The organism is Bacillus sp. sid0103, from assembly GCF_019219025.1.
Genome location: NZ_JAHUWN010000021.1, coordinates 57,672 through 115,342, shown reverse-complemented (window position 1 = coordinate 115,342; position 57,671 = coordinate 57,672). Strand labels below are relative to the sequence as shown.

Annotated in this window: 55 protein-coding genes, 8 tRNA genes, 1 pseudogene and 2 riboswitches (2 of these 66 cut by a window edge); of the genes and pseudogenes, 41 read left to right on the top strand and 23 right to left on the bottom strand. The window is 39.2% G+C overall.

Annotation, left to right across the window (positions count from 1 at the left end; translation table 11 throughout):
* The 8 genes from KW850_RS21875 to KW850_RS21840 all read left to right on the top strand — a co-directional run.
* Positions 1-64, top strand: a tRNA-Met gene (locus KW850_RS21875); it begins 13 nt to the left of the window's first position.
* A gap of 21 nt (positions 65-85) precedes the next feature.
* Positions 86-178 (top strand) — tRNA-Ser (locus KW850_RS21870).
* 161 nt (positions 179-339) lie between these two features.
* Positions 340-413: transfer RNA gene (locus KW850_RS21865), tRNA-Met, on the top strand.
* A 3-nt stretch (positions 414-416) separates the two neighbouring features.
* Positions 417-493, top strand: a tRNA-Asp gene (locus KW850_RS21860).
* Positions 494-538: 45 nt separating this feature from the next.
* Positions 539-614 (top strand) — tRNA-His (locus KW850_RS21855).
* A gap of 16 nt (positions 615-630) precedes the next feature.
* A tRNA-Gln gene (locus KW850_RS21850) sits at positions 631-705 on the top strand.
* Positions 706-716: 11 nt separating this feature from the next.
* A tRNA-Gly gene (locus KW850_RS21845) sits at positions 717-790 on the top strand.
* Between the two features lie 11 nt (positions 791-801).
* Positions 802-875 (top strand) — tRNA-Ile (locus KW850_RS21840).
* A gap of 70 nt (positions 876-945) precedes the next feature.
* On the opposite strand, the gene sleB is transcribed toward KW850_RS21840, so the two are convergent.
* The 6 genes from sleB to cidR all read right to left on the bottom strand — a co-directional run bounded on the left by sleB (position 946) and on the right by cidR (position 7,345).
* Entirely contained in the window at positions 946-1,665 is a 720-nt protein-coding gene (gene sleB / locus KW850_RS21835; RefSeq protein WP_218349876.1) for a spore cortex-lytic enzyme, read from the bottom strand.
* Positions 1,666-1,956: 291 nt separating this feature from the next.
* Positions 1,957-3,417 (bottom strand): M20 family peptidase, encoded by a 1,461-nt coding sequence (locus tag KW850_RS21830; RefSeq protein ID WP_218349875.1) that lies wholly within the window; start codon positions 3,415-3,417, stop codon positions 1,957-1,959.
* Between the two features lie 128 nt (positions 3,418-3,545).
* Entirely contained in the window at positions 3,546-4,991 is a 1,446-nt protein-coding gene (locus KW850_RS21825; RefSeq protein WP_218349874.1) for a DEAD/DEAH box helicase, read from the bottom strand.
* A gap of 302 nt (positions 4,992-5,293) precedes the next feature.
* Positions 5,294-5,665 (bottom strand): hypothetical protein, encoded by a 372-nt coding sequence (locus KW850_RS21820; RefSeq protein WP_218349873.1) that lies wholly within the window; start codon positions 5,663-5,665, stop codon positions 5,294-5,296.
* Between the two features lie 15 nt (positions 5,666-5,680).
* Complete coding sequence (locus tag KW850_RS21815) at positions 5,681-6,199, bottom strand: acyl-CoA thioesterase (RefSeq protein ID WP_218349872.1); 519 nt, start codon at positions 6,197-6,199, stop codon at positions 5,681-5,683.
* A gap of 252 nt (positions 6,200-6,451) precedes the next feature.
* On the bottom strand, positions 6,452-7,345 hold the full coding sequence (gene cidR / locus KW850_RS21810) for a cidABC operon transcriptional activator CidR (RefSeq protein WP_218349871.1): 894 nt from the start codon (positions 7,343-7,345) through the stop codon (positions 6,452-6,454).
* A 253-nt stretch (positions 7,346-7,598) separates the two neighbouring features.
* Between cidR and desA the strand changes: the two genes are divergently transcribed.
* Both desA and KW850_RS21800 read left to right on the top strand, forming a co-directional pair.
* Positions 7,599-8,633, top strand: coding sequence for a Delta(5) desaturase DesA (gene desA, locus KW850_RS21805; RefSeq protein WP_218349870.1), 1,035 nt, complete (start codon positions 7,599-7,601; stop codon positions 8,631-8,633).
* A gap of 79 nt (positions 8,634-8,712) precedes the next feature.
* Positions 8,713-9,231 carry a response regulator gene (locus KW850_RS21800; protein WP_218349869.1) on the top strand — a complete coding sequence of 173 codons (519 nt, stop codon included), beginning with the start codon at positions 8,713-8,715 and terminating at the stop codon, positions 9,229-9,231.
* Between the two features lie 60 nt (positions 9,232-9,291).
* Here the strand turns inward: KW850_RS21800 and KW850_RS21795 are convergent, their stop codons facing one another.
* From KW850_RS21795 to KW850_RS21770, 6 genes are all read right to left on the bottom strand, one after another.
* Positions 9,292-10,899 carry a ribonuclease J gene (locus KW850_RS21795; protein WP_374226377.1) on the bottom strand — a complete coding sequence of 536 codons (1,608 nt, stop codon included), beginning with the start codon at positions 10,897-10,899 and terminating at the stop codon, positions 9,292-9,294.
* A 225-nt stretch (positions 10,900-11,124) separates the two neighbouring features.
* On the bottom strand, positions 11,125-12,012 hold the full coding sequence (gene dapA / locus KW850_RS21790) for a 4-hydroxy-tetrahydrodipicolinate synthase (protein WP_218349867.1): 888 nt from the start codon (positions 12,010-12,012) through the stop codon (positions 11,125-11,127).
* A 127-nt stretch (positions 12,013-12,139) separates the two neighbouring features.
* A riboswitch (Lysine riboswitch) is annotated at positions 12,140-12,320 on the bottom strand.
* Positions 12,321-12,400: 80 nt separating this feature from the next.
* Positions 12,401-12,595 (bottom strand): hypothetical protein, encoded by a 195-nt coding sequence (locus tag KW850_RS21785; protein ID WP_218349866.1) that lies wholly within the window; start codon positions 12,593-12,595, stop codon positions 12,401-12,403.
* Between the two features lie 89 nt (positions 12,596-12,684).
* Complete coding sequence (locus KW850_RS21780; RefSeq protein WP_218349865.1) at positions 12,685-13,899, bottom strand: MFS transporter; 1,215 nt, start codon at positions 13,897-13,899, stop codon at positions 12,685-12,687.
* Positions 13,900-13,912: 13 nt separating this feature from the next.
* Entirely contained in the window at positions 13,913-14,296 is a 384-nt protein-coding gene (locus KW850_RS21775) for a MarR family winged helix-turn-helix transcriptional regulator (protein ID WP_218349882.1), read from the bottom strand.
* Positions 14,297-15,306: 1,010 nt separating this feature from the next.
* Positions 15,307-16,062 (bottom strand): SAM-dependent methyltransferase, encoded by a 756-nt coding sequence (locus KW850_RS21770; protein ID WP_218349864.1) that lies wholly within the window; start codon positions 16,060-16,062, stop codon positions 15,307-15,309.
* Positions 16,063-16,274: 212 nt separating this feature from the next.
* Here KW850_RS21770 and KW850_RS21765 point away from each other — a divergent pair, with 212 nt between their 5' ends.
* The 12 genes from KW850_RS21765 (at position 16,275) to KW850_RS21710 (ending at position 26,346) form a co-directional block, all read left to right on the top strand.
* Positions 16,275-16,748, top strand: coding sequence for a hypothetical protein (locus tag KW850_RS21765; protein ID WP_218349863.1), 474 nt, complete (start codon positions 16,275-16,277; stop codon positions 16,746-16,748).
* Between the two features lie 123 nt (positions 16,749-16,871).
* A complete protein-coding gene (locus KW850_RS21760; RefSeq protein ID WP_218349862.1) occupies positions 16,872-17,255 on the top strand; it encodes a hypothetical protein in 384 nt (127 codons plus the stop codon).
* A 92-nt stretch (positions 17,256-17,347) separates the two neighbouring features.
* Positions 17,348-18,313: a quinone oxidoreductase family protein gene (locus KW850_RS21755; RefSeq protein ID WP_218349861.1), complete on the top strand. Its 966-nt coding sequence runs from the start codon at positions 17,348-17,350 to the stop codon at positions 18,311-18,313.
* 240 nt (positions 18,314-18,553) lie between these two features.
* A complete protein-coding gene (locus KW850_RS21750; RefSeq protein ID WP_218349860.1) occupies positions 18,554-19,321 on the top strand; it encodes a sugar phosphate isomerase/epimerase family protein in 768 nt (255 codons plus the stop codon).
* Positions 19,309-20,268 carry a sugar kinase gene (locus KW850_RS21745; protein ID WP_218349859.1) on the top strand — a complete coding sequence of 320 codons (960 nt, stop codon included), beginning with the start codon at positions 19,309-19,311 and terminating at the stop codon, positions 20,266-20,268. The genes KW850_RS21750 and KW850_RS21745 overlap by 13 nt, the downstream gene beginning before the upstream one ends.
* A 1-nt stretch (position 20,269) precedes the next feature.
* The gene (locus KW850_RS21740) at positions 20,270-21,553 is read left to right on the top strand and encodes an MFS transporter (protein WP_218349858.1); all 1,284 of its coding nucleotides are present in this window, start codon (positions 20,270-20,272) and stop codon (positions 21,551-21,553) included.
* A 129-nt stretch (positions 21,554-21,682) separates the two neighbouring features.
* Positions 21,683-22,660, top strand: coding sequence for a LacI family DNA-binding transcriptional regulator (locus tag KW850_RS21735; RefSeq protein WP_218349857.1), 978 nt, complete (start codon positions 21,683-21,685; stop codon positions 22,658-22,660).
* A gap of 142 nt (positions 22,661-22,802) precedes the next feature.
* Entirely contained in the window at positions 22,803-23,435 is a 633-nt protein-coding gene (gene hxlA, locus KW850_RS21730) for a 3-hexulose-6-phosphate synthase (RefSeq protein WP_218349856.1), read from the top strand.
* Positions 23,436-23,438: 3 nt separating this feature from the next.
* Entirely contained in the window at positions 23,439-23,987 is a 549-nt protein-coding gene (gene hxlB, locus KW850_RS21725) for a 6-phospho-3-hexuloisomerase (RefSeq protein WP_218349855.1), read from the top strand.
* 163 nt (positions 23,988-24,150) lie between these two features.
* Entirely contained in the window at positions 24,151-25,035 is an 885-nt protein-coding gene (locus tag KW850_RS21720; protein ID WP_218349854.1) for a GNAT family N-acetyltransferase, read from the top strand.
* 78 nt (positions 25,036-25,113) lie between these two features.
* Positions 25,114-25,452, top strand: coding sequence for a zinc ribbon domain-containing protein YjdM (locus tag KW850_RS21715; protein ID WP_218349853.1), 339 nt, complete (start codon positions 25,114-25,116; stop codon positions 25,450-25,452).
* Between the two features lie 75 nt (positions 25,453-25,527).
* Positions 25,528-26,346, top strand: a complete 819-nt coding sequence (locus tag KW850_RS21710; protein WP_218349852.1) for a sugar nucleotide-binding protein — start codon at positions 25,528-25,530, stop codon at positions 26,344-26,346.
* Positions 26,347-26,404: 58 nt separating this feature from the next.
* On the opposite strand, the gene ilvA is transcribed toward KW850_RS21710, so the two are convergent.
* Positions 26,405-27,577, bottom strand: coding sequence for a threonine ammonia-lyase (gene ilvA, locus KW850_RS21705; RefSeq protein WP_218349881.1), 1,173 nt, complete (start codon positions 27,575-27,577; stop codon positions 26,405-26,407).
* 269 nt (positions 27,578-27,846) lie between these two features.
* Here ilvA and KW850_RS21700 point away from each other — a divergent pair, with 269 nt between their 5' ends.
* From KW850_RS21700 to KW850_RS21690, 3 genes are all read left to right on the top strand, one after another.
* Entirely contained in the window at positions 27,847-28,611 is a 765-nt protein-coding gene (locus KW850_RS21700; RefSeq protein ID WP_218349851.1) for an SDR family NAD(P)-dependent oxidoreductase, read from the top strand.
* A gap of 45 nt (positions 28,612-28,656) precedes the next feature.
* Positions 28,657-28,962, top strand: coding sequence for an ArsR/SmtB family transcription factor (locus KW850_RS21695; RefSeq protein WP_218349850.1), 306 nt, complete (start codon positions 28,657-28,659; stop codon positions 28,960-28,962).
* 399 nt (positions 28,963-29,361) lie between these two features.
* Entirely contained in the window at positions 29,362-30,072 is a 711-nt protein-coding gene (locus KW850_RS21690) for a DUF421 domain-containing protein (RefSeq protein ID WP_218349849.1), read from the top strand.
* Positions 30,073-30,353: 281 nt separating this feature from the next.
* Here the strand turns inward: KW850_RS21690 and KW850_RS21685 are convergent, their stop codons facing one another.
* On the bottom strand, positions 30,354-32,390 hold the full coding sequence (locus tag KW850_RS21685; protein WP_218349848.1) for a Na+/H+ antiporter: 2,037 nt from the start codon (positions 32,388-32,390) through the stop codon (positions 30,354-30,356).
* A 555-nt stretch (positions 32,391-32,945) separates the two neighbouring features.
* On the opposite strand from KW850_RS21685, the gene KW850_RS21680 reads away from it, so the two are divergent.
* On the top strand, positions 32,946-33,098 hold the full coding sequence (locus KW850_RS21680; protein WP_218349847.1) for a hypothetical protein: 153 nt from the start codon (positions 32,946-32,948) through the stop codon (positions 33,096-33,098).
* Between the two features lie 36 nt (positions 33,099-33,134).
* On the opposite strand, the gene KW850_RS21675 is transcribed toward KW850_RS21680, so the two are convergent.
* Both KW850_RS21675 and KW850_RS21670 read right to left on the bottom strand, forming a co-directional pair.
* Positions 33,135-33,989, bottom strand: coding sequence for a hypothetical protein (locus tag KW850_RS21675; RefSeq protein WP_218349846.1), 855 nt, complete (start codon positions 33,987-33,989; stop codon positions 33,135-33,137).
* Between the two features lie 238 nt (positions 33,990-34,227).
* On the bottom strand, positions 34,228-35,310 hold the full coding sequence (locus tag KW850_RS21670) for a branched-chain amino acid aminotransferase (RefSeq protein ID WP_218349845.1): 1,083 nt from the start codon (positions 35,308-35,310) through the stop codon (positions 34,228-34,230).
* Between the two features lie 606 nt (positions 35,311-35,916).
* Here KW850_RS21670 and KW850_RS21665 point away from each other — a divergent pair.
* Entirely contained in the window at positions 35,917-36,357 is a 441-nt protein-coding gene (locus tag KW850_RS21665) for an SRPBCC family protein (RefSeq protein WP_218349844.1), read from the top strand.
* Between the two features lie 44 nt (positions 36,358-36,401).
* Here the strand turns inward: KW850_RS21665 and KW850_RS21660 are convergent, their stop codons facing one another.
* The 4 genes from KW850_RS21660 to KW850_RS21645 all read right to left on the bottom strand — a co-directional run bounded on the left by KW850_RS21660 (position 36,402) and on the right by KW850_RS21645 (position 40,820).
* Complete coding sequence (locus KW850_RS21660) at positions 36,402-36,569, bottom strand: hypothetical protein (RefSeq protein WP_218349843.1); 168 nt, start codon at positions 36,567-36,569, stop codon at positions 36,402-36,404.
* Positions 36,570-36,733: 164 nt separating this feature from the next.
* Positions 36,734-38,353 (bottom strand): ATP-binding protein, encoded by a 1,620-nt coding sequence (locus KW850_RS21655; protein WP_218349842.1) that lies wholly within the window; start codon positions 38,351-38,353, stop codon positions 36,734-36,736.
* Positions 38,354-38,633: 280 nt separating this feature from the next.
* Positions 38,634-39,626, bottom strand: a complete 993-nt coding sequence (locus KW850_RS21650) for a metal-dependent hydrolase (protein WP_218349841.1) — start codon at positions 39,624-39,626, stop codon at positions 38,634-38,636.
* Positions 39,627-39,677: 51 nt separating this feature from the next.
* The gene (locus KW850_RS21645) at positions 39,678-40,820 is read right to left on the bottom strand and encodes a glycosyltransferase family 4 protein (RefSeq protein WP_218349880.1); all 1,143 of its coding nucleotides are present in this window, start codon (positions 40,818-40,820) and stop codon (positions 39,678-39,680) included.
* 275 nt (positions 40,821-41,095) lie between these two features.
* Between KW850_RS21645 and KW850_RS21640 the strand changes: the two genes are divergently transcribed.
* Positions 41,096-42,448 carry an alkaline phosphatase gene (locus KW850_RS21640; RefSeq protein ID WP_218349840.1) on the top strand — a complete coding sequence of 451 codons (1,353 nt, stop codon included), beginning with the start codon at positions 41,096-41,098 and terminating at the stop codon, positions 42,446-42,448.
* A gap of 142 nt (positions 42,449-42,590) precedes the next feature.
* Here KW850_RS21640 and KW850_RS21635 read toward each other — a convergent pair whose 3' ends face one another.
* The 3 genes from KW850_RS21635 to rpiB form a co-directional block, all read right to left on the bottom strand.
* Complete coding sequence (locus tag KW850_RS21635) at positions 42,591-43,373, bottom strand: GNAT family N-acetyltransferase (RefSeq protein ID WP_218349839.1); 783 nt, start codon at positions 43,371-43,373, stop codon at positions 42,591-42,593.
* Positions 43,374-43,593: 220 nt separating this feature from the next.
* Positions 43,594-44,559 carry a class II fructose-bisphosphatase gene (gene glpX, locus KW850_RS21630; protein WP_218349838.1) on the bottom strand — a complete coding sequence of 322 codons (966 nt, stop codon included), beginning with the start codon at positions 44,557-44,559 and terminating at the stop codon, positions 43,594-43,596.
* A gap of 45 nt (positions 44,560-44,604) precedes the next feature.
* Complete coding sequence (gene rpiB / locus KW850_RS21625) at positions 44,605-45,069, bottom strand: ribose 5-phosphate isomerase B (protein ID WP_218349837.1); 465 nt, start codon at positions 45,067-45,069, stop codon at positions 44,605-44,607.
* Between the two features lie 384 nt (positions 45,070-45,453).
* On the opposite strand from rpiB, the gene KW850_RS21620 reads away from it, so the two are divergent.
* From KW850_RS21620 to KW850_RS21560, 13 genes and pseudogenes are all read left to right on the top strand, one after another.
* Positions 45,454-46,281 (top strand): sugar phosphate isomerase/epimerase family protein, encoded by an 828-nt coding sequence (locus tag KW850_RS21620; protein ID WP_218349836.1) that lies wholly within the window; start codon positions 45,454-45,456, stop codon positions 46,279-46,281.
* The gene (locus KW850_RS21615; protein ID WP_218349835.1) at positions 46,281-47,180 is read left to right on the top strand and encodes a sugar phosphate isomerase/epimerase family protein; all 900 of its coding nucleotides are present in this window, start codon (positions 46,281-46,283) and stop codon (positions 47,178-47,180) included. Before KW850_RS21620 ends, KW850_RS21615 begins: the two co-directional genes overlap by 1 nt.
* A 147-nt stretch (positions 47,181-47,327) precedes the next feature.
* Positions 47,328-48,647 carry an MFS transporter gene (locus KW850_RS21610; RefSeq protein WP_218349834.1) on the top strand — a complete coding sequence of 440 codons (1,320 nt, stop codon included), beginning with the start codon at positions 47,328-47,330 and terminating at the stop codon, positions 48,645-48,647.
* A gap of 206 nt (positions 48,648-48,853) precedes the next feature.
* Positions 48,854-49,885 carry a dihydroxyacetone kinase subunit DhaK gene (locus tag KW850_RS21605; protein ID WP_218349833.1) on the top strand — a complete coding sequence of 344 codons (1,032 nt, stop codon included), beginning with the start codon at positions 48,854-48,856 and terminating at the stop codon, positions 49,883-49,885.
* Entirely contained in the window at positions 49,875-50,543 is a 669-nt protein-coding gene (gene dhaL / locus KW850_RS21600; protein ID WP_218349832.1) for a dihydroxyacetone kinase subunit DhaL, read from the top strand. Before KW850_RS21605 ends, dhaL begins: the two co-directional genes overlap by 11 nt.
* Before the next feature lie 41 nt (positions 50,544-50,584).
* Positions 50,585-51,508: a dihydrodipicolinate synthase family protein gene (locus KW850_RS21595; RefSeq protein WP_218349831.1), complete on the top strand. Its 924-nt coding sequence runs from the start codon at positions 50,585-50,587 to the stop codon at positions 51,506-51,508.
* A gap of 80 nt (positions 51,509-51,588) precedes the next feature.
* Positions 51,589-52,401, top strand: a complete 813-nt coding sequence (locus KW850_RS21590) for a class I fructose-bisphosphate aldolase (protein WP_218349830.1) — start codon at positions 51,589-51,591, stop codon at positions 52,399-52,401.
* A gap of 88 nt (positions 52,402-52,489) precedes the next feature.
* Entirely contained in the window at positions 52,490-53,389 is a 900-nt protein-coding gene (locus KW850_RS21585; protein ID WP_218349829.1) for a sugar phosphate isomerase/epimerase family protein, read from the top strand.
* 31 nt (positions 53,390-53,420) lie between these two features.
* The gene (locus KW850_RS21580) at positions 53,421-54,212 is read left to right on the top strand and encodes a triose-phosphate isomerase (protein WP_218349828.1); all 792 of its coding nucleotides are present in this window, start codon (positions 53,421-53,423) and stop codon (positions 54,210-54,212) included.
* A gap of 324 nt (positions 54,213-54,536) precedes the next feature.
* On the top strand, positions 54,537-55,322 hold the full coding sequence (locus KW850_RS21575; RefSeq protein ID WP_218349827.1) for a DeoR/GlpR family DNA-binding transcription regulator: 786 nt from the start codon (positions 54,537-54,539) through the stop codon (positions 55,320-55,322).
* A 179-nt stretch (positions 55,323-55,501) separates the two neighbouring features.
* Positions 55,502-55,606: riboswitch (purine riboswitch) on the top strand.
* A gap of 156 nt (positions 55,607-55,762) precedes the next feature.
* Positions 55,763-56,269: pseudogene (locus KW850_RS21570) on the top strand (Na+ dependent nucleoside transporter N-terminal domain-containing protein); the annotation flags it as partial.
* A 253-nt stretch (positions 56,270-56,522) separates the two neighbouring features.
* Positions 56,523-56,906, top strand: a complete 384-nt coding sequence (locus tag KW850_RS21565; protein WP_218349826.1) for a hypothetical protein — start codon at positions 56,523-56,525, stop codon at positions 56,904-56,906.
* Positions 56,907-57,481: 575 nt separating this feature from the next.
* Positions 57,482-57,671: the beginning of a quinone oxidoreductase family protein gene (locus KW850_RS21560; protein WP_218349825.1), read on the top strand. The gene runs 791 nt beyond the window's last position; the window shows 190 of its 981 coding nt (coding positions 1-190); its start codon is at positions 57,482-57,484; the stop codon falls past the right edge of the window.

Here is a 57,671-nt window from a genome sequence, read left to right as displayed (position 1 = left end):
AGCTGGCTAGAGCGTACGGTTCATACCCGTAAGGTCGGGGGTTCGATCCCCTCCGCCGCTACCAAATGAATTTTTGTTTGACACTGGAGGAATACCCAAGTTTGGCTGAAGGGATCGGTCTTGAAAACCGACAGGCGGGTCAAACCGCGCGGGGGTTCGAATCCCTCTTCCTCCTCCATATTTTTTAAATATTATTATCGCGGGGTGGAGCAACGAGCATTGCTTCTATGAAAAATCTGCGAGTTGTATCAATCGAGCTGCTGCTTGCATATGCTTTCTGAGATTGATACAGTTCATGCAACTTAGGGCATGAATAAAATATTATGGTTTTATTATCGTCGCGGGGTGGAGCAGTCCGGTAGCTCGTCGGGCTCATAACCCGAAGGTCGCAGGTTCAAATCCTGTCCCCGCAATTTGGTCCGGTAGTTCAGTTGGTTAGAATGCCTGCCTGTCACGCAGGAGGTCGCGGGTTCGAGTCCCGTCCGGACCGCCATCTTTTTTCTAGTAGGTTTCCTACTATTAATATATATAGATTTTGGCGATTGTGGCGAAGTGGTTAACGCACCTGATTGTGGTTCAGGCATTCGTGGGTTCGATTCCCATCAGTCGCCCCATTTATTTTTAACATATTGGGCTATAGCCAAGCGGTAAGGCATCGCACTTTGACTGCGACATGCGTTGGTTCAAATCCAGCTAGCCCAGCCATTTTTTTATTTGCGGGTGTAGTTTAGTGGTAAAACCTCAGCCTTCCAAGCTGATGATGAGAGTTCGATTCTCTTCACCCGCTCCAATTAAATTTTTGGGCCTATAGCTCAGCTGGTTAGAGCGCACGCCTGATAAGCGTGAGGTCGATGGTTCGAGTCCATTTAGGCCCATCACATATAATCTCAAAAAAGACTTGGAAGCTGTTTAAGCTTCCAAGTCTTTTTAGTTACTTAAATACAACTATCTACAAAATATATGTTTTCCAATTCTTTTAATTTGTGGACGACTCCATATCCAACTGCTTGTCGCGGTGTCAGGATTAAAATAGTAAATAGCCCCTTCGCTAGGATCCCAGCCGTTGATGGCATCCATAACTGCTTTCTTCGCTGTCGCATTAGGAGTTAAATTAATCTGGCCATCTGCTACTGCAGTAAAGGCCCCGGGTTGATAGATGACACCTGCCACTGTATCAGGAAATGATGAGTTGGTGACACGATTTAAAATAACAGCTGCAACAGCTACCTGCCCAGTGTATTCCTCTCCACGTGATTCCCCGTAAACAGCGTTTGACATCAATTGAATATCATTCTGTGAAAAACCGGATGGTACATTAGCAGAATTATTACCTGATGAACCTGGTTTTTCATACTTTGTAGCTTTAACAATAGCAGCCTTTGTTTTTGCCCCGACAATTCCATCGACAGGCAGACCGAATTGATCTTGAAAATTCCGAACGGCCCAGTAAGTATTCCAGCCAAAAACACCGTCTACCTCACTTTTATAAAAGCCGTTATATTTGAGTCGTGACTGTAACTCAATTACGTCCTCTCCTGTCGAACCTCTTTGCAGCACCTGACTTGTAAACGCTAGTGCGTCTTTACTTTGTTCGCTAGTGGTGATGAACACAATTAAAAGAACAATAAAAATGAGCCGTGTCTTAATGAAAGCTTTTTCTCGCAAAATATAGCCTCCTAAGAACATTAATAATTTTATCTTCTTCTAATTTTACCCTTTTATGTAATTTTTTTATTAAAAAAAGGATACCGTATGATTACAGTATCCTTTCCTAATATTTAATAGATACCTTATGAGTTTTGTTCACATTCATTAAGAAATTTCCTTGTTATTTCACTTTAATTGAATGAAAAACTAATCAAACGTTTGATTAAAATGGCTTGATGCCATGATATAAACGAGTTTCACCAAGTTAGACCTGTTTTAAAGCTAATTAAAGATTGATAAGATAACCACTTATTTATTAGACTCCAAAATGACTTCCGCATAAAACTGAATCGCCTTCAGGTAGTTTTCGATACTGACATGTTCATTCGTGCCATGCATTCGGTTGAGATCTTCTGAAGTAATCTGGACAGGTAAGAACCGGTACGTATTCTTCGAAATAGTGTCATATTGCCGTGCATCAGAGCCGGCAAACATTAAATAGGGGGCAACGACTGCATTACCATAAACATTTCTTGCAGCTTGTTGAATCGACTTAAATGGCCATCCCTTAATCGAAGACACCTTGGATGCTTCATTTCCCGTTATCGTCACTTTAATATCATCATCTTCTATGGTAGCTTTAATGAACTTCTTTACCTCTCCTAAGGAATCACCAGGCATAAGACGGAGGTTGATGATGGCTGTAGCCTTTTCTGGTAAAGCATTATATTGCTCGCCCGCCTGAAAAATCGTTGGGGCGATCGTGGTACGAATTAATGCTGCAGAAGCTGGCTGACCAAGTAATATTTTTTTAATCACTGGCTCGAAAATACCTTTGTTGGCAAATACATATTTCATTCCAAAACTCATTTCCGGTGCAACAAATTCAAATAAGTCTTCACCCGGACCTCTAAGGTCGCCATTAAACTGGGTATCTTCTAATTTAGCTATCGCTTTTGATATCCTGCCAATATTGGTGTGGTCCTTTGGCTGGGAGGAATGACCGCCGCTGCCTTCAATCGTTAATTCTGCCGTAGCAGATCCTTTTTCAGAAATACCAACGACACCAACAGGCTGGTTCACCCCAGGAACCATGTTTTCGACAATTGCGCCCCCTTCATCTAAAACATAGTCAAATGTGACCCCTCTATCTTTTAGGGAGTCTACAATGGCTCTCGCCCCATCATCACCGCCAATTTCTTCATCAAATCCAAACATGAAATACATATCTCGCTCCGGTTGGAAGCCTTTGTTTAATAAATAATTAACCGCTTCTAAAATGCCGATTACACCAATTTTGTCATCTAACGTTCCCCGGCCCCATATCTTTCCGTCCACAACAGCACCACTGAAAGGATCTTGCTCCCAATTGGCTTCCGTTCCAGATAAGACAGGGACCACATCATAATGACTTGTTAAGCCGATTGGCTTTTTGCTTGCATCTGTCCCTTTCCATTTATACACAAGGGCATAATGATTTACCTTTTCAAATTCAAGCTGCTCATAAACATGGGGGAAGCTTTCTTGTAAAAAGGCAATAAATTTATCAAATTCTTTAAAATCGAATTTACTACGGTCTTGATAGGATACGGTTTTGAAGGTGATAGCTGTGGATAAATGACGGAGAGCCTCTTCTTCGCTAATTGCTACGTCTGCCCGGTGGGGGACAGGTTGTTTTGACTGTAGTGTCAGTGTTTTGAAAACGGTTACAATTAAGAAAACAAGAATGATACCGCACAAAATTTGTAGTGCAAGCTTTCGTTTTTTCATAGAAAAATCCTCCATTTTTCCTGATTAGTATCTTAATAGTACAATATTTATCAGAATAGCGGGAATTTTATGTGAATAGATAAAATAAAAGAGCGATTATACTGGATAATCGCTCTACATGTCTGTCCTTATTTCAGCGCTTTGCTAACTTTCAGTTTCTTCCCTTTTATGGTGGCATTCTCCATCGCCTGTAAGACGAGTGAGCCTTTCCCATTAAGAATATCAACATAGGTCATTTGATCCTGGATGGTGATAATGCCAATATCATCGGTTGTGATTCCAGGAATTTTTGCGATGGTTCCGACAAAATCGACCGCTCGCATCTTTTTCTTTTTTCCTCCACTGAAATGGAGCTTCATAATACCTTGGTTAATTCGAGCCGTTTTATTATTTCTCACGACACGTCGGCCGCTAATTTTTTCCGCGAAAGCCTCTTTTCCTTTCGCGACGTCCTCAGGCTTAGGTGCCTCCATTTTCGGAATCTCAAACCCAATATATCGTTCAATCGCGCGAACAAATTTCCCTTCATATGGTGTGGCAAGCGTAATCGCTTTGCCTTCATTGCCTGCACGGCCAGTTCTTCCTGTTCGGTGAACATAGCTTTCTTTTTCCATCGGGACGTCATAATTGATGACAAGGGTGACATTATCAATATCAATTCCGCGTGCGGCCACATCCGTTGCGACGAGATAGCGGAAATTTCCCATTTTGAAGCCATCCATTACGGCAAATCGATCTTGTTGTTCTAATCCCCCATGGAGTCGTTCACAAGAATAATTGGAGTCATCTAATTCGCTGTACACCGTATCCACATGTTCTTTTGTTCGGCAAAAAATAAGACAGCTATCTGGATTTTCAATAACTGTAACATCTTTTAGCAGGGAAAGCTTGTGTTCTTCTTTCACCTCAATTAACAGATGTTCTATCGTATCGGTCGTGACCCCAGTAGAAGCGATCTCGATATTAACAGGATTGTTCATGTATTTATGGCAGAGGTTTTCAACATCCTGTGGTAAGGTAGCCGAAAATACCATCGTGACTCTGTCAGACGGAAGCTCTTTTATAATCGCTTCGACTTCGTCGATAAAACCCATATTAAGCATTTCATCTGCTTCATCAATAATAAGATACTTGATTTCGTCTAGTACGAGGGTTTCTCTGTCGATATGGTCCATGACACGTCCTGGTGTCCCAACGACGACATGCGTTTTTTGCTGCAATTCTTCTTTTTGCTTCGAAAAGGGTTCTTTTCCATAGACGGCCATTGCCTTTATTCGTTTAAACCTGCCGATGTTTGTTACGTCCTCGCGAACTTGAACGGCAAGTTCCCTAGTCGGGGTAAGAATTAATGCTTGGGGCTTTCTTTCTTCCCAGTCAATCATGTCACATATAGGAATAGCAAAAGAAGCGGTTTTACCGCTGCCTGTTTGTGATTTTACGACAAGATCTTGATTCCTCAATGCTAAAGGGATAACTTCGGTTTGAACCTCGGTAGGAGTGTCATATTTTAAAATGGCCAGTGCTCTTGTGATTTCATCACTTAAATTATAATCCGTAAAGCTTTTTTCACTCATGTAATAACCTCGTTTAATTAGTTTTATCCGGCTTATCTATAGGATTTCTCGCAATGAAATATCGTATGCATAATCTGAATATGGTTCATTATACTTGATATATGGAAAAAAACGAACAGTTACGAGCACTGTTCGCTTATTAATTCGCGTTAATAGTGGTCGATAAAATGCAAAAAGAAGAAGCAGGAACCATGAAAATGATTTCTGCTTCTTCTGCAAAAGTGGCGTAATGGGGGAGACGATAGTGCAATATATAGTACTTTTATATTAGGTTATCATTAGTAGAAAGGCTATAGACTAGTCTACTTAATACTAGAAGCGCCAACTAATGATTCTGGTGTCATACCGGATACTAAAAGGCTGATTTTTGCGTAACCGATGTTTTTGATTTCAGAAAAAGTTTCTTTCAATACTTGGGAATTTTGGTCATCTTTTAATTTTTGTAATTCTTTTTTATACAAGCGCAGAACAGATCCGTACACAAAATTAGGGGTATTTTGACCAGGATCCTCATCCATAATTAAACATCCCATGTATTGATATTTAAATTGGAATGCTCGTGTAAGATTAACAATATCCAACAGTTTTTTAAAAAGATTTGGATAGTCTTTTTGAAAATTCTCAAGGACTTCGTTGGCAGCTTTTAATTCATCAATACTAGATAAAGTTATCATAAATTCTTCCTCCTCTTAATTGTCCCAAGGTTTTTCTAGTGAAATATACTCAGCTAATTCTTTACTTTTCTGTCTTCTTAATTTGCGGATTTCTGCTCTTTCTTTAGCTGTTGTGTAGAGGAATTTTTCTTCCTCGGTTTCAGGGATGATACCTGGAACTTCAACAGGTCGCTTATTTTCATCTAAAGCTACAAAAGTCAAAAATGCTGTAGCTGCGATGCGTCGCTCGCCATTCATCATATCTTCTGCGATAACTTTACAAAAAATTTCCATAGAAGTTCTACCTGTATATGTTACAAACGATTCGACACAGACTGAATCAGTTTGATGAATAGGGCATAAGAAGTCGATATGATCCGTAGATGCAGTTACGCATTCTTTAACTCGAGAATGCCTGCGGGCTGATAAAGTTGCGGCATCATCTAGTTTCTTCATTAAAACGCCGCCAAACAATGTATTGTAATTATTTAAATCGCATGATAATACTTGCGCTGTATTAATAATGCGGCTTTCTTTCGCTTTTTTTTCTTTCATTAAGTTCTTCCTTTCATGATTGGATATTTTAGCAAGTAAATACTATATCCACGTTATTAAAAGGTTTTTCTTGCCTGAAACAAGTGTACGCCCCATTGCCCGGTTAGTAAAATGGTTAAATTTTATCTTTAGCATAGCTTTTATCTATGTAAATGCTTTCAATTATGCATTATATAAATAGTGAATTTTTAGAAAATAAAAAAGACGGTTCCATTATTATGAACCGTCGTGACTAGTATAGAGCATATAAAATTAATCTTGAAATCCCTTTGTGAGCTGTTCTTTAGTGAACTTCAGCCATTCTTTTGCAGCATAGGAGAAGTATTGATCTTTGCCCCAAATAATGGCTAGGTTCCAACTGATGGACGGGTTTACTACTTTAATTGACTTTACATTTTTATTTAGATTATGGCAAATACTCTCCGGCAAAAGGGAAATTCCAAGTTTGAATGAAACCATTTCTTCAATAAAAGACTGCTGTGAACTTTCAGATATAATGTGTGGATTATAGCCTACATTGTTACATGAAAGAATAATTCGATCGTTTAAGACAAAGTCCTTATTAAACAAAATAAAGGATTCGTTGGCCAATTCAGCTAACTGGACTTCCTCTCTTTCTGCTAGTGGGTGTGATGGGTGAAGGATGAGCTTTAGATCTTCTTCCATAAAAGAGAAATGGTCGAAGAGTTCGTTCTTAGTCGGAAGAACAACGATTCCAACATCAAGAAGATTTTTGCCAACATCTTCTTCTATTTTCTTTGAACCATCTTCTACTAATTGAAAAGTAATCCCAGGGTACTTTTCGTGAAAGCTGCCAACAATTTGGAGGAATTGATGCGCATTAAATATGGGAGGCAATCCAATACGAATATGCCCCTTTTTTAGTCCTGTAAGGTTGTCCAATTCCGTTTCTAAATTATTAAATGCTTTGTCAATTAATTTTGCTTGTTCCAATATGATTAGACCTGCGTCGGTCAAGGTTAATTGTTTACGGGAGCGATCAAAAAGAGCAACGCCCAACTCCGTCTCCAGGTTTTTAATCATTTTACTAATGGTTGGTTGAGTAATAAATAAATGATCTGCCGCTCGGGAAAAACTATTGAAATTCGATACTTCAATAAAATATTGTAAATGTTTGATATCCAATATGTACACCTGCTTGTAATTGATTTTTTGGATGGATATATCACTAAAGTATCTTGAAATAATTATTTTATCACAAAGCCAACATCTTTTATAGCACGGCAAAAATCAGACACTCAATGCACATTTTGATAAAAAAATATTATGTAATATGACATTTGTCATACCCTGTACATGACACCTGCTACTAACAAGGACAAAATCCTTCCTATATACTTTGGTATAACGAAACAAAGAAGGAAGGGAATTCAATAAAATGACCACACAAAATAAGATGACTCTAAAAAAACAAGTTGCTCCCTTTGAAAAATCAACGACAAAAGAAAGTGTATGGCAAATTATTAACACAGTCGTACCATTTATTGCATTATGGTACCTTGCCTATTTAAGCCTATCCGTATCCTATTGGTTAGCATTAGTTCCTATGGTGATAGCCGCAGGATTTTTAACAAGGATTTTCATCATATTTCATGACTGTACCCATCATTCCTTTTTTAAAAGCCGCCGTGCCAACCGAGTTGTTGGGACAGCGATGGGTGTGTTAACGATTTTCCCGTTTGATCAATGGGGACATGAGCATTCTGTTCATCATGCGACAAGTGGTAACTTGGATAAACGTGGAACAGGTGATATTTGGACACTTACAGTAGATGAATATTTAGCTGCACCACTTAGACTTCGTCTTGCCTATCGTTTTTATCGTAATCCACTGGTTATGCTTGGATTAGGTCCAATTTATGTGTTTCTTCTTAAAAATCGATTTAACCGTAAAGGTGCTAAAAGGAAAGAGCGAAACAACACTTATTTGACGAATGTTCTGATTGTTGCTTTGATTAGTTTACTTTGTTGGGCAATCGGATGGCAGTCGTTTCTATTAGTACAAGGCTCGATTTTCATGATTTCAGGAGCTGCAGGTATTTGGTTGTTTTATGTACAGCACACTTTTGAAGATTCTTATTTTGAAGAAGATAAGGACTGGGAATATGTGAAAGCTGCAGTAGAAGGAAGTTCTTTCTATAAGCTTCCAAAAGTTTTACAATGGCTCACTGGGAATATTGGTTTCCACCATGTTCACCATTTAAGCCCTCGTGTACCTAACTATAAGTTGGAAGAAGCACACAATAGTACACCGCCATTACAAAAAGTACCAACCATTTCTCTTGCTACAAGCTTACGGTCACTTCGTTTCCGTTTGTGGGATGAGGAGCGAAAGAATTTTGTCAGCTTTAAGGAAGTCAAAGCATTAGCAAAGAAAAGGTTTTCTGTACAACAGGTTAAACCGGAAATTTAACAATTTTACAGGCTTACTCCCCTTAATTTAAGGGGAGTTGTTATTTACATAACAGCTGCCAGATAAGGAGAGAACTTACATGATTCGAATTGTTATTGCAGAGGATCAAGAAATGCTGTTAGGGGCTATGGGTTCTCTCCTGAATTTGGAAGAGGATATGGAAGTAGTCGGCCAGGCGAGCAATGGGGAAGAGGCTATTGCACTAGTTCACCGATTGCAGCCTGATATTTGTATCATGGATATTGAGATGCCTGAAATGAGCGGTCTTGAGGCAGCGGAAGCTTTAAGCTCATTTGGCTGTAAGGTCATTATCTTAACAACCTTTGCACGGAGTGGATATTATCAGCGTGCCTTACAAGCGGATGTAAGTGGGTATTTATTGAAGGATAGCCCGAGTGAGGAATTAGCAAGCTCCATTCGCAGCATTGTCCATGGAGATAGAATATACTGCCCCGAACTAATCGATGAAGAATCGATCAATGATCAGGAACACGATATAGAAGTGTTCCAACCGCGCGCCATGCAACAGACAAAAATTAACACAGTTAGAAATTACCTCACCACCATACTAGATAAAATGAAATTGCCAACAGGCTAAGAAAAAGGGTGTCAGGCACCATGTGAAATTTTCACATGGTGCCTGACACCCTTTATATTTTTAGATTTCAATAATGATAGGGAGGATCATAGGTTTTCTTTTTGTTTGAGCGAATAGATATTGTCCGACGGTTTTTTTGATGTTTTGTTTGATGACATTCCATTGACGGATATTCTCACTTTGCAGGTCGTTAATAGTTTTCTTAGCCAGGCGGTTAATCTCTTTTAGAAGTTCGTCTGAATTCCTTGCGTATACGAAACCACGTGTAATGGTGTCAGGTCCGGAAATAATCCTTCGGTCCGATTTATTAATTGTAATAACAATTACGAGCATTCCATCCTCAGAAAGCTGTTTCCGGTCTCGTAACACAATGTCCCCTACATCGCCAACACCCATTCCGTCCACATATGTATCCCCGGCTGGAATCGAGCGAGTCTGACGGGCAACCTGGTTTTCAACATCTACGACATCACCATTTTTGATAATGAAGGTATTTCCCTTCTCTACTCCCACTGATTCAGCCAACAATCGGTGATGGTGCAGCATTCGATGCTCACCATGGATCGGAATAAAATAGGTAGGTTTCATCAAAGTCAGCATGAGCTTTAAGTCTTCTTGATAGCCATGCCCTGAAACATGCATACCAGTTGAACTTCCAGAACCATAAATTACTTTGGCGCCGAGTTGATATAAATTGTCGATGATTCGAGAAACGTCCTTTTCATTTCCCGGTATTGGAGATGCAGCTAAAATAACCGTGTCACCGGGATAAACAGAGACATCGCGAAAGTTTCCGCTCGCCAGACGGGCAAGGGCAGCCATTGGCTCTCCTTGACTACCCGTACAAAGGATGACCACCTTTTCAGGAGAAAGTCTATCAACTTCGCGTGGTTCGATGATCATCCCATCTGGAATGGTTAAATAACCACGCTCAATCGCAACTGAGACCACATTTACCATACTCCGGCCAAGAAGCGCGATCTTTCGATTGGCCTTTATCGCTGCCGCAACCACCTGTTGAACACGATTCACATTCGAAGCAAAGGTGGAGATAAAGATTTTCCCATCAGCTTTCATGAAGGCCTCATCCAAATTGTCGCCAATCATTTGTTCGGACGGCGTCAGCCCTTTACGCTCAGCGTTGGTACTTTCAGATATTAAAACCAAGACACCTTCCTGACCGATATCGGCCATTTTATGAATATCTGAATATTGATTATTCACAGGTGTTAAATCAAATTTGAAGTCACCAGTATGAACTACATTGCCTTCTGGCGTATGAAAAACAATGCCGAGACAATCCGGGATACTGTGACTAACTCTGAAGAAGGAAACACTTGTTTCACCAAACTCCAGTCTTGAATTAGAGTCAATGGTCATCAGCTTCGTGTTTCCACGGAGGCGATGCTCATCTATTTTTAATTCAATGAGACCAAGGGTAAAATGTGTAGCATAGATAGGGATATTTAATTTTCTTAAAATGTAAGGAATACCACCAATATGGTCCTCGTGCCCATGTGTCACAATTAAAGCCTGAATTTTCTCCTGATTTTCTTCTAAATACGTAATATCGGGGATAATTAAATCAATTCCTAATAAACTCTCATCTGGAAACTTCCCCCCGCAGTCAATGATAAAAATATCATCTGCGTATTGAACCACATACATGTTTTTACCGATTTCATTGATGCCGCCTAACGCGAAAATGGATAATTGATGATTATTGGTTCGCAAGTAAATATCCTCCCTATTCCAAGTAAATAAGAATAGTATGCCCTTTTGGATAGACTTTATTTAGAAGGGAAGAGGGAAACTTTTTGTCAGAGAACAACAAAAGGCTGCCAACACACTGGTCGTTGGCAGCCTTTTATCATTCCAATAAATCGGTCATTTTTAAATCAATGTTTTGATTTTGTTGGCAGGAAGAAAAACTTTTAATGCCTTTTCTTCTCCATCACTTAAAGGGAGCAATGGTAATCGAAGTCCGCCAACTTCAACCCCGTTCATGTTCAAGGCTGCTTTTACTGGTGCTGGATTTGGAGCAGTAAATAATGCCTTCATAAGAGGAAGTAGGCGGCGATGGCAACTAGCAGCATCCTGAGACCTACCATTTTTAAAATAATTGATCATTTCTTGCATTTCATTGCCAATGATATGGGAAGCAACGGATACAACGCCTGCTCCTCCAATGGCTAACACGGGTAATGTTAAGCTATCATCACCACTATAAAGGGTAAAATCACTTGGGGCTTGGCTAATAACCGCAGCCATGGCATCCAGGTTGCCGCTTGCTTCTTTTAAGGCGACAATATTCTCGATTTGTGAAAGGCGAACAATGGTCTCTACCTCCAGATTAACCATACTTCGGCCAGGAATATTATAAAGCATAATCGGTAAGGATGTGGATTCAGCAATCGATTTAAAGTGTTGATACATACCTTCTTGGGATGGTTTGTTATAGTAAGGAGCAACAAGCATAATCCCATCTACACCTGCTTCTTCAGCCTGCTTGGTTAAGCTGATGGAAGCACGCGTATTATTGGAGCCAGTTCCAGCGATGACTGGAATTCTTCCTCCCGAAGCATCGACAACCACTTTAAAGAGAGCGATTTTTTCTTCAGTCGTTAAGGTTGGGGATTCTCCTGTTGTCCCAGCAACGACGATCGCATCCGTCCCATTATCAATCAAATAATCTACTAATCTTCTTGTTGCGTTAAAATCAACCTCGCCATTTTGATCAAATGGCGTAACCATCGCGGTTAAAACTTGGCCAAATTTCATTTTTTCTCACCCTTTTAATAAATTTTTTTAAAATTTAGAGGGGGGCAAGGCCACTCAACATTCAACGCAAAAAAGCAACAACGAGGGTTCGCTGTTGCAGTAGAAACATAAAGAAATAAGTTCCCGTGCGTAAGATAGCCCTCCATATAGTTTCCTATATGACAGTTCTGTATTTATTCAATAGCAGAACCAGCTTCATGATAAATGAGCATCAATGAAGCTTCGGCAAATTCCCCTTTTCACAATTATCGTTGGACCCCATTATCCTCCCATTGTGTACTAATGGTCTTTGCGCCTCTATCCTCACTTCAAAAATTTTGAAGTAAGAAAATATATAATTGATAGTAAATATATCAGAATATTTCTTTTGTTTCAAGGGGAGATGGTACTATATTTCAGCAATTTTCAAACCCTGTTTTTCCTTCTCTACTTCTAATGCAGAAACAATATAAGCAAACCCGTTCATAACAAAGTAAATAACATCCGATTTGACCTGTTCCTTTTCTCCTAAATAAGTATTGATGATCATACTGAAGGAGAAGAAAACAACAAAGGATAATGCAATTTTATTAAAAATTACCAAATTTACCGACCCCTTTATTTAGGATTCTTATGTTAATCATATTTGCTTAAAACTGGTTTTATGTCTGCAGTCGAATGGGGGGATGGAAATCAATGAGTTCCTGGAGTTGGATCTTTTACCAATGTCCTTCTAGAAAGTTCTTTCTTCCCGTGCAAGAAGTAGTAAAGAACAATTGATGCTAGAACAACTACGCCTAAGATTACATACAGAGTACTATAGCCGGTTAAGGGGATCATAAATCCAAGGAGATATGGACCGAATCCAAGACCAGCATCAAGAAAAATAAAGAAAGTCGACGTTGCTAAACCCATCCGATGGGGAGGCGTGACCTTTACCGCCACTGCCTGGGTACTTGATTGCAAGTTACCGAAACCAAGGCCGATCAATACACCAGCTGCTAATAAAGTGATGCTTAAGCTTGCGGTACTAAGCAGAAACAAACCGGCAGCTAAGGCAATAAAGCACGGATACATAATATAGTTTGCTCCTTTTAAATCCATTATGCGTCCGGTAATGGGGCGTGATAACAATACAGCGATAGAATAGACTAGGAAAAAGAAACTTGCAGCACTAACTAGGTCGATTTCAATCGCATAGAAATTAATAAATGAAAGAACGCTTGAATAACAAAAGGCAACTACTAGTGTAATAAGCGCAATTGGAAGTGCTTTTGGTTCAATATAATTAGAAATCTTGAATCCTTTTGTTTCAGTTGGTTTCGCCGACCCTTCCATTTCCGGCACATCAACAAAGAATGCTGTGATTAAACTAATAACTCCTAATGCCAGTGTGAAAATAAAGATCATTTGGAAATCAGTATGCTGACTCATGTACAGTCCAATGAATGGGCCAATCGCTGTTGCCAGTGTTGCGCTCATGCTGAAATAGCCGATTCCTTCAGCCTTTCGTGTAGAAGGGATAATCTGAGCCACAATCGTTCCTGTTGCGGTGCCGACCATACCCCCAGCAATTCCATGGAGTAAGCGCGTAATAAGCAGAAAGGTGATGCCAAAATTCACAAAATATAAAAGAAGAGTCAAAATAAAAAAGATGGTACCAATGAATAACGTTTTCCTTCGACCAATGGACTCAATAAATCTGCCAATCAACAACCGTCCAATTAATGACCCAACAATAAAAATCCCTGTAACAAGTCCTGCTTGACTGGTAGAAGCATCAAATTCATCTACGGCATAAACACCAATGATGACAATTAATAAATAAAAGACTAACGTTACAAAAAAATTGACCCCGGACACAATCGTAAAATCCTTGGTCCAAAGTCTTGCTCTTGGTTGATTCACAGTAATTATCCCCTTACTTTATAATATTATCTCGAATTAGGCTCATAATCCGGATGGCCTCAAGCTGTTCATGCTCCGAGATTCCTTTTAAGATGTCATTTTCAAATTGATCAATCGTGACACGGACCTGCGTATATATTTTTCTCCCTAGTTCAGTCAGTTGTGTTCTCTTTTCACGTTTATCGTTGGTCGGAACCTGCTCGACATATCCTAGTTCTTCTAAACGGTTAATGGTCCGGGTGACAGTGGGTTTTTCCACATATAAGTAATGCGAGAGTTCCACAAGTGTTGCAGAACCATTATTGGATAAGTAGTGAAAAATAGACCACTGCGCTCTGTGCAGTTGATGCTCAGCCAAATGGAAATTCAACTTATTTTCAAACGGCCGGTACAACATCAATAATTGATGAAAAAATTGTTGAGAAGTCTTAATATAGATCACCCCGATGGATTGGAATAGTTAGCTAGAGTAATAATTACCTTGGGTAACTAATATAGTATATCACAAATGATTATAGAATGTCTAATGACTGAAATGTTAGTATACGCATCTAATCAAACGATTGATTAAAAAGGGCTGAAGCCTTGGCATGAATGGTTTTCTGAGGGATTGGGTTGTTGCTGAAAAAACTAATCAAACGATTGATTAAAAAGGTCAGAGCGCTGGATGAATAAGGCGTATATTAAAACTAATCAAACGATTGATTAAAAAAGGAAGGGGGATTGAAGAATTAGGGGATGGTTGGACATGTTGAAAAACTAATCAAACGTTTGATTACATTAGGATGAAGCCCTGGTATAATAGGCTTTCTCAAGGGGGAGATTTTTTCTCCTAAAAAACTAACCAAACGATTGATTAGTTTGTCTTCTTGGTTTGTAATAGCATGAAAATCAGGAATTGCCCAAGAAGATCAGCAGACGAATCAATTCGGACAGCTTTAACAGAAAAAGGTCTTGAGTTGTCCGAATGCGAGTCCAATTCGGACAGCTTTAACAGAAAAAGGCCTTGAGTTGTCCGAATGCGAGTCCAATTCGGACAGCTTTAACAGAAAAAGGCCTTGAGTTGTCCGAATGCGAGTCCAATTCGGACAGCTTTAACAGAAAAAGGTCTTGGGTTGTCCGAATGCGAGTCCAATTCGGACAGCTTTAACAGAAAAAGGCCTTGGGTTGTCCGAATGCGAGTCCAATTCGGACAGCTTTAACAGAAAAAGGCCTTGTGTTGTCCGAATGCGAGTCCAATTCGGACAGCTTTAACAGAAAAATGCCTTGGGTTGTCCGAATACGAGTCCAATTCAGACAGCTTTAACAGAAAAATGCCTTGTGTTGTCCGAATGCGAGTCCAATTCGGACAGCCTCAGCAGAAAATACCCAAAGTTAGTCCGAACCCTAATCCACAACAATAAGTGCTCACTTATTATTTCTATACAAATACAACCCGAATCCTAACGTATCTCTGCCCCAAGTCAAATAGGTCCGGCGCCATGTTCGGATCCTTTCGAGCATGGCATGGCAATCCGGGTCATTTGGATTCTCAAGACAATAATTCTCCACTGACATGGAATACAACCATTCGTAATCATCCCATTCATCCTCGTTAGCAACATAAGACCAAAGCGGGATTAATCCTAATTCTTCGCCAGTTTTAACTGTATCTGCATGGCTTTTACATTCCGATTCGTCGGCCCCTCCAAGTGCCTCTAAGTAGGCAGGGCTTGGAGTCTGCTTCCAATAGCCTTCCCCAATCAGAATATAGCCATTATTCTTTACTAGACGCTTCAAGGTTTGCAGTGTTGGTTCCATTCCGCCCAATGCGTGAGTGGAACCAATACAAATTCCGAAATCATAGCTATCTTCCTGGCATTTTTGGACAGCCGAGGTTGCATCATCCATGATAAACTGGATGCTGCCCTCAGGAATTCTGCTGCTTGCTTTCCGCTTTGCTTCCTCGATGGCTCCATCATACAATTCGATTGCTGTCGCAGATACTTGATAATTTTCCACCAACCGAATCAATAGTTCACACTTTCCTGCCCCGATATCAATCACTTTATCAGCCGCATTAGGAGAGACAATTTCGAGCATTTTCATGATTTTTGCTTCACTGATTGGATTATAAAAAGCATGGGTGCGATGGGCAATCGCCGAAAATTTGTTTCTATCCATATATTTATATCTCCTTGTTAAATTAGTCTGTATGAAGCGTATCTTACTCGGCTAAATGAAGCAAGTAAAATTGCAGAATGCAAATAAATTACGATGAATATGACAAGCTAAAAGTAAGGAAACATTTAGAAAGACAAATTTTTCGACCCGGTCGGTTCGGTTACAATTCTTTATCGAAAAGGAATAAGCAAACACCTAAAGGAGTTAACTTAATGGTTTTATTCTTTTATATCGTTTTAAATGTGCTTGCTTTATTTCTTTTTATTAGAAAAAAGAAAATGCTTCATATTCTTGAAATCATCGTTTATTGGATGGTTAGTTCTTATCTATATCAAAACTTCTCTGCCCTGTGCTATATGAATTTTAAAACGTTAGTGATTCCTGAGAAACTTAGTTATGAATTCTCACATTTCCTAAACCGCATTATTCTTTTTCCAATCATTATGGTTACATTTCTTCACTTTTTTCTTACCCTAACCACAAACATAAGAAAGCTGCTTTTACTGATATCCTTTATCATTCTTTTAACTGGGCAGGAATATTTAGCTGATTTTCTAGGTGTGCTTATCCATGTTCACTGGAAGTTTTGGTGGTCATTATCCTTTTGGATGGCAGCCCTGTGCGTAATAATTGTTTTTATGGAGATTTTTCGAAGGATCCTTTATAAAGGAGACTGGCGTGTATGAATGTTACGTTTGATTGGAATGAATGGTTTTTCCTCCTGACTACAGCTATGATGGTCTGTCTGTTTTTACCCATAAGAAAGTACTTTCCAACTATTATGGTGATTATTATTTGGATAGGTAAAATTGGGATGGTTGTCAACGATTGATTATTTTCTGCTCGCAACTCCCTTCAAACTTTATATTTATGGGGATAACCCAACATATGAATTGTCGGGTGCATTATATCATCTATTCATGTATCCTTGTGCCTCTGTACTGTTCTTATTTGGCTACGATAAGTTTGAACTCTATGGACAAAAAACGGTTTGGTATATTGTTTTTTGGACGGGATTTTCCTTATTATTTGAATGGATTTGTGTTAAAAATAATGCCCTGACATATACCGGCTGGAAACTCTATTATTCCATCCCTTTCTATCCAATTACTGCTGTTTTATTGATTCTTCTTTTTCGCTTTATCAAAAAGAAACTTAGAGAAATATCTTTCCAGAGGAATCCTAGGTATTAATCGAGAGAACAAAGTCCTTTAGTTGCAATCCATAGTACAATTCTATTTAATAAGAGCGTAATGCAAAAATTAGTTTAAATGAGGTAATAGATATGAAAGCACTAGTGTTTAACACGTTTGGCGGGCCTGAGGTCCTGGAGTATACAGAAATCATGGAGCCTGTCATCGGTCCAGATGAAATATTAGTAAGCATGAAAGCAATTGGTTTAAATTTTGCCGACATATATAGAAGAAAAGGGAACTATCATCTTGCTGGAGAGCCTCCCTATATCTTAGGCTATGAAGGGGCTGGAATCGTCGCAAAAGTTGGCGCAAATGTCCAAGGGATCTGCATAGGCGACCGGATTGCCTTTGCCGATGTGCCGTATGCAAATGCTGAGCTGGTTGCTGTTCCTTTCGAGAAAGCAATCCCACTGCCAGAAACGATTTCGTTTGCGGAAGGTGCTTCCGTGCTGTTACAAGGGTTGACGGCTCATTATTTAACAAAGGATAGTTATGCCGTGAAAAAGAATGATATCGTATTAGTCCATGCGGCAGCAGGCGGTGTCGGGCAGCTCCTTGTTCAAATGGTAAAATTACTTGGCGGCACGGCGATAGGTTTAACTTCTTCTGTGGAAAAAGCAACAGCAGCAGAAGTAGCGGGAGCGGATAGTGTGTTTTTGTACAACGATGACTGGAAGAGAAAAGTACTTGATGCTACCAATGGCAAAGGTGTTGATGTCGTCTATGAATCAGTAGGTTCAACGCTTCAAGACAGTTTTGCTGTAACTCGTACCGGTGGGACGGTGGTCTTTTACGGAATGGCAGGGGGAGACCCGGCTTTGGTGGATCCAAGAATGTTAATGGATACATCTAAAACCTTGACGGGCGGAGACTTATGGAATGTGCTTACCTCTCGAGAAGAGCGAATCGCTCGTTCTGCAGAACTGTTCCGGTGGATGGAGGAAGATAAGGTAAAAGTATCCGAACCGACCTCCTTCGCATTGCGCGATGGCCAAGAGTCACACCGTTACCTAGAAAGCCGAAAGAGCACAGGGAAAATATTATTAATTCCTTAATGTAAAGGCAATCACTATAACCAAGAGACCATGTCTTATAAACTTAGAGCCCCCACAAATGTGGGGGTGTTTCTTTTTTCGGTGTCAGGCAGCGCAATGATTTAATAAATGAGAGTAAAAAAATTTAAATATTTATTGCAAAAGCGCTTTCATGGGGTTTATAATATGAATAAATCGATTTACTAAACCGATTTACTAAAACGGTTTATAGTAAACACTTTTTATAAAGGGGTCATTGATATGCAAAATGTAATTGTCCCGATAAATGCATTTGATAGATTTGAAGTATTGAAGAAGGGGCAAACTTCATTCATTAGACTTATTGCTGAGTCAGGTGCTTTTGGAATTGAGGTTCGCCGTGAATTATTGTCGGAGCAAGATCTGCCGCTCAATAATATAAAACAAGAAATTGAAAATCATCAACTTTTTACGGTGTATTCGGCTCCGATTGAGTTATGGAAAGAGGATCACCATTTAAATGAAAAGAAATTAAAAGAAATCTTTCAAGAAGGAAAAGAGCTGGGAGCTAAATGGATTAAAGTATCTCTTGGGCATTATCAAAGTGGTCAATCCGACCTTATCGAACTGAATACCTTTTTGAAGCAGCACCAAGGAATGCAATTGTTTGTTGAAAATGATCAGACGCTTTATGGAGGGAATATCAATCAATTAACATCCTTTTTTGAAAGCGCATCCGAGCAAGACACACCTGTTAAAATGACGTTTGATGCCGGGAACTGGTATTATACTGGTCAAGATGTGGACGTTGCAGTTAGCAAACTTGCACCATATGTCCAATACCTGCATTTAAAACAGGTTGAAGATGATAATGGAGAGTTCATCACGGTGCCACTAATAAAAGACGGAAGCCGCAGTTGGGAGAAAGTCATGAAAAGTTTTCCAGCTGAAATGATGAAGGCGCTTGAATTTCCTATAGAACCAAGGGAGAAAACGAAAGAGTTTATTCAGATGATAACGGAAAGTGAGGCTTTATCATGCAACAGTTAGATTCAATTACTTTTGGAGAAGCAATGGCAATGTTTATGGCCAATCATCCGGGTGCTTTACACGAAGTCAGCCAATTTACTCGTGAACTTGCCGGTGCAGAAACCAATGTGGCCATTGGTCTTGCGAGACTTGGCCTGCATTCTGGTTGGGCAAGTAAAGTCGGAAACGATGCGTTTGGAAAATTTGTCATCGAAAGGCTCAAAAATGAAAACGTTGACATTAAACATGTATGGATTGACCAACAGCATCCAACTGGTTTTCAATTGAAATCAATGGTATTAGAGGGCGACCCAGAGGTGCAATATTTTCGCAAAGGCTCAGCGGCAAGCCATCTGACTAGCGATGATTTTAATGAAGAGTATTTTCAACATGCAAAACATATGCATATGACGGGAATTCCATTGGCCCTATCGGAAAGTGCAAGAGCTTTTGCAAAGCATGCTTTATGGTTTATGAAAAAGAATGGCAAGAAGGTTTCCTTTGATCCGAATTTAAGACCCACCCTTTGGGCATCACAAGAAGAAATGGTAAAGGAAATAAATGAGGTGGCGTTCCAAGCAGATATTGTGTTACCTGGGATCGCTGAGGGTGAAATCTTAACAGGTTTTAAGGAACCTCGTGAAATCGCTTCCTTCTATTTGGAAAAGGGCGTAGAGCTGGTAGTCATTAAGCTCGGGGCTGAGGGAGCATTTTATAAAACAATAACTGAAGAAGGTACCGTTCCTGGTTTCCATGTAGAAAAAGTGGTTGATACCGTTGGTGCGGGTGATGGATTTGCAGTGGGGGTGATTAGTGGATTACTTGAAGGACTTGAAGTTCATGAGGCAGTTTCAAGGGGAAATGCGATTGGGGCATTAGCCGTTCAATCACCTGGTGATAATGATGGTTATCCAACCAAAGCGGAATTAGTAAAATATATAGAAAATCAATTAGAGGGAGTGAAATAACATGAAACAAACGATTGCAAAACAACGATGGATGCGTCTTATTCCAATAGCTTTTATCACGTATAGTCTTGCTTACCTAGACCGTGCCAACTATGGATTCGGTGCCGCTTCAGGATTGGCCGAGGATCTACACATTACAGCTGGTACTTCATCCTTACTTGGTTCTCTGTTCTTCCTAGGCTATTTCTTTTTCCAAGTGCCTGGTGCTGCATTTGCCGAGAAAAAGAGTGCAAAGGTACTGATTTTCTGGTCATTGATTGCATGGGGGCTATTAGCTTCTTTTACAGGTATGGTCACGAATATTAAATTATTATTTGTGATTCGCTTTACCCTTGGGGTCGTGGAAAGCGCTGTCATGCCGTCCATGCTAGTCCTTTTAAGTAATTGGTTTACGAAAGCGGAGCGTTCTCGTGCGAATACGTTTTTAATTTTAGGAAACCCAGCAACGGTCTTATGGATGTCCATTATTTCTGGTTATTTAGTTAACTCTGTTGGCTGGAGATGGATGTTTATTGCTGAAGGTCTTCCTGCCGTGATTTGGGCCTTTATTTGGTGGAAAGTTGTTAATGATAAACCAAGAGAAGCGAAATGGTTAACCGAGCAAGAAAAGAATGATTTTGAACAACAATTAGCAAAAGAACAAGAAGGTATTAAACCTGTTAAAAACTATGGTGAAGCCTTTAAGTCAAAACCAGTTATTTTGTTAAGTGCACAATACTTCCTATGGAGCATTGGAGTATATGGATTTGTAATGTGGCTGCCATCAATTATTAAAGCCGCGCCAAATATGGATATCGTAAAAACAGGCTGGTTATCATCGGTTCCTTATATTTTAGCTATTGTCCTTATGTTAGTTGCTTCTTATTTCTCAGATAAAACATTGAATCGAAATGCATTTGTTTGGCCGTTCCTATTAATTGGTGCAGTGGCATTCTATGCATCTTATGCGATTGGAACACAACATTTCTGGATTTCATTTGTCTTACTTGTAATTGCCGGCGGTGCCATGTATGCTCCATATGGTCCATTCTTTGCCATCATTCCTGAAATCCTGCCGCGTAATGTAGCAGGTGGCGCAATGGCTCTTATTAATAGTATGGGTGCGTTAGGTTCATTTGTAGGTTCTTATATTGTAGGATATTTAAATGATGCTACAGGTGGATTCGGTGCTTCTTATATCTTTATGGCAGGATCTCTATTCGTTTCCGCAATCTTAACAATCTTAGCAGTAAAAGCGGCAAAAAAGGATAAAAGTAAGACATCTAATGTAAAAGTGAGTGCATAAAAACGTGGTAACAGCTTTGGAATTGATCCAAAGCTGTTATTAATTTAAAGGGTTCGAACATTACTGGAAAATTAGTCACTTTGCCGCTAAAATGAAGTCAGTGAACCAAGAGGAAAGAGGAAGATAGGTATGGAAAAAGTAACAATGGCCGACGTAGCAAAAGCGGCAGGTGTATCGAAAAGTACCGTTTCTCAATACTTAAATAAACGGTTTGAATATATGGGGGAAAAAACGAAACATAAAATTGAAGAAGCCATTGAGGAGCTTGGCTACCAGCCAAATTTCATCGCAAGAAGTTTAAAGCAAAAGCGGACCTCGATGGTTGGAATCATTGTCGCGAATATTACCCATTATTTTTCAACGGAAATCAGCCGTGCCATTGAGGATTTTTGTCATAAGCATGATTTACATGCCATCGTTTGTAACGCCGATGATGATCCCGAAAAGGAAAAGAAATATATTGAAATGTTACGAGCAAAGCAAGTGGATGGTCTGATTATTTTTCCGACAGGGCAAAATAATGATTTATACAAACGTATGGTGAAGCAGGGCTATCCGGTTGTGTTTGTAGATCGAAAAGTTGAGAATCTCGATGTGTTTTCAATTATTACCGACAATACAGATTCTACATGCAAGGCAGTGCAACATTTCATTGAGCGGGACCACCAGAATATTGCTTTTGTGGTGCAACCGCTCAAGGTTAGTACCCGCATCGACCGATTAGCAGGGTATAAAAAGGCATTAATCGATGCTGACATAGAGATAAATCCTGCGTTTATTATCGAAGCAAGCATCCCCGAAATGAAAAGCAAACTTGAACAACTTTTTTCATTGAAGGTTAAGCCGACAGCACTCTTTGCTGCAAACGACCGTGTTTTACTGGCGGTTATGGAGTTTCTAAAGGAAAAGGGAATCAAGCTTGGGAATGACTTGGAATTGATTGTCTTTGATAATATCCCATTCGCTCATTTGCTGGATGCACCTATTTCCTTCATCATTCAGCCTGCAAAGGACATGGGGCAAAAGGCTGCCGAACTATTATTTGAACAGATTAACAAAGAACACATACGCCCTGAAGTGTTTGTTTTTCCAAGCAGGTTGATGTAAAAGATTCGTTAGTGCCTGACACCATGAGTCGTTCAGGCACATTTTGTTCATTGAAAAACGCTTACAAATGAAGTATAATTTTTTCATAAACCGATTTAGTAAATCGATTTATCAACCCAGACCCATTAAAAGGAGTTTGATTATGAACATTCAACTTGCTTTAGATCGAATGAACATAGCTGAAGCGATCGAATTAACTAAAAAAGTGGAGAATTCCATCGATTGGATTGAGGTTGGAACTTCGCTCATTAAAGAATTTGGTACAGCAAGTATTAAAGAGATAAAACAAGCATTTCCACATAAACAAATTGTTGCTGATATTAAAACGATCGATAATGCCCGCTATGAATTTGAACTGTGTTTTGAGGCGGGAGCAGATGTTGCGACCGTCATGGGAGTGTCTCCTTTAGTGACAATTGATACGTGTATGGAAGTAGCGAATCGTTATCAAAAAAAGGTCATGATTGATCTCTTAAATACTTCTGATGAACAAAAACAGGCATTACGAAAATACAGCGAGGCCATTTTTTGCGAGCATGTGAGTAAGGACCAACAAGAGGAACTAGGCAGTCAAAATCAAGGCACAAAGGCAAGTGATTTCTCAGCGTTTCAGGTGGCAGCAGCAGGAGGAATTAAGCTAGATTCGATTCATAATCTGATAGAGTCACTGAACCCGGAAGTGGTCATTATCGGTTCAGCGATTACGAAAGCGGAAAATCCTGCAGCAGCGGCGGCACAATTTAAACAAGTTATTTTACAAACGGAGGGGAAATAGAGCATGTCAGTTATTCCTACTATCTTAAAAGAAGTCGAAACAGTCCTTAGCCAAGTGGAAGAGGGCCAGCTTCAGGAGTTAGCGGTGCAATTGCAAACAGCGAAACGGATATTTGTGATTGGAGAAGGGCGTTCCGGGTTAATGGCCAAATCATTTGCGATGCGCTTAATGCATTTAGGAGCAACCGTATTTGTTGTAGGAGAGACCATCACACCCTCAATTGCAGAAGGTGACTTATTAGTGGCCATTTCCGGTTCAGGTACAACGAAAAACGTGGTTTGGACAGCTGAAAAAACGCAATCATTGGGCTGTTCGGTAATGGCTGTTACCACTAATCCAGAATCTCCATTAGCTGCAGCGGCAACACAGATTCTTCACGTACCAGCCGCCACAAAATATCGCCGTGAGAATGAGTTGAAAACAATCCAGCCGCTTGGTTCCTTATTCGACCAATGTGCCCATATTCTATTCGATACCTTATGTTTACTTTACAGCAAGCTCAACGAAGTCGATCACACACTAGCGTTCGGCCGACATAGCAATTTAGAATAGAAAGAGAATGGTGCCTGACACCAATTCGGAACCCCCCGAATTGGTGTCAGGCACTCTTTTTTTACAAGAGAATGAAAACAGGGAATTGAGGCAGTTTTCAAGAATATATAAATTGTACATGCATTTCTAATTGAGAGTTGGTGTGGATATGAGAGTAGAGGCTTTGACAGACCATAGAATTAAAGACTTTGTTGAGTATTGCCAGAAGCATCGAAATGAGGTCGATGACTCTTTTTTGTATGAAGAAGATTTGAAGGGATTTAAACCGAATGCTGAGAATCCGACGTATATTGTGACTGATCAACAAGGTAAAACCATCGCTGCGGCTTCGCTGATCATCGATGAATACAATCGACGTGGACAGAGGGCCCGCTTTCGAATTTTTCATTCCGAAAGTGAGGACGTCTCCATTTACAAGAAGCTGATGGCTTCCCTCTTAAAGCATACCGAGGGACTAAAGAAGGTTTACATTTTTATTCCGTTAAATAATTTACCTTTAATGGAGTTGATGGGGCAGTTAGATTTTTCCGTAGAGAGATATGCCTTTTTACTTGTTAGAGATGACAGTGATGTGCCTGAATGGAACGTGCCGCAAGATTATTGTATTCAAGCTTTTCGTACAGGGGAAGATGAGCCGATTTGGAGTGAAGTCCGTAATGCCGGGTTTGCGAAACTAAAGGGAAATGAAACACCGGTCACACCTGAAATGGTAGCAAAAATGGTTTCAGATAATGATTACCTAGAAGGCGGAATGAAAATTCTTTATCATCTCGGAAAGCCCATTGGAATCGTAAGGGGTGCTGACGACGAATTTGAAAATGCACCGATTATGAATATAGGCCCGCTTGCTGTCATCCCTGAATATCAAGGACTTGGACTAGGCAGAATTCTGTTAAGAGCCGCCCTCCAGTTTGCGAGAGAAAAAAACTACAAAAAAACCATCCTTTCGGTTAATGGAGAAAACGAGCGGGCACAGGCTTTATATATTAATGAAGGTTTTCGGCAAGTGGAAGGTGTAGCCTGCTATGAATATATTTTGAACGCCTAAAGTAAACCACTACCATCACCTAGACTAGAAACCCTCAGATGGTTTAGAATAACAGGGATGAATGGAGGAATGGATTATATGTCTACCTTACCAAATTGCCCTAAATGTAATTCAGAATACACATACGAGGATGGAAGTCTTTTTGTGTGCCCAGAATGTGCTCATGAATGGAATTTAGAATCAGAAGTGGAACAGGAAGAGCAAAAAGTTGTGAAAGATTCCAATGGAAATGTATTAACCGATGGAGACTCTATTACTGTCATCAAGGACTTAAAAGTAAAAGGGAGTTCTTCGGTTTTAAAAGCTGGAACCAAAGTTAAAAACATCCGTTTAGTGGATGGTGATCACAATATTGATTGCAAAATTGATGGTTTTGGCGCAATGAGCTTAAAATCAGAATTTGTTAAAAAGTTATAGTGTAAGAATGAAAGAAGCTAGGTAAAGGCCTAGTTCTTTTCGTGGTGAAAATTTCTAATTTCCAAGGGGGATGTCGTGTTGGAAAAGGTACTTATTCTTGGGGCAAGCGGACTTGTAGGAAGAGCGTTACTCGATGAATTTAAAGATGGATTTGATCTATACGGAACCTATTCCACTTCGTTAACCAGTCTCCCTGATGAGAAGCAGTTCCAATTGGAAGTTCAGCAAATAGACAAGTTGAAGGAAATGATCCAATCAATTAAACCTGACATTGTGATTTCTTGCCTAAGAGGAGATTTTGACCAACAGCTCAAGTTTCATAAAGAATTGGCATTGGAATTACAAAATACAAGCAGCCGGGTGTATTACTTTTCTACCACAAATGTATTTGACGGCGACTTTTCAATGCCCCACACAGAAACAGATATACCTATTGCTGAATCAGATTATGGGAAATTCAAAATTGCATGTGAAAATATACTTAAAGAAATTTTGGATGAACGAGTGATGGTTATCCGAATCCCTGCAATCTGGGGGAAGAATTCCCCCAGATTGCATTTAATAAAAGAAAGCATAAAAAATAATAAAACAATCGATGTCTATAACAATTTGGTCTGTAACAATCTTTTAGATGTTCAATTAGCAAAACAACTACACTTCATCATTGAAAATCAACTAAAAGGGATTATTCACTTAGGTTCGAAGGATACCATGACGCAAGGACGATTTTTTGAACAAATCATAAGTAAACTTACGAGTGATAAGAGCATATTAAGATACCAATCATACTTGGACAATGATGTCACTTATTTTTTTCAATTAACATCCAATCGCGATGATCTCCCATATTCTCTACAATGTACCAACGAGGATATTCTTGACTACCTAGTATAATAGATGATAAAGAGCTTGGATTACTCCAAGCTCTAATTTCATGAGCCTCTAGTTGACGCTAGAAATGTCCCATTTCTACATGATAGTTTTTCTCAGTCAGAACTTTATGCAATAGCTCAATATGATCGTGGTTTTTGGTCTCGACCGAAATCTCGATTTGGGCATAGCCAGGATAAATATCCTTACCAATCCGATGGAGATTAACCGTTTGAACGTTTGCATCTAATTCGGTAATGGAGCCTAAGACCCGTTGAAGCTCACCAGGTTTGTCTTTTAAGGTAATCATAAAATTAGCGTATCTGCCAGATTCAACCAAGCCCCGTTCAATAATTCTTGAGATAAAATTCATATCGACGTTCCCGCCGCTTAACACAGCCACCACTTTTTTCTCTTTTATATTCAATTTATCATAAAGCAAGGAAGCAAGTGAGACCGCACCCGAGCCCTCTACTAACAGCTTATTTCTTTCCAATAGCATAAGCATGGTCCTGGCAATTTCCATTTCATCGACACAAAATACATCATCCACGTATTTTTGAACAATTTCAAACGGTTTTAGTCCAGGTTTCTTAACAGCAATACCGTCAGCCATTGTCGGCGTTGACTCAACCATAACGGGTTTTTGTTCAAATAAGGACTGCTTCATACTCGGGCAGGCAAGTGCCTGAATACCGTAAACAGAAACATGAGGATTTTTTTCCTTTACTGCCATAGAAACACCAGCAATAAGTCCACCGCCGCCAATTGGGCAAATAACAGCTTCTACTTCAGGAAGTTGATCAAGAATTTCTAAACCGACCGTTCCTTGTCCGGTCATGATTGCTTCATCATCAAAAGCATGAATAAAGGTAGCATCCATTTGCTCCTTCAGTTTTAAAGCATAGGCGAGCGCATCATCAAAAACTGCCCCTTCTAAGACAACTTCGGCTCCATATTGCTTTGTAGCTAGAATCTTGCTAAGTGGCGCTCCTTTTGGCATGACAATGGTACAAGGAACACCAAGCATTTGGCTCGAATAAGCTACACCTTGAGCGTGGTTTCCCGCTGATGCGGCGACTACTCCCTTAGCCAGTTCTTCCTTTGACAGCGAGTTAAGCTTATTGAAAGAGCCCCTTACTTTAAAGGAGCCTGTCTTTTGGAGATTTTCAAGCTTTAAAAAGACATCATTATGAGCGAGCTGACTGAATGTTTTGGAGTAATCAAGGGGAGTGGTGTGGACAATTCCCTTCATCTTTTCTCGTGCTACGATGATATCATCAATATTCAAGTTATTTCCTCCTCCGTCCACTTAGTTCTTCTATTTAGGATGTGCTGGATAAAATAAACTATGTCTGATTTTCATTCAAATCCAATACTTCCTGCCTCTGCATGGTGAATATGATGTTGACATTGGTTGTGTAATTAATTATTATATGTTTAAACATTTAAACATTTAAACATTTAAATATTTAAACATTAGAGAACTTAAAAGTGTAATAAAATATGGGAGGAGAAAAAATTATGAAGAAGACAGCATTAATTACAGGTGCAACAAGCGGTTTAGGATATGAGTTTGTAAAACTTTTCGCTAATGATGGCTACAATCTTGTACTAGTTGCTAGAAACGAGAAAAAACTGGAGGAAATCCAGCAATCGTATATTAATATAGAAGTGACCATCATTCCTAAGGATTTGAGTGTCCATGGTGCTGCTAAGGAAGTTTTTGAGGAAATGGAAAGCAGAGGAATAGACATAGATGTGCTGGTGAATAATGCAGGTTTCGGGTTAATGGGTAAGTTTGATGAACTGGATATCCAAAAACAATTAAATATGATTCAATTAAACGTATCCGCACTGACTGAATTAACATATTACTGTTTACAAAAAATGAAACAAAGGAACAGCGGCAGAATTTTAAATGTTGCAAGTACCGCGGCATTTCAACCCGGTCCACTCATGGCTGTGTATTATGCAACAAAGGCATTTGTCCTTTCGTTTTCAGAAGCACTTGTTGAAGAGCTAGCTGGCAGTTCCATCACAGTAACAACGCTTTGTCCAGGTGCAACCAAAACTAATTTTGGTTCTGTTGCGAGTGTCGAGGGCACGAAAATGTTCAGTCGTGCGATGGCTTCTGATCTAGTAGCAAAAAGCGGTTATGAAGCATTGATGCGTGGGAAACGTGTAATTATTACAGGTGGATTAAATAAATCAGGTGCTCTTGCGGCAAAATTTATGCCACGAAGCGTTGCGGCTAAAATTGCAAAGTATGTTGCAGGGGAAAAGTGATTCCTTGCTGCACTTTGACCTAGAACAAGGAGGAATATTCTATATATGGCACAGCAAGCTATTGATGTATTTAGGGCATGTATTCCGTTATTTAACGCTTTAAGTGATCCAGCAAGGCAGGATATTATCCTTTTGCTGGCAGAACATGAGCGGTTAAGTGTTAATGAAATTGCCGAACAGTCGAATCTGTCGCGCCCGGCAATTTCCCATCATTTAAAAATTATGCGCGACAACCATCTTGTGGAAATTGAACAAAAAGGTACACAGCGCTATTATTCACTTTCTTTAGATCAAAGTGTAAAGCAATTGAAGCAGCTGATAGATATTGTTGAGAATGAGTGTATTCTTTAGCTCATTCTTTTCTTCATTATTTTCATAATCACTGCCCCAGTTCGTTTTATTTCTACCTTAATATTTGGTTTGAACTTTAATGTGAGATTCACGAAAAAAGTATAGTCTTCTCCGCGGAGAAGGCTATTTTTCAAAGAAAATTGCTCAAATCCAGTTATATCAGCTAGTAGTTTTCAGAATATATGTCTAACTATTTGATAAATTGTCCAAAAGTGGCGTCTGGCACTTTTAATAGGAAATCCGAAAACGGGGATGTTACTAGGGGGATTAGTTTTTTAAGGTAAAAATAAACGAATTAATAGCGGTTCTATAAATATTCATTCACTCTAAAAAAGAATTTTTAAAAGCTAACAAGTAAAAGATAAAAATAATGAATATAGGTTTGAAAGGGGTGTGAATATGCCTGCCTATTATGAAGTAATTCTTAGGTCAATCACTTCCTTTGGTCTTTTACTTATCGGGGCGCGGATATTAGGCAAACAAACTATCTCTAAAATGACTATATTTGATTTTATTGCTTCCATTACAATGGGTGCAATTGCAGCAAACTTAGCCTTTAATACTTCTATAGAATTTCATCTTTCTCTCCTTTCATTTAGTATATTTGTTGCTGTAGTATTCTTGACTGCGGTTATTTCATTAAAAAGTAAACGAGGTAGAAAATTTTTTGCCGGAGATCCAACCATCGTTTTACAAAATGGAAAAATATTAGAAAATAACATGAGGAAGATGCGCTATACTTTAGATTATTTAAACCAACAATTAAGAGAAAAAGATATATTTAATATTGAAGAGGTTCTATATGCAATTATAGAGACAAATGGAACATTAACCGTATTAAAGAAGCCACAATATAGGTACGTTACAAGACAAGATTTAATGATTCCAGAAATGCAAGAACAAAGGCTAGCTATTGAACTAATAATGGATGGAGAAGTGATGGAGCAAAATCTAAAACAAAATAATCTTTCACATAAATGGTTGCAATTAGAATTAGATAAACGTAAATTAAGCAAAAAAGAGGTAGTTTATGCTGTTCTGGCTGCTAATGGTAATATTTATGTTGATACATACAAGGATCATATTATTTCACCCATTGATAAAGAATAGGCACCAAGCCCATTAACTTGTTATTTCAAATTTATATACTTATACTCACAAAAAAGTGCCAAGCACCGCAGATGGACATTTATCCATACGTGGTGCCTGACACTTTTTTCCTTAGGTGTTGTTTTCCTTGCGAAAAAGTCATAATTAGAGAAAAATATCAAAAAAGGAAATTAATCAGGAAGGAAAACCGGAGATTATTATACCGAATTAGGTGGATGATTTTTGTAATCCAATAAAGAGGCGGCAGGGACATGGTTCTTGCCGCCTTATCAAATATTCCTTTAATGGGAATGCAAACTACTCTCTTCCATCCAATAAGCTTCTCTTATATTAATCTGTTTACGAATTTTTCGGGTGACATCAATTGTAATTTCTCCTTCTTCGTACAGGTTCTGAATTTCATCCCGTTCTGCTTGGAAAGCTTTTACTTGCAGTTCTCTTTGTAGTTGGATGTGATGAATAGAATCCGCACCCTTTTTCATATGCTTAAATTTTACGATCATTTCACTATATTCGCCGATAATACTCAAATAAATATTTTCATTCTCCGTACTCATATGGTTTTTTAAATAGCTAATCGCTGCTTTGGCCATGTTAACTTTTAGTTGAATGACCTGCTTCGTTTTTGCTTGGCGAATTTCCAGACGTTTTTGTTTATTCGGTAAAAAAAGCAGTAAAAGGTGGTACGCACCTCTTTTAACCAAAGTCCAAAAGAATAATCTTCTATAGGTCATCCGGTTGGTTACGGCGAGCCTCATTCGTTGGATATGTTCTTCAGATAAATACGTTGTTTCCCGGTCAATCCTTCCTGCTTTTACCAATCTTTGAATATAGCTTGCTTCTGCATCAAGAGCCTTCATCCGGATTTCAGTTTCAACTAATTTCAGCAGCTTGGATTTTTTATCACTAACCGTGTTAAAGCGATTACGAATTTGATTATAGGATGCAATAACAGAGACAGCGGCTCCGCGATTTTCATCATCCATCAATTCACGAATGGAATGAATGGCGGAGTCAATCGTTCGGATTATAGCAATCCTTTCCATTTTTTCCTCACAGAGGTCCTCCGTGTTTCCTTTTTCTGTCCTTGCAAGAATCGGTAAAAAGATGCTTGCTGCTAAAAGTGTGACCAAGATAACCCCTGCCGCAATAAAAATGATTAATGAGCGCTGAGGAAAGGGACTTCCATCTGCCAGTACATATGGTATCGTAAAAGCACCTGCAAGTGTGACAGCTCCTCTAACGCCGGAAATCGTAATGATCCCAATTGCTCTCATGGAAGGCATTTGGATTTGCTTTTTCAGCCATCCCCACTGCCAGGCAGCCCCAATCCACAAGAATCGAAGTAAGAAAAGTGCAGCAGTTATAATGAAAATATACTTGCTTACTTCCCAATTATTAAACACCGGGTCTTTGAAGATTTCACTGATAACACTTGGGATTTGCAAGCCTAATAGAACAAACACCAATCCGTTCAAAATATAGATAAGTACCGTCCACGTACTTTGGGAAACCAATTGCAATTTCATCGCAGGGGACTGATCACGATCACGATAGATTGTATGAACAATGCCTGCTGCAACCACAGATAAAATGCCAGAGAGATGAAAGTGCTCAACCAGGTAAAAAATCACGAATGGGGTGAGTAGTTGAATGAGCATGTGAATCGTTACATCTTCCATCCCCAGCCGTCGAATAAAGATTTTCAGTTGAATGATTAGAATAGAAAGAAGCGCTCCGCCAGCCAAACCTCCAATGGCAATTACTAAGAAACTCCCGCTTGCCTGAGCCAATGAAAAAACGCCCGTTACCGTTGCGGCCACCGCAAATTTAAATGCAACTAAACCAGAGGCATCATTCATGAGCCCTTCACCTTCAAGGACATGCATAATGGTTTGCGGTATCTTCACCCGGCTAGAAATCGCACTCACAGCTACGACATCGGTAGGAGAAAGAATCGCGGCCAGAGCAAAAGCGGCCGGCAATGGAATTGACGGAATCATCCAATAAATTAAGTATCCAATCACAAATACAGTAACAAATACTAGACCGAGGGCTAGCAAGAGGATTGGTTTTCGTAGTTTCCATAACGCATGGCGTGAAACATTTTTTCCATCATGAAAAAGTAGTGGGGCGATAAACAACACGAAGAACAATTCTGGCTCCATAGGGATATGAATCCCTAACGGCAGGGATGCAAGAATTACCCCGAGCGCAATTTGAACCAGCGGTACTGGGACGTATGGCAAAAAGTGATGGATGAAACTAGATAACCCAATGACAGCAAGTAATAAAAGTGTAAGTAGAAAAAATTCCATAGCACGTCTCCTCTCATAATTATTTTGTGTAATAATGAAACTTTTTTATGAGGGAATCGGATATTTTATTTAATTTTTATAAGATTTTGGTAAATTTTGTTAGATACTTCATAAGTGCTACTAGTGAAGGACAAATCACATGAACCTGCGTCGACTTTTGTCCTTCATACCGCTCATGAAGGACAAATCACATGAACCTGCGTCGACTTTTGTCCTTCATACCGCTCATGAAGGACAAATCAGAGGATCCTGCGGAGACTTTTGTCCCTCATACCGCTCATGAAGGACAAATCACATGAACCTGCGGCGACTTATGTCCTTCATACCGCTCATGAAGGACAAATCAGAGGATCCTGCGTCGACTTTTGTCCTTCATACCGCTCATGAAGGACAAATCACATGAACCTGCGTCGACTTTTGTCCTTCATACCGCTCATGAAGGACAAATCACATGAACCTGCGTCGACTTTTGTCCTTCATACCGCTCATGAAGGACAAATCAGAGGATCCTGCGTCGACTTTTGTCCCTCATACCGCTCATGAAGGACAAATCCCATGAACCTGCGGCGACTTATGTCCTTCATACCGCTCATGAAGGACAAATCCCATGAACCTGCGGCGACATTTGTCCTTCATACCGAACGATTAATGGTCGATAACAAATTCTCCTGGAAAAAAGCAACAATTTCTCAGACAACAGCAAAATAAAAAAACGAACAGTGAAACCACTGTTCGCGAATATTTTTAAACCTGTAGTGGATGTTCTTTTTTTATAGTGATATATTTTTTTCCTCTTTGGGGACAAAATGCATCAGCCAGTAACAAATGCCAAGTCAACTGTTTCTCCTTTTTGCCAATTAAACCATTTATGATAAGGCCTGGCATAAATAAATTGCTTGAAAAATCTTTCAGGTAAAAAGTACGCTTCGTATCGAAATCCGTAACGATGATGTTATCTTCAATCATACTTGTTACTTCGAATACACTACTTACTTTCTCAGTACAGAGGTTAAAGCTTTGATTTGTTTTTTCTAAATCTTGAAAAGGATCCCAATCCTTATGATGCATGCGGGGATAGTCTCTTAACATGAAGGCATTAAATAGTTTTTCACAGATATTTAGGTCAGGAGATGCTTCGTCTGTATATGTCTTAATAACTGAATACCAAGAGGTACCCACTCGTTTATCAAGCCAGCGGACAAACTTTCTTAACTGAAAGAGGAAGGATTCCACTTCTTTTTGATCTTTTGATACATCCAAATTGTGAGGATAAAAAGTAAAAATGAGTTCTTCCCAAAATGAGGGCTGGCAGTCTTTCCATGATGGAGGGCAGTTATCTTCTAAACGAGTCGTCATGAATTTTGAGAGGATGCGGAGAAATTCGTTGCGCTGAGTATCAGAGGGTTTTTCTTGTTTATAGGCAATTAAATCTTTTCCATAGTATTCAAACAGGCCACGATGTCTCATCTCAAATTCAGAACTAATGGCTAGATTCATAAGAAATTCTTTGCGTTCTTTGGGATTCGCAAAGGGATGCATAAATACTCTCATTTGACTATTTTCGGCGACAATTGTCTTTTTGTTGCGGCGGTTTTTCATCGAACAAATCAACCTGCTTTCGTATTTTTATATGTTGGGGTTAAACCATGGAGAGGAGGCATAGGTGAGGGAATAAGAGTGTCTACTCGTAGTATAACGTTTAATCGAAGTGAAAAATAAAAGACTATTGAAAGTTTTGTGAATTCAGCAAAAAATGACAAAAGCAACCGAAGGAAAACGAGAAAAAAGGCGAACAGTGACTGACACTGTTCGCCTAAACGAAACGGACGCTTCCGCTTTAAACTTCCACCTTAGCAACCTTTACTGTCCAGTTAAATGGGTCTTCTTTTTTGCCAAGTTGAATTCCGGTCATTTCATCATAAATGCGTTGAGAGAGTTCGCCGATTTTTCGGTCATTGATCACAATGGCTTGCTCATTCCAATTTAATTCGCCAACAGGGGAAATGACGGCGGCTGTTCCTGCACCAAAGACTTCTTCAAGTTCTCCACGTTGATGAGCTGCAAATACCTCTTCAATTGAGATTTTTTCTTCGCGTACAGGGATTTTCCAATACTTTAATAGTTCAAGGACGGAATCTCGTGTAACGCCAGGTAAAATGCTGCCATTTAATCTCGGTGTGACTACTTCACCATTAATTTTGAAGAAGATATTCATGCTGCCGACTTCTTCAACATATTTATTCTCTTTTGCATCGAGCCAGAGGATTTGGGCAAAACCATTTTCCTCGGCCTTTTCTTGTGCCTTCAGACTAGCAGCATAATTTCCGGCAGTCTTCACATGGCCAACTCCACCAATCACAGCCCGGACATAGTGTTCTTCCACATATATTTTCACCGGACTTAATTGATCCCCATAATAAGCTCCTGATGGAGAGAGGATAACAAGCAATTTATATTGTTTTGCTGGCCGGACGCCAAGATAGGGTTCGGTTGAGAAAATGAACGGACGAATGTATAAAGAAGTTCCTTCACCCTCAGGAATCCAATCTTTTTCGGTTATAATTAATTGTTTAATGGCTTTTAATAAAAAATCCTCATCAATTTGCGGAATACAGAGGCGATCGCAGGATTCATTCAAACGTCTCATGTTTTTTTCTGGACGGAAGAGCTGGATATCTCCATCCGCTGTCTTATAGGCTTTCATTCCCTCAAAGATGGCTTGTCCATAGTGAAAGACCATCGCGGACGGTTCGAGAGTTAAGGGTTCGTAAGGAGTAATCCGTGGATCACACCAGCCGACTTCATGATGATAATCCATGACAAACATATAATCGCTAAAATACTTCCCAAAACCAAGTGAAGCAAAATCAGGTTTTTCCTTTAAAACTTCCCTTTGAATAAATCCAATTTCTTGTTTCATGGTTACACCTCTTGTCGATTCTCTACTTTATCTTTTTTGAAAAAGTAGGCTTTGTCTGAGCGGAAATACTAAAATTTTAAATTAACTGTATTATCTAACTATACCACTTAAGTAGGACTCACTTCCATTCTCTAGTTTTCTAAAGTTCGTCAAATTGCTTAGAAAATGAGAAGGGGGGCATTTATGTTGTCAGGGTGCAAACATAATTATTTAAAAAAGTACAGAAACTAGAAGTTAATACCTAGACGAGAAAGAATAAAGGGAGATACACAGATGTCATTGGTGGTTTTTTCGGCCGCCTATATTCCACTCATCATATGTCAGTGAAAATTGGACTGTGCCTTTTTACGAGTGTGGGACTTCATTTCATAGGAGTAGAGATTCTTAGCCTCAAGGTTCATGTTTTTACTTACAAGGAATGGAAGTATTCTTATTCCTTCCCGATTTATCTCATGACCCTAAGTATGTATCTGCTTGTCTTTCTTTATTTAAAAGGCTCTTTTGAAAAATTGAAAGGTAAGGCAATCAAATTTGCTTGGAACGTTGCTGAAGAATTATGTAGAAAAAAATAAGTCATAAACAGTGTAGGTTGTGGAGGTTAATCAAGTGGTAGATGTTTTTACAGACATAATAATCGATCGCCCTGTTGCAGAGGTTTCTACCTATGCAGCCAATCCGGACAACGCGCCTGAATGGTATGTAAATATTCAATCGGCCGAATGGCAAACGGAAAAACCATTGAAGCTGGGTTCAAAAGTGGCCTTTAAAGCACAATTTCTAGGGAGAGAGCTTGCTTATACCTATGAAGTTATAGAGTTTACGCCAGAAAAGAAGCTGGTGATGAAAACCGCACAGGGACCGTTTCCGATGGAGACGATCTATACTTGGGAGCAATTAGCAGGCAATCACACCCGGATGACCTTAAGGAATAAAGGAAATCCGACTGGTTTTTCAAAAGTTCTTGCCCCGTTTATGGCACCAATGATGAAACGAGCAAACATAAACGATTTAAAACATATAAAGGAAATTCTTGAATCCGGAAGGTAACTGGGAGACCAAAAAAAACGCCGCAAATGGGCGTCTAAAAGTAATCATGATTGTTGATTATTTTCTGTAACATTAGTAAACGCGTTAGGGTCGACCGTGTTGGCTCCGTAATCAGGAACATTGCTCGCATGCTCTATGTGATACTGAGTTCCGGAACCTTGCTGATTAGGATTCGTTTTTCCTTTTTGCTGGTTGTTTTGTTGATTTGGCATATACTCACCCCCCTAAACCTAAAGAGTAGTATACGTAGTATTGAGAGAATTATTCTGCGATTCAACAAAGGAGTGAGGCAATCTGCCTTCACCTCCTGTTTAGCTTAATAAAAAAACAAAAGGGACATTTCAGGATAAAAGAATTGTCTCTTTTGTTTACTTGTCTAACTGTAATTAGGTTGGTAAAGGGGCAGCTCAATCGTAAATTCTGTGCCATTTTCATGACTGCTGGCAAGGATCGTTCCTCGATGATTTTCCACAATCTTTCGAGATACAGATAATCCTAGACCAGTTCCAGTGTCTTTAGTCGAAAAGAACGGATCAAAAATATGCGTCAGGATAGAAGGGTCAATCCCTCTTCCGTTATCTCGAAAGATAAATTGAACATCACTGTTAACTAACCGTGTGTTTAGGTTAATTTTTAACGGATGATTCCTTTTCGCCTGCAGTGAATTCTGATAAAAATTAATAAAAACCTGCAATAATTCTGCTCGGTTACATAGGATGGAAAGTTGTTTTGTGTCCGGGTGAATATCGATATACAAATCTACATTGTGTAGTAATGATTCACTTTTTAGAAATTCCCCGAGGTAATCCAGTAAAAACTTCTGAATTTGGATCACTTTAAACTCATTATCTGAAGGCTTAGTGATCCTTAAAAAATCAGAGATAATGTTATTTGCCCGATCGATTTCTGGTATTAACAAACTAGAAAAGATGTGTGAGATATTATCATCTACATCATTTGCTAGGAATTGTAAATATCCTCTTACGGTAGTTAATGGATTTCTAATTTCATGGGCGATTCCTGCTGCAATTTGACCGGCCAGGGCTTTTTTTTCTGACTCTTTAATTTTTTCATCAACTAAATACCTGTCGGTTATATCTCTGAATTGACCAAATGCACCAACCACTTTTTCCTCTTCATAGATTGGCTGGGCGTCAAAAAGACATACAATTAAGTTCCCATTTTTATTTGTAAATTTAAGTTCGACATTCTCCAGTCTCTTTTCATCCTCTATTACCCGTTTAAAATAATCTCCAATCAATCGTGAGTGATAGATGGTCTTCCCGATCTCATCACTTCTCCTTGCGTTGAAAATTTGCTCAGCAAAATCATTAAACTCGTGGATCATCCCTTTTTCATCCGTTATGACGATTCCATTTTTTGATCTGCTTATCATGATTTGATTCAAAATATTAAGTTTCCTATTTTGTTTTCTTAGCAGCAGTTCTCTCTCAATAGAATCTACTACTTGAGATAACATCGTTAATAATAACGGATTCTGAAAATAGACTGGCATCATGATCGAAACACTGCCCAGCAAATTATTATCATCTCTATAATGAAACGGAGCGCCGTAACAAGCGATCTCATAGAGGAACTTATGATAATGGTCTTTGCCTATTAATTGGACCGGGTGTCCTTGCTGTAAAGCTAAGCTTATGACATTTGTTCCCGTATCTTCTTGTGAAAAAAGGCTGCCTAATGTAATCCCGAATTTTTCTACCGTAGATTTGATGGTATCGTCTCCAACTATATCTAATAAGTATCCGTTTGAGTCCGAGACGCAGATCAAAATCGGCGTTCCTTTTAAAGAATCCAATAGTTTAGTTGAGAAATAACTGACAACAGATAAAATTTCACAATAAGCCTTTCTTTTCAAATCTAGTTCAATTTTGGTCATAAATCTTTTTGGTTTGGCGATCACATCTGGATCCATGCCGCTATATTTGCACATTTTCTTTGATTGAATTATATAGTATGGTTCTTCTTCACTCATCGTTTTGCCACCTCTAAGTTTGTGAAAATAAAACATTAGTAAGTTAATAATAATTTAAAGAATGTTCTTTAGGCTATAATAAAACCACTATTTAGTAAAAATTAAAAAATTTGTAACCGGGATGTGACCAACTTTGTGAAGAATAGTAGGTCTGACACCTACCCTACTATAATGAAAGACAGAGGGCGAAATGCTCTCTGTCTTTTCGAATTCAATGTTAAATAGAAAAGAGTTAATCAGTTTAGTTTGATATTGAAGTACGGCCATTTTTTATCCTCCTTTATTTGATAGAGGAATGGTTATTTGTTAAGCTTCGTAACACTTTTTTGTATTGTTTTAACGAGCTTACCTTTCCTATATAACTGCTCTTGCTTTTAAAATCAGAGGAAATAAACATGATAGCAAGGGAAGGGAAAAATTTTTTAGTTCGAAAACGAAGATCCTTCCAATAAACCAAATAGCCGTTTTTTCTCACATCAACAAAAGGATAAGCGAACGTTGTACCGGCAAGAAAGTCTGAAACAGTCTGGTCTGTTGTACTATCCGAAACCAATTCCGGAAAGTCGATTTTTTTGGCAAGAATATGTTCTATATAGAGACTATTATTAAAATAAACGCCAAATAAGAAATCCTCACTCGTCTCAATAATAATATCCCATTTAAAAAGAGCGGTACACGGGATTAGTTTTACACTGTCAGCATTAATAAAATGGTGCTGTAGATACTTTTTTGTTTTGATTGCTGACAGAGTTCGAACTGTAAGGTACAGAAATACGAAAAAATAAATGATTAAAAAGGTGATCCCTGCTTGGTAGAATAAGAGTAAAGCAAATCCTAGAAAATGGAGCATCAAAATGTAAGGATCCAATAATGGGATTGCGTCAAAGGCGATCCATTTTCGAGAAAAAGGAAGCAGGATTTGTGTTCCATGGACATTGAATAAATCAAAAAGGACATGAAGAATCACTGCTAAAAACGTCCATAAAAATAGATGAAAAAAGGGTAACCCGAAGAAGAATGGATATATCAAGCTTGAAACCAGGATGCCCCATAAAGGAAGAAGAGGAAGTGAATGGGATAGGCCTCTGTGATTTCGAAAATAGCTGCCCTTTCCTTTCAATCGATAGATGAAGTCAAAATCAGGTGCATTTGAGCCCATAACCGCACCTAATATGACCGCCTGTGAAAGAGTCTGATTAGCTGATACAGCAGGATCGATTTGAGCAAGAGCACCAATGCCTAACCCTATGATAATATGCGAAAAAGTATCCACTTCATCACTACTCCTTCCTTATAATAAATTGGTGAAAAATCGGACAATCAATCATGCATATTTTTGTTTCTTTGGTTCATCGATAACAGCTTGATAATTCATAAGTAAATGGGCAAAGATTTTATCCCAACTTTGTGTTAGGGCATAATTTCTACCTTCTATCCCCAATTGCATTCGCAGGCTTTCATTTTCTAATAGTTTCAAGATAGCGTTCACAAACTCCGTTACATTGCCCGTTTCACACAAAAAACCTGTTACCCCTGCCTTATTAATATTTTTTACGCCTCCAGAATCGGCGGTAATCGCGGGTGTACCACTTGCAAGTGCTTCAATCACAACATTTCCAAAGGTTTCAGTAGGAGATGGGAAAACAAATAAGTCTGATGCGGAGTAGATTTCAGCTAATTGTCCTCCTGTTAAGTATCCTGTAAAGGTCATGGATGCAGGTGCTTCGAGTTGCAATTCTTCTCTTTGTGGGCCGTCTCCGATAACAAACCATTGAACTTGCTCGTTGATCTCAGCGGGCAGTGCTTTAGCCACAGCTAGAAGCGTCTTTACATCCTTTTCTGGCGCTAACCTGCCTACAAAGGTTAGAAGGTATTTTTTGGATATCCCCCATTCCTCTCGAATAGCTTGTTTTTCATAAAAAGGATGAAAAAGCTGGCAGTCGACTCCACCTGGCCAAACTTCTAAATTGGTAAATCCATGGCATTTAAGTTGAGTTAACGTTTCATTAGAAGGAACAAATAATTTTTTAAAAGGTTTATGGAACCAATTCATATATTTCCAAAGGATTTTTGAAAAAAATTGAAGGTCATAAAATTGCAAGTATTGGTCAAAATCCGTGTGATAGGAGCCTACTAATGGAATAGTTAGTTTTTTTGCAAGGTAAACACCACAAAGTCCCATGTTAAATGGTGTAGCGACATGGATGATGTCTGGGGAGAATTCTTCTAATTCTGATTTAATACGAGAAAGATTGGGAAAAGCCAGGCGACACTCAGGATATAAGAAAAAAGAGAGACTTTTAATGCGACGAACGTGAGAAGACGCATATTCCTTTGAAATCGAATCAGGTGCAAAGACTTTGTAGGAGATGTTTTGATTATCCAAGTAATGAATAAAATGTTTAAGCGTGCGAGCAACACCATTGATATCCGGATCGTACGTATCAGTGAAAATGGCGATCCTCATAACATTCCCTCTATGACCAATTCTGAATATACGTAATGGGGATACATTCGATACATAAACGTCATCCTCATCTACTCCCTCCAAAAATACATTCTCCTTTCATTGTATTAGATATAGAGTTCTATACTTCTAGAGGTACTGTTAAAAAAATGTAAAGATTTTGTATAGCTAAAAGACTAAGGTGATTATTAAGAATTTTTAGGATTTTTGTAAAACTATTGTATGACCTGATTAGTTAGCCCTTTTTTATGTTATAAAAGGGAATGGGATAGGAAATGGTTGCAAGTATGATTAGTCCGTTAAAAAGAAAGGTGTTGTATGCTTTGTTAAATTCCAATGTCGAGCAACAATATAATAAACTGAATGCATTCCATCCTCTTATGAACTATAACGGAACGAAGAAAGTAAAAAATGTAATCTTACTAATCGGCGATGGAATGGGTTTTTCCTATACAACTGGTCTTCGCTACTTCAACCATGATTCTCAAAAAGGATTAATGAACCCCACAATATTTGACCAATGCTTTGTCGGTTCCCAATCTACCTATTCTTTAGATAGAGTAAGTAATATCACAGATTCTGCAGCAGCAGGGACGGCTTTATCGACGGGTTATAAAACTTATAATGGTGCCCTTGGTCTAAACCTTGATAAACAGGCTGTTCCAACTATTTTAGAATTAGCTAAATTTCGCGGCAAATCTACTGGACTCGTAGGAACAAGTCAGATTAATCACGCTACCCTGGCAGCGTTTGCCGCCCATATGGAATCTAGAGAACAGTATGATCAAATTGCTGATGATTATCTGGACGAACGTATCGAAGGGAATCATAAGATAGATGTGATGCTCGGGGGAGGAACTTCATATTTCATACGAAATGACCGAAATTTAATAGAAGAGTTTGTTCAAAATCATTTTGGTTATGTAACCAATTTTCAAGAGCTTGTCACGAATAAAAATGAGCAAGTGATAGGCTTATTTGCACCGATTGAATTGCCGAAAAAGATTGACCGAGATCCTACTGTTCCTTCACTTTCCCAAATGACGAAAGCCGCCCTTCAACGCTTAAAGCACAATCCAAAGGGTTTTTTTCTTTTAGTAGAAGGAAGTCAAATTGATTGGGCAGGGCATGACAATGATATCGTAGGGGTAATGAGTGAGGTTAAAGACTTTGAAGCAGCGTTTAAAGCAGGAATTCAGTTCGCAATCAATCGAGAGGATACGATTGTTGTGGCTACAGCTGATCACTCGACTGGCGGAATGAGCATTGATCGAAATGGTAACTATAAATGGAACCCCAGTGTCATTAAATCGATTACCTCAACACCGGCTGTCATTGCCAGACGATTGCACGAAACAAAAGAAATGACAACCTTAAAGAAGCACATCCCCTTTCCGCTTCATGAAGAGGACTTGAAAATCATTCAATTAACGTTAGAAATGGAAGAAGAGGATACAAGGCAAGCCCTAATTAATATCATCAACCACTATTCCAGTACGGGGTGGACAACAAAAGGACACACAGGTGAGGATGTTCCCATTTATGCTTATGGGCAAAATAGTCATTTGTTTAGGGGCAGAATGGAAAACAGTGATATTGCAAAGATTTTGTTTCAGATTATGGATTAACCAAATAATAGAATTAACCATTAATTTTGCGAGAGCGCCATTCCTTTAAGAAAGCGAACAGTAACTGCCACTGTTCGCCATTGTGGATGCGCTTTATTGTATTCTTTAACTAAAACTAAGTGGTCCCGCTGTTTTAGAAAAATCAACGGTGCATAGTCCACATTCCAATATCCTTAAAGCCAAGTCGCTTATATATTCTGCCAGCTTCTGGGTTATCATAAAACAGGCAAAGAGTTTTTCCTTCATTTAAGACATCTTGAACGACCTTTTGCATAATAGATGAGGCGAGTCCTTGCCGGCGGTACTCCTTCTTAGTGCAGACTCCTACAATCATTGCCGACATTGAATTTTCCGCTGCGGTTGAAACACAAGCAGTCATGACACCATTGTCCTCTGTAAAATAGGTTCTTGATGTATTAGCCTCCATTGACTGTACCAATACGTCGCGGGCATCACTTCTAACATGAAATTCCTCAATTGAATGGCGGAGTTCTATGATTTGATCGACATCCTCGATACTTGCCTTTTTATATACGACATCGTCGGGAGACAGGCATTCATCGGTACGGCATTCAGCAAAATAAGTCACTTGCTTCTTTCCAAGCTGTAACTCATCATAAGCTTCAAATTTCGCTACGATATCTGATTTTCCGGATAGGAGAATGGGCTGGCTGTACCTTTTCATAATGGATACAAAACCGTTTGTATCAAATTCTCCTTTTGCATATGGGATAAATGATTGATGGAACCTAAGAAGTACGGCATTAATCGTGTCCTGTTCATCAAACTCGGCCCAAAGTTCTTGTGACTCTGAAGAATACCCGAAGGCCTCAATATCCCCAATGATAAAAAGATTAATAGATGGTTCCTCACTTAAAAATGCGAGAACCTGGTGATGATCTTGGTCCGTAAGCTTTCTAATCATATCAATTTCTCCCCTTTTATATAAATCCATTAAGACTCTGTTTAACTACAATACAATAAAATATAACAAATTTGTATTTCTTTGTATAAATTATGGGATAAAAATATTAACTTAGTTGAATGATTTGCCGGAAAACAAAAAGAATATATCGATGTTGTAAAACAAGGGATACTGTCAAATAACAGTATCCCTTGTTTTTATATCGGATTAACTAATAAGGTCATTGGTAAAAAGCTGCATGGGTAAATTGTGAATGTTTCATTTCTCCACCAATGGTAATGAAAGAGTGGGTAAGCATCGCCCCATTTTCTTTTTTCTTTACTCCATTTAGCAGCATTCCATCGGTGATACCGGTTGCGACGAAGAAACAGTCATCTGTTTTGACAATCTCGTCTAAAGTTAACGGCTTTTCAGGATCCCTTATTCCCATATGAATACAACGATTCAATTCATTCTCATCTTGGGGAATGAGTTTTGCCTGGAAGTCCCCTCCGAGGCATTTTAACGCAGTGGCTGCAATGACTCCTTCTGGGGCACCACCCGTTCCGACTAATATATCCACATCAATTTCTTCGATAGCAGTTCCAATTGCGCCAGTAATATCAACATCGGAAAACAACTTCAAACGGGCACCAGCGGCAAGCACCTCATTCATTAACTCTTGATGACGCGGCCGATCCTGCATCATGACCGTTAAATTCTTAACTTCTTTTCCAAGTGCGATTGCTACAGCTTTCATGTTTTCCGTTAATGGTAATTCGATATTGATATACCCTTTTGCTTTCGGGCCGACTGCTATCTTTTTCATGTACATATCTGGGGCATGTAATAGGCTTCCTCGCTCAGCAACAGCAATAACGGCAAGTGAATTTTCTTGACCCTTCGACATGAGTGTTGTTCCTTCGACAGGGTCGACAGCGATATCAACAAGAGGACCATTTCCGGTTCCGAGCTTTTCATTAATGTATAGCATTGGGGCTTCATCCATTTCACCTTCACCGATGACAATACATCCTTGCATATCAATTAGGTTCATGCGGTTTCGCATCGCATTCGTGCCAGCCCCATCAGCCACGATTTTATCCCCCTTGCCGATCCATGGATAAGCGGCAATCGCTGCTTGTTGTGAGACTGCAAGAAAGTCCATCACTAAACCGAGAGAACAGGATCCACTTTTTGTTTGCATGGTATTTTCCTCCTCTTATTGGCTAATCCGTCTATTGGAACTAGATTAACAGCATGAACCGTTAAGTAGATATTCCTTTTCTTTCTCCATGATTTGATCAATTTTTCTGGCGGAATTACCGCCTTGGAAGGAAACGCTTAGATAGGCTGCAACTACTTTTTTGGCTAGCTCTTCTCCAATAACCTTTGCTCCGATGGTCATGATTTGGGCGTTGTTGCTAAGCTGAGCGCGTTCTGCTGAAAAAACATCATGGCATTGCGCCGAACGAATCCCTGGCACTTTATTGGCTGCGATCGACATACCGATCCCTGTTCCGCAAAAGAGAATCCCGCGTTCTAATTTGTTAACTGTTATGTCAGTTGCGACATTAAAAGCCACGGCAGGATAATCGAATTCATCTTCGGAATAACAGCCATAATCGATCACTTCATGCCCTAAGCTAGTAATATATAATTTTACTTCTTCTTTCATTTGAAAAGCATTGTGATCAGAACCAATTCCAATTTTCACAATTATCACTCCAATTAATTTAATTATCCATATTCTTTCATTTATTTTCGTTTATGTCAATAAATTTCTCTCCAAACGAAAATTAACGAAAATAAATAAATAATTTTTGTAATCGCTTCTTTTGAGTGTAATAGGAATATTATATGAAGAAAACATAAAAAATAGTTAGATAGTTGAATTATTACTCCGTTTATAGTTTTTTTCTTTCGTTTGTTTTCAAATAAAATAAATTTATGGAAAAACAATTGACAAAACAAAAACAAATGATAACATTCTAAATAGAGAAACAACTTGTTTGCTAAATGATTTTTGCAAGCGTTTGCTAAGGATTGAAAAATTCCGCAGCTAAAAGTAGTTCAATTTTATAAAAGGGGGAAATCGCAAATGACGATTAAGTTTGGTTGTCACGGATCAACATGGGTACTCGATTATGATGAAAAAGTGGACTGCTTAGATCATATGATGGATACGGTTAAGAAAGCTGGGTTCAAGGGGATTGACGTTCAGTATGCTTTATTGGGGAAATATAATGAAGCGCCTGAGAAACTAAAAGAGAAACTTGATAGTCTGGATCTTGAGTTGGCAGCCATCACCTTACCATTCAGCTGGGAAAGTGACACAGAATCCGAAGAAGAGAAACAACGGGCTGATTATTATATTAACTATTTAAAACACTTCCCAAATTCAAAATTAAACCTACCTGTACGAGTTGGTCCAAATCGCGACAATCTATTAAAAAGACAACGAGAGATTATTAGTTGCGTGAATGCCGTTAGTAAACGTGCTGTTGAAAACGGCGTCGTTGCAGTATTCCATCCACATTCTCCAGCAACTTCTTATTTTAGAACGGAAAGCGATTATAATCTTCTATTTGAAGAATTAGATACAAGATATGTAGCTTATACACCTGATGTTGGCCATATTGCAGCAGGTGGAATGGATCCAGTCGAAGTAGTTAAAAAGTATTTACCAATTATCAAACATGTTCATTTTAAAGATTGCTCGAAAAGTTTCGAGTGGAAAAAGATGGGTACAGGTGATATTGATTTCCCTGCGATTGTCCAATCGTTAGTTGATTATGGCTATGATGGCTGGATTATGGTCGAGGAAGAAACAGAAGAAACGAAAACAAATGCTGATCAATGTATCTATGATATTAGTAAATATGTAGATGAAAAATTAAAGCCTATTATTAACGGAGTAAGAATTTAATGAGTAACCGAATCATACCATCGCTGCTCGTCACTGAAGTGTTTTTCCCGGTAAAAGATGAAAAGGGTTTCGCCGCGAGTGTAGTAGAAAATTTGGGGTCCCAAGGCTTTTACCGTTCGTTTGAAATCGGGCATGGGTATGACCAAGAGGATCGAAAAAGAATTTTACAAGCAAAAGAACAAAATAACTTATCGATCCTGCAGTGGTTAACATTCTTAACGTATCAGACGGATCTAAATGTATCCTCACTAGATACTAGTTTAAGAGAAAAAACCGTTAAACAGATTAAAGAAAGCTTATATTTGGCAGCGGAGTGTGGAGTTTCTACGGTTGCATTTGTCCCTGGTCCTGATCCAGGTGTTTCGTTCCGCAAGCAGGGACTAGAGGCTTTTTATGAAAGTCTATGTGAGATCTGCGAGGAAGCGGCCACGTTTAATATGCATGTATCGATAGAAGCGATGGATCGCGAAGTGCATAAAAAGCGAGTATTAGGTCTCACAAGTGAAGCCGTTCCAATCATTTCGAAGGTGAAGGAAAAATATTCGAATGTTGGTCTCGTCTTTGATACAGCACATGTGGCACTTAACGGTGAAGATATTTTTAAATCATTAGAATTAGCAAAATCAACAATGGACCGTCTGCATTTTGCGAATGTGGTCTTAGATCCAGAGAGCCCTTTATATGGTGATAACCATATGCCAATCGGCGAACCAGGCTTTTTAACAATCGAAAAGATGTCTCGTATTTTGCAAAAAGCTGATGAGCTTGGCATCCGGTCTGAAAAAGGTTTACCTGTAGCAGTTGAGGTACAAGGTAGAGACAAGAATGATTATTTTGCAAATGAGAGAACGATTAGAGCTGCTCTAGAAAGTGCGATGCATCTAGTCGGAAGTAAATAAGCTCCTGTTTGTTCATAGCAAGTTAAATTTTTATATGACTATCCATTTCTTCCTAAATAAGATTTGGATAGATTTTTAAGCATCCATGAAAGCGCTATCTGGAAAATTTAAAGAAACAATAAAAAAATTAGGTATAGGAGGAATAATATGAAAACAGAACAAGCGCTTCAGACGGATTTTCCGGTCAAGACAGCGAAAACGAAGAAGAATTTCCGTTGGACCGTCGTTATTTGGCTATTAATCGGTGGGATCATTAACTATCTAGACCGAACAAACCTCTCGATTGCAGCCCCTGCGATGATTAAGGAATTGGATTTAAATATGACGCATATTGGACTTTTAGGTACTATTTTTTCCTGGACGTACGCTTGTATGCAGCTTCCTTCCGGCTGGTTAATTGATAAATTCGGAGCGAAGCGAATTTATTCGATTGCTGTTCTTTGGTGGAGTATTGCAACCGCTTTAACCGGTGCATGTAACAAGATGCTCACCTTAATTGGAGCGAGGTTCTTGCTTGGGGTCGGAGAAGCACCATGTATGCCTTCTAATGCTAAGATTACTTCTCAATGGTTCCCTAAGAGTGAACGAGGACTAGCAACAGGGTTTTGGGATGCATCCTCAAAAGTTGGTCCGGCCATCGCTCCTCCTATTCTTGTTGCGATTCAGGTAGCGTTTGGATGGCGTGCACTATTCTTCATTACTGGTGCTATTGGTATTGTCTTTATCCTTTTATTTATGAAATTCTACAAAACACCGGATCAAAGTAAGCTCCTTTCCAAAGAAGAATATGACTATATTAAGGCTGAAGGCGGCGCAAGCACCGATACTGTGGAATCTACCAATATTAAATGGAGAGAGCTATTTAAGTATAGAAGCGTTTGGGGGATGATCCTTGGTTTCTTCTGTACGATTTGGATCTGGAATATTTTCCTTACATTCTTGCCCTTATATCTATTAAACACACAAAATATTTCTTTTAAAGAACTTGGTTTTTATGCAGCGATTCCTTATCTAGGCGGGATTGTAGGTAACTTAGGCGGCGGTTACATCACAAAGGCATTAGCGGATAAGAAAATTTGCTCTCCGATTAACGCGAAACGTGGTCTGATTGCGGTGAGTGCGCTTCTAGCTGCTGCTTTTGTCATCCTTCTTCCATTTGTACATGGATTAGCGATTACAATTACCTTGATGACGTTAGCACTTTGTGTTGTTTCCGCGATTACTGGCAGCGCTTGGGCGTTGTCTGGTGACGTAGCACCTCCGGCTATGGTTGGATCTGTCGGTGCAATCCAAAACTTCGGCGGTTACTTTGGCGGGGCATTTGCACCATTAGTAACTGGTATTATTTTAGATACAACAGGTTCTTATTCCTTAGCATTTATTTCTGGCGGTGTCATTGCTGGGTTTGCTGCCTTCTTCTATTGGTTTATTGTAAAAGAACCAATTAAACCAGCTAAAGAAGCATAAAAAATAAGAGGGCTGCAAATTGTAGCCCTCTTATTTTTTATCATGAAATGGTTGAATTTTGTCGAAAAGAGAGGGAAAATTTTATCTATTTTTAATAAAATGAAAATTGACACAATAAAACATGAGAGTTATGATTATAAATGAAAATAAATAAAAATAAACGAAAATATATTGAGCTTTGTTTTTAATAGAAAGGGGAGTTTAGTTTGAAGAAAATTATTAACCAACCCGAACGCGTAGTAGAAGAAACCATCGAAGGCTTCTTAGCTGCTTATAAAAGCACGTATCAAAAAGTTGAAAATGTAAACGGAATCATTCGTCGAAATCGTAAAGATAAGGTGGCGATCGTGACTGGCGGCGGCAGCGGCCACGAGCCTTTGTTCTTAGGGTTAATTGGGGAAGGACTTGCTGATGGTGTCACACTGGGGAATGTTTTTGCAGCACCGCCGCCAACGAATGTGTTTGAAGTAGCTAAAGTGGTGGATTCCGGTAAGGGTGTTCTCTTTATCTACGGAAATTATTCTGGTGATGTTTTAAACTTCGGTATGGCAGAAGAATTACTAGAAATGGAAGATATTCAAACGAAAACCGTCCTCGTTACCGATGACGTGGCATCTGCTCCTGTAGAACGAAAAGGAGATCGCAGAGGAATTGCCGGCGATATTTTCGTCGTCAAGATTGCGGGTGCAGCGGCAGAAAAAGGACTGTCATTAGAAGAAGTCACCCAAGTAACCCAAAAAGCAAATGATCAAACATTCTCAATTGGTGTTGCCTTAGCTCCTGGATCCATTCCCGGTGCGACTGAGCCTCCATACACACTTGGTGATGATGAAATTGAGGTTGGCATGGGCATCCACGGGGAACCAGGAATGGAACGTAGAAAAATGATGCCTGCTGACGAGTTAACCGATAAGTTGATGGAGAAATTGTTAGCGGAAAGCAATATTGTACCTGGTGAAGAAGTGGCGGTACTAGTGAATGGCCTTGGGTCCACGACATTAATGGAACTATTAATCGTTAACCGCAGAGTAGCGCAAATTTTAGAAGAAAAAGAGATAGTCGCTTATGACATGGATGTTAATAGCTATTGTACAACACAAGAAATGGCTGGATTTTCGATTACTTTACTGAAGTTAGATGATGAATTAAAAGATTTATATAATGCACCAGCTGATTCACCGTATTACAAAAAAGGATTGGTACCTACAAGTATTGGAGGGAGCGTTTATGCCAAATAGTATCCAAGAAGTGAAGTTGACTGCCGCACAAGTAAAGGAAATGTTCCTATATGTTGGCGAACAAGTCCGCGAGAATAAGCCGTTCTTAACGAAAATTGATAGCGCTATCGGTGATGGAGATCACGGGATTGGCATGTCGGTTGGTTTTACCAAAGCAGAAGAAAACTTAAACCTAAAAGAGTTTACGACGATCAATGAGGTCTTTAAAACGATTGGGATGTCAATGATTGCGAACATGGGCGGAGCGTCTGGTGTTATTTTTGGCACATTGTTTACTGGTGGTGTTAAGGGGCTTGTTCAACAGGAGGAATTGACCTTGTCGTTATTGGCACAAATTCTTGAAGGCTCAGTAAAATCTATTAAGGAACGCGGGAAGGCAGAATTAGGAGATAAAACGATGATTGATGCACTTGAGCCTGCCGCCCGTGGAATCAAACAAAGTGTCGAAGCAAATCAAAGTTTACTAGAAGGGCTTGTCGCCGCTGAGAAATGTGCAGCCATCGGCGTAGAGAAGTCGAAGGAATATGTCGCGAAGTTTGGTAGAGCAAAGTCGCTTGGAGAACGAGCAATCGGCCACCAAGATGCTGGGGCAACGACTGTCTGGATCATGTTTAAATCCATGAGAGAATGGGTCGAGAAAGCTGCAGCTCAACAATAAAGAAGATTTGTGATCATTTAAATGAACAGGAGGAAAATGTAATGACAACCAAAAAAATTCAGGGAATTATCCCGCCAGTATCGATCATTTTTAATGAACAAGGAGAACTTGATAAAAAGGGAATGGCAACCGTTATTGATTTTTTAATAGATTCAGGTGTGGATGGATTGTTCTTTCTTGGTACGGGTGGCGAGTTTTCACAAATGTCAGTGGAGGAACGTAAGGAAGTAGCTTCGTTTACAACGGAATATGTGAACGGCAGGGTACCTGTCTTAATTGGTACGGGCAGTACGAATACACGTGAAGTCGTTCTGCTCAGCCAACATGCGGAATCAGTAGGAGCAGATGCGGTTGTGGTCATCAACCCTTACTATTGGTCTTTGACCGAGGAAAATTTATTTGCTCATTATAGTGAGATTGCCAACTCTGTTCACTTGCCAATTCTACTTTACAATTTCCCTACTATGTCAGGACAGGATTTGAGTCCGGAATTCGTCCTTAAATTGGTGGATAAACATGATAATATCGTCGGAATTAAGGAAACAGTTGAAAACGTTTCACATATTCGCGATATGATTTTAACTGTTAAAGGCAAACATCCTGATTTTGTCGTTTTCGCCGGTTTTGATGATCATTTATTCCCAACATTGAGTCTAGGGGGAGACGGTGCCATTAGCGCCTCTGTCAATTTCGCTCCTGAACTAGGGATTGGTGTGTACAAGGCATTCCAAGAGAAGCGTTTTGATGAAGCAGTAGAATTACATAAACGCATCGCTCTTATGCCGACTATGTACAAACTAGATTCACCTTTTGTCAGTGTCGTAAAAGAAGCCATGAAATTGAGGGGACTGGACATTTCCACAAACGTTCTTGCACCAGCTCGTCCGTTAAGTGCTGATAAGATTGAGAAACTTAAAAAGATTCTTGTTCAAGCTGACTTGTTAGAAAGTGCGGCAGTCAAATAATTTTTAAACGAAAAGATCTCCACCGTGAGGTCTTTTTTACAAGGGTTCGATAAACAAATATCAAGGAAGGTGCACAATATATGCCCAAAACAAGAAGGATGTCGCGGATTTTTTCGAATGATGGAAAATCGATTACGCTGGCGTTGGATGGATATTATTTTTCTAGTAAAACGGCGGGAATTGATCAAACGATTGCTCTGTTGCCAAAGCTGATTGATAACGGACTTAATGCTGTAATTGTTACATACGGAATGGCGAAACTGTATGCTGAGTCCTTTACTGACATAGGCTTGATTGTGCGTGCTGACGTCTCTACTAGTGTATTTGATGCACAGATTCCTCAAACCACCGACCTTCTCTCAGTTGAAGACGCACTAAAGCTTGGGGCAGATAGTGTTATTTCGATGACTTTCCCTGGCGGGGATGGAGAAGCGGCCTCACATAAAATGGCCTGGGATCTTGCTAAATCGGCGGATCAATGGAATGTCCCGTATATGTGTGAAACGTTACCGTACAGCTACCATGTGACAAGTCCGGAATCCAATCAAATAGATAAGATTGCGGCAGCGGCACGGATTGGGACAGAACTAGGCGCGGATATTATTAAAACACGACTGACGGGTGTTCAAGAAGATGTGAGAATTATTGAAGCGGCCAAGCGTCCGGTTCTTGTATTAGGGGGGCCAAAAACGGATAACATCCTTGATTACTTTACATATGTGAAGCATTGCATGGATGTGGGGGCTAAAGGTGTGGCCGTTGGCCGGAATATTACATTAGATGAAAATCCTATTGGTGTCGTGGCTGGGTTAAATAAGATCATTCACCAAAATGGGACAGCAGATGAAGCTTACCAAATCTATCAATCTAGCTTTGCCTTGCTGCGAGCTTAAGGTTTAATAGCTAGATTCGATTTAGCAGATCATGAGGCTGCATGAGGAAAAATCATTTGAAAACCAATCGGTAAAGGAGAAATGTAAAATGAGTACACGGTTTATTCCATCCCTGCTTGTACCTGAAATATATTTTCCGATGCAACAAGAAAAAGGTTTTACGGTCAAATTGCTTGAACAAATGGCTGCTGAAGGATTCTATCGTTCATTTGAAATTGCAGATGGACAAGATCAACAGGAGCGTAAGAGCATCTTGGCCTTAAAGAAACAATATAACTTCCAGCTGACACAATGGTTAACTTTTTTAATAGATAAAAATAACCTCGATGTTTCTTCTTTGGATTCACAATTGCGTTCAGAATCCGTTCGTCAGATTAAAGAAAATATTTACTTTGCGGCAGAATGCGGGGCTGGCAATATTGCTTTTGTCCCAGGACCAGACCCTGGTCCAGAACGACGACTAGAGGCAATGGAAGGATTTTATGAAGCCTTGTGCGATATTTGCGAGGAAGCCAGCAAATATAATATGAATGTTTTGGTCGAACATCTTGATCGTTTTGCCCATAAAAAACGTCTGATTGGACCGATGGTTGATACCGTCGAATTGCTTTCAAGTGTGGCAAAAAAATACAGCAATATTGGTTTAGCCTTTGATACAGCGCATGCTGCTTTAAATAAGGAAGACATTTCGGAGGCATTAGAACTAGCCAAAGCAAAGATCCACCAAATTCATTTTTCTAATGCAGTAGTCGATCCGAATAGTGAATTATATGGGGATTTCCATATGCCAATCGGGGAACCTGGGTTCTTAACGATTGAGAAGATAAGTGATATTTTACGTAAAGCTGACGAACTAAGTCTCCAATCCGAGCATGGTCTACGTGTTGCTGTTGAAGTGAGAGGAAAGGATAAAGAGAATTACCAAGCGAACGAAACAACGGTACGGTCAATTTTGGAAAAGGCATTAAGTTTAGTAGCTAGTAGATGATTGACTGAACAAGTGAGAGGGGGGTTATGATATGAATAAGATTTGGATAGGGACCAATTGGAAGATGACAAAGACAATCGCAGAAGGAATTGACTTCACGAAAGGACTCAGACAGATTTCAGAAGCGAACTCGTCGAACCTGCAATTATTTATTATTCCTTCCCATACATCGCTTGTGCCCATTAAGGAGCTAACGACTGGTACCGACATTTATTTGGGGGCACAAAACATGCATTGGGAAGATAGTGGTGCCTATACCGGTGAGATTTCGCCACGAATGTTAGCTGAAATTGGCATTGATATGATTGAACTTGGCCATTCGGAACGAAGGCAATATTTTAATGAAACGGATGCGGCGATCAATAAAAAAGTCCATGCCGCCTTAAGATATTCGATGAAACCACTGATTTGCATTGGCGAAAACATCAATCAGAAGAAACAGCAGATATCGAAAGAGACCTTGGCGGCACAACTGAAAGTTTGCTTGCAGGGCTTATCAAAGGAACAGGCCAAAGAGGTTCTGATTGCCTATGAACCTGTATGGGCAATTGGCGAGCAAGGAATCCCTGCCGATGCAGCCTACGTTGCCGACATCCATGACTTTCTTCGGGATACGTTGGAGGTGCTATTTGCGGAAGTGGGCAGCGAAATTCCGATTTTGTACGGTGGTAGTGTAAATCATGATAATTTTCTTGAATACATCGATTTAAAAAATGTGAATGGCCTCTTTATTGGCAGAGCAGCTTGGAATATTAATAGTTTCCAAGACATTCTACAGCAGCTTGAATCACATCTAGAAAGCAAAGCAAGTCAAGTCTTATGATCGAATCTCCTCTTTAGTAGAACCAAGAAGCGAAGCCTTCTCTCTCTACTTCGGAGGGGACTTTTTTTTCCTATTTTAGAGGTCGTTTTGTTGTGTAATCCTGAATTTCCATTTTCTTTCATTGTCAAATTCTAGCGGTTTGCCGCGGTGAAGTAAAACAAAACAAAATGAAGTGAAAATGGAATTAAAAGAAATAAATAAATATTTTAACATAATCAACGATTATACAGGACTTTTTAGCCAATCACCTATATAATAGGGGTATTAATATTATTTTGGGAGAACGTTTAGTAAATTTTCGAAAATAAATGAAAGGGTGAAACTATGTTTGCAGATCAACGCAGAAATTTAATTATAGAATTACTGACAGAAAAAGGAGTAGTAACTGTAAATGATTTGACCAGTTTACTTAATATTTCTGCAGCTACCATTCGATCTGATTTAAATCAAATGGAAAAACAAGGTCTGCTTCTTCGTACGCATGGCGGAGCGATGCTGAAAATGGAAGATACCAATAAAGAAACAGATCAACTCGAGAAAAATTATGAAATTCGTGAAAAAAAATTCCGTGCGGAAAAACAAAGAATTGGTAATAGAGCGCTTAAATATATACAAGAAGGGCAATGCATCCTTCTAGATGCTAGTACGACCTGTTTTGAACTCGCAAAATATTTAAGTGAGACAAAAATGAAGTTAACCGTCGTCACGAGTGGAATCGCTACAGCGGCCATGCTCAAAGAAAATCCATATTTAACAGTCATTATCATTGGCGGGATCGTTAGAAATTCTTCCAATTCAGTCGAAGGGTTATTGGGAGAAGAGCTGTTAAGAAAAATCAATATCGACCTTTTATTTACTTCAGCCTATGCTTTTAATATTCGAGATGGCCTATCTGATTTCAGCTTATATGAAGTGGAATTAAAAAAGGTCATGGTTTCCGTTGCGAATAAAGTCATTGCCTTGCTAGATCATAGTAAAGTAGATAAAAGTTCGATTGCAACCTTTGCACGTCCAAATGAAATCGACTTATTTATTACCGATGAGCCTGTTTCTGAAGAAATAAGCGACTTCTTCGCGGCCAATCGGATTGAACTGGAGATTGCGGAATAGGGTACAGACGTTGAGTAGGGCGATAAAGGATGAGGAAAAGACAAGGGCGTCGAAACTGCACTTGTTTTTTGAGTCTGAAATATCCTTAATAATGCTATAAGTAAAATTATTAGAACATTAACAGAATCTATTGAAGTCATCTATAAACTAATTTAGATTGAGTGCTTCTATTCCTTAAATATTTGTGAAATAAAGTTCCTTGTATAATATCAGTGAGCGTGGTCTGATAGTTTCTACCTGGCAGCCGTTAAAAATGCCGGACTACAAGGGAGTATGAAAGAATCGTATTATTGTTCCAGTTTTAAGAGTTACTTGGATGATTGTACCCTGTTTATTAAAGCAGTCCTTACTTTTTCATGCTTTCTGTCCTGTGGTGGAAGGTGTGAAAAGGTAAGGATTTTTTTCTATACAAAAAATTATATACCAAAGGAGTTGATCACGTGTACTTTTTGTTTAATGTACTAGGTCTAATAGTAATGATAGTCTTAATATACTTTTGCTCTCCTAATAAAAGAAGGGTGAAATGGAAATCCATTGTAACATTGCTGGTCGTAGAATTACTGATCACATGGTTTATGTTATCGACAAAGATTGGGTCTTGGATGATAAATAAAATAGCATCGTTCTTTAATTGGTTAATTGCTTGTGCAAATGAAGGGACCTCATTTGTATTCCCTTCCGTTATGGCAAATGAGCAGGTGGATTTCTTTTTTAGTGTGTTAATGCCAATTATCTTTATTATCACGTTCTTTGATATTCTAACGTATTTCGGAATCTTAACATGGATTATTGATAAAGTGGGCTGGCTGATTTCGAAAATATCAGGGTTGCCAAAGCTTGAGAGTTTCTTCTGGATTCAAATGATGTTTCTTGGAAATACAGAAGCACTGGACGTTATCCGGCAGCAGCTCTCGGTATTAAAAGAACATCGCCTGCTTACGTTTGGGAAGAAAAATCGAGTATTATTGGAAAAAATGTCTGGAAGCTCTTGATGATTGGTGTGGGATTATTTGTTTGGTAAAAGAGCGTGGTACTTCTTACACGAATGCAATTTCGTAACAAAGAACGGAAAACAACGTGATCTATTTACTGTAAAAGGCGAACGGTAGCTTTGTTAGCCTTTTATCTTTCGGAAAAAACTGAAACCAAATGGGACTATTTTCGTATAAATAATACAAAGATAAAAAGGAGAGGTATGTAATGTTCTTAGAAGAACTAGAACAAGAGGAGAAAATTGCATTTCTGGAACTGGCTGCACTGCTAGCCAGAATTGATGGCAAATTATCGATATATGAAAATTCCTTATTAAAACGATATCAAAGGGAAATGGAATTGGAGGATTATAAATTAAGAGGTCTCTCCTTAGAGGACATTTTAAATGAATTTAAAAGTGAACGCTCCAAATATATTGTCTTAACCGAAATCTTCCAGCTCATCTATTCAGATGGAGTTTTCCACGATCATGAAAGCGAATTTGTCCACATTATTAAGACGCACTTCGGATTCGCTTCAAGCGAATTTGGGACTTTTAAGGATTGGGTTGGAAAAATAAAAGAATTATCCGTATCAAAGCGAGAGCATTAAAACATCTGAAATCTCTTAAATGGAGAATCTCAATATCGGTCACAAGACAATTCGCATAAGAAAACGAAGTAAAATACACGTAAGAATGGTTCGAAGTCTTCTCCAAGCCATTCTTTTTTTATGCAGTTTTTTTTTGGGGGGGAATTTGTGTGTGATTCGGACCAGGATGGGGGAAATTCTGTTGGTGCTGTCAGAATGGGGTTCGGATTCCGACAACTTTGAGGGATTTCCAGTGTATGCTGTCCGAATAAGCCTCACATTCGGACACCCGAAGTCCAATTTCAGTAAAAGCTGTCCGAGAAGGCCACGCATTCAGACAACCTATGGCTTATTTCAGTAAAAGTTGTCCGAATCCCCGTCGCACTCAGACCAGCCAAGGCTAATTTCAGATACCCCCGTCCCTAATCCCCCACCCAGCATTCAAACAACCCCGAGTATTCAATTAAAAAGTAACTCCAATGAGGTTTAATAGACTCTTACTATTCCTACCACTGATTTACTTATATTATAATAATAGTAAAATATTTCTAAAACGAGGCAATCTGCCATGGATATCTAAAAAGGGAGGGAAAATGGTGAAAGCAATTATCGCGACGCAATTCGGGGGTCCTGAGGTTCTTAAGTATACAGATATTGAGATTCCAAGTATTAAACCTTCACAGGTATTAATAAAGGTTGAAAAGACTAGTGTGAATTTTGTGGATATTAAAACAAGGTACGGTAAAAAGGGCGGCGGAAAGGTTCCGTTTGTTCCGGGATTGGATG

Coding starts and splice junctions, on each gene's coding strand:
- KW850_RS21830 (WP_218349875.1), bottom strand. CDS start 3,417: ATGAAAAAACGAAAGCTTGCACTACAAATTTTGTGCGGTATCATTCTT.
- KW850_RS21825 (WP_218349874.1), bottom strand. CDS start 4,991: ATGAGTGAAAAAAGCTTTACGGATTATAATTTAAGTGATGAAATCACA.
- KW850_RS21820 (WP_218349873.1), bottom strand. CDS start 5,665: ATGATAACTTTATCTAGTATTGATGAATTAAAAGCTGCCAACGAAGTC.
- KW850_RS21815 (WP_218349872.1), bottom strand. CDS start 6,199: ATGAAAGAAAAAAAAGCGAAAGAAAGCCGCATTATTAATACAGCGCAA.
- desA (WP_218349870.1), top strand. CDS start 7,599: ATGACCACACAAAATAAGATGACTCTAAAAAAACAAGTTGCTCCCTTT.
- KW850_RS21800 (WP_218349869.1), top strand. CDS start 8,713: ATGATTCGAATTGTTATTGCAGAGGATCAAGAAATGCTGTTAGGGGCT.
- KW850_RS21795 (WP_374226377.1), bottom strand. CDS start 10,899: ATGTATGTGGTTCAATACGCAGATGATATTTTTATCATTGACTGCGGG.
- dapA (WP_218349867.1), bottom strand. CDS start 12,012: ATGAAATTTGGCCAAGTTTTAACCGCGATGGTTACGCCATTTGATCAA.
- KW850_RS21775 (WP_218349882.1), bottom strand. CDS start 14,296: ATGTTGTACCGGCCGTTTGAAAATAAGTTGAATTTCCATTTGGCTGAG.
- KW850_RS21770 (WP_218349864.1), bottom strand. CDS start 16,062: ATGGATAGAAACAAATTTTCGGCGATTGCCCATCGCACCCATGCTTTT.
- KW850_RS21765 (WP_218349863.1), top strand. CDS start 16,275: ATGGTTTTATTCTTTTATATCGTTTTAAATGTGCTTGCTTTATTTCTT.
- KW850_RS21755 (WP_218349861.1), top strand. CDS start 17,348: ATGAAAGCACTAGTGTTTAACACGTTTGGCGGGCCTGAGGTCCTGGAG.
- KW850_RS21750 (WP_218349860.1), top strand. CDS start 18,554: ATGCAAAATGTAATTGTCCCGATAAATGCATTTGATAGATTTGAAGTA.
- KW850_RS21745 (WP_218349859.1), top strand. CDS start 19,309: ATGCAACAGTTAGATTCAATTACTTTTGGAGAAGCAATGGCAATGTTT.
- KW850_RS21740 (WP_218349858.1), top strand. CDS start 20,270: ATGAAACAAACGATTGCAAAACAACGATGGATGCGTCTTATTCCAATA.
- KW850_RS21735 (WP_218349857.1), top strand. CDS start 21,683: ATGGAAAAAGTAACAATGGCCGACGTAGCAAAAGCGGCAGGTGTATCG.
- hxlA (WP_218349856.1), top strand. CDS start 22,803: ATGAACATTCAACTTGCTTTAGATCGAATGAACATAGCTGAAGCGATC.
- hxlB (WP_218349855.1), top strand. CDS start 23,439: ATGTCAGTTATTCCTACTATCTTAAAAGAAGTCGAAACAGTCCTTAGC.
- KW850_RS21715 (WP_218349853.1), top strand. CDS start 25,114: ATGTCTACCTTACCAAATTGCCCTAAATGTAATTCAGAATACACATAC.
- ilvA (WP_218349881.1), bottom strand. CDS start 27,577: ATGAAGGGAATTGTCCACACCACTCCCCTTGATTACTCCAAAACATTC.
- KW850_RS21700 (WP_218349851.1), top strand. CDS start 27,847: ATGAAGAAGACAGCATTAATTACAGGTGCAACAAGCGGTTTAGGATAT.
- KW850_RS21695 (WP_218349850.1), top strand. CDS start 28,657: ATGGCACAGCAAGCTATTGATGTATTTAGGGCATGTATTCCGTTATTT.
- KW850_RS21690 (WP_218349849.1), top strand. CDS start 29,362: ATGCCTGCCTATTATGAAGTAATTCTTAGGTCAATCACTTCCTTTGGT.
- KW850_RS21685 (WP_218349848.1), bottom strand. CDS start 32,390: ATGGAATTTTTTCTACTTACACTTTTATTACTTGCTGTCATTGGGTTA.
- KW850_RS21680 (WP_218349847.1), top strand. CDS start 32,946: ATGAACCTGCGGCGACTTATGTCCTTCATACCGCTCATGAAGGACAAA.
- KW850_RS21675 (WP_218349846.1), bottom strand. CDS start 33,989: ATGAAAAACCGCCGCAACAAAAAGACAATTGTCGCCGAAAATAGTCAA.
- KW850_RS21670 (WP_218349845.1), bottom strand. CDS start 35,310: ATGAAACAAGAAATTGGATTTATTCAAAGGGAAGTTTTAAAGGAAAAA.
- KW850_RS21660 (WP_218349843.1), bottom strand. CDS start 36,569: ATGCCAAATCAACAAAACAACCAGCAAAAAGGAAAAACGAATCCTAAT.
- KW850_RS21655 (WP_218349842.1), bottom strand. CDS start 38,353: ATGAGTGAAGAAGAACCATACTATATAATTCAATCAAAGAAAATGTGC.
- KW850_RS21645 (WP_218349880.1), bottom strand. CDS start 40,820: ATGAGGATCGCCATTTTCACTGATACGTACGATCCGGATATCAATGGT.
- KW850_RS21640 (WP_218349840.1), top strand. CDS start 41,096: ATGGTTGCAAGTATGATTAGTCCGTTAAAAAGAAAGGTGTTGTATGCT.
- KW850_RS21635 (WP_218349839.1), bottom strand. CDS start 43,373: ATGATTAGAAAGCTTACGGACCAAGATCATCACCAGGTTCTCGCATTT.
- glpX (WP_218349838.1), bottom strand. CDS start 44,559: ATGCAAACAAAAAGTGGATCCTGTTCTCTCGGTTTAGTGATGGACTTT.
- KW850_RS21620 (WP_218349836.1), top strand. CDS start 45,454: ATGACGATTAAGTTTGGTTGTCACGGATCAACATGGGTACTCGATTAT.
- KW850_RS21615 (WP_218349835.1), top strand. CDS start 46,281: ATGAGTAACCGAATCATACCATCGCTGCTCGTCACTGAAGTGTTTTTC.
- KW850_RS21610 (WP_218349834.1), top strand. CDS start 47,328: ATGAAAACAGAACAAGCGCTTCAGACGGATTTTCCGGTCAAGACAGCG.
- dhaL (WP_218349832.1), top strand. CDS start 49,875: ATGCCAAATAGTATCCAAGAAGTGAAGTTGACTGCCGCACAAGTAAAG.
- KW850_RS21595 (WP_218349831.1), top strand. CDS start 50,585: ATGACAACCAAAAAAATTCAGGGAATTATCCCGCCAGTATCGATCATT.
- KW850_RS21590 (WP_218349830.1), top strand. CDS start 51,589: ATGCCCAAAACAAGAAGGATGTCGCGGATTTTTTCGAATGATGGAAAA.
- KW850_RS21585 (WP_218349829.1), top strand. CDS start 52,490: ATGAGTACACGGTTTATTCCATCCCTGCTTGTACCTGAAATATATTTT.
- KW850_RS21580 (WP_218349828.1), top strand. CDS start 53,421: ATGAATAAGATTTGGATAGGGACCAATTGGAAGATGACAAAGACAATC.
- KW850_RS21575 (WP_218349827.1), top strand. CDS start 54,537: ATGTTTGCAGATCAACGCAGAAATTTAATTATAGAATTACTGACAGAA.
- KW850_RS21565 (WP_218349826.1), top strand. CDS start 56,523: ATGTTCTTAGAAGAACTAGAACAAGAGGAGAAAATTGCATTTCTGGAA.